A 56,808-nucleotide genomic window follows, 5' to 3' on the forward strand; every position below is an offset into this window, starting at 1 on the left:
GCCGCAGCCGCCCAGAATGACGCCGAGTGCGACGATGCAGGCAAGTGCCGTTGCACGCTTCACGAAACGAATGTCCCCGCGATGAACCGAAAATGCGACAACCACGAAAGATGTAAGGGTATCGCTAATGCCAGAGCGAAGCAACGTTCGGCGGGAATTCGGAATTTTTTTCTCAACTCTGCCCGTGCGCAGGTCGAACGACTGAGAAAAAGCAACCACAACTAGCCCGAATCTGAGTGATTTTTAAACCGCTCAAGATAATAATTGACGTGCTGGGAACGGAAACCTTTGGACAAGCTGCCTCACTTGTCGTCAGTTTCACGGCATGCGCTCCATGTCGAATGCCCTGCGTCTTTAGGGAACAGCAAATTCCCCCTTGCTCATGCCCCGGCGTGCCGCGTTCGCGGCACGCTTTTTTTTGCCCGAAAAAAAAACGCGGCGGGATGGATCCGCCGCGTCAGGCTTCAGGGGTGAGCGAAGCGGTCAGCGCGCCGCCGAAGCGTCCGCCACCAGCAGCGCCGTCATATTGACGATCCGCCGCACGGTGGCCGAGGCCGTCAGCACATGCACCGGCTTGGCCGCGCCGAGCAGAATCGGCCCGATCGCAATATTGTTGCCCGCCGCCGTCTTCAGCAGGTTGTACGAGATGTTCGCCGCGTCAATGTTCGGCAGGATGAGAAGATTCGCGTCGCCTTCCAGCGTCGATTCAGGCAGCACTTCGCGGCGCAGACGCGCGTCCAGCGCCACGTCGCCATGCATTTCGCCGTCCACGTCGAGATCGGGCGCGCGCTCCTTCAGAATGGCGAGCACGTCGCGCATCTTCTGCGCGGTCGGCGCGTTGCTGGTGCCGAAGTTCGAATGCGACAGCAGCGCGATCTTAGGCATGATGCCGAAGCGTTTCACTTCTTCCGCCGCGAGGATCGTGATTTCGGCCAGTTGCTCGGGCGTCGGATCGACGTTCACGTGCGTATCGACCAGAAAAATCTGGCGGCCCGGCAGCACGAGCGCGTTCATCGCCGCGTACACGTTGCAGCCGTCCTTCTTGCCGATCACCTGATCGATGAAGTGCAGATGCCGATGCGTCGTGCTCACCGTGCCGCAGATCATGCCGTCGGCTTCGCCCTTCTTGACGAGCATGGACCCGATCAGCGTGGTGCGGCGGCGCATTTCCAGCTTCGCCATCTGCTCGCTGATGCCCTTGCGCGCCATCATCGTGTAATAGGTCTGCCAGAAGTCGCGGTAACGCTCGTCGTGGTCCGTGTCGACCACCGTGAAATCGACGCCCGGCGTGAGCCGCAGGCCGAACTTCGTGATGCGCTGGTCGATGACCGCCGGACGGCCGATGAGAATCGGCTTCGCGATTTTCTCGTCGACCGCGATCTGCACCGCGCGCAGCACGCGCTCTTCCTCGCCTTCCGCGAATACGATGCGCTTCTTCTCCGCCTCCACGCTGCGCGCAAGCTGGAACACCGGCTTCATCGTCGTGCCGCTGTGATAGACGAACTGCTGCAAGTGCTGCTCGTACGCGTCCATGTCTTCGATCGGACGCGTCGCCACGCCGCAATCCATCGCGGCCTTCGCCACCGCCGGCGCGATCTTCACGATGAGACGCGGATCGAACGGCTTCGGGATCAGATAGTCCGGCCCGAACGACAAGTCCTGAATGCCGTACGCCGTCGCGACGATATCGCTCTGTTCCTGGCGCGCGAGTTCGGCGATCGCGTTCACCGCGGCGATTTCCATTTCCTTCGTGATGGTCGTCGCGCCTGCGTCGAGCGCGCCACGGAAGATGAACGGGAAGCACAGAACGTTGTTGACCTGATTCGGATAGTCCGTGCGGCCGGTGGCGAGCACCGCGTCCGGACGCACCTCCAGCGCGAGTTCCGGCAGAATTTCCGGCGTCGGATTGGCGAGCGCGAGAATGAGCGGCTTCGCGGCCATGCCCTTCACCATCTCCTGCTTGAGCACGCCGCCGGCCGACAGACCGAGGAACACGTCCGCGCCTTCAATCACTTCCGCGAGCGTGCGCGTGCTCGTTTCGCGGGCGAAGCGTTCCTTGTCCGGGTCCATCAGTTCGACGCGGCCTTTGTAGACGACGCCGGCCAGATCCGTCACGAAGATGTTTTCGAGCTTCATGCCGAGATCGACGAGCAAGTCGAGACACGCGAGCGCCGCCGCGCCCGCGCCCGAGGCGACGAGCTTCACTTCGCCGATATCCTTGCCGACCACCTTGAGCCCGTTGGTGATGGCCGCCGCGACGACGATGGCCGTGCCGTGCTGGTCGTCGTGGAACACGGGAATCTTCATGCGCTTGCGCGCCTCGCGCTCGACGATGAAGCAGTCCGGCGCCTTGATGTCTTCCAGATTGATGCCGCCGAAAGTCGGCTCCAGCGCGGCGATCACGTCCACGAGCTTGTGCGGATCGGTTTCGTTCAGCTCGATGTCGAACACGTCGATGCCGGCGAACTTCTTGAAGAGCACGGCCTTGCCTTCCATGACCGGCTTCGAGGCGAGCGGCCCGATGTTGCCGAGCCCGAGCACCGCCGTGCCGTTCGACACGACGCCGACGAGATTGCTGCGCGCCGTGAAGCGCGCGGCGTTCAGCGGGTCTTCGACGATCGCCTCACACGCGAACGCCACGCCCGGCGAGTACGCCAGCGCGAGATCGCGCTGGTTGATCATCTGCTTGGTCGGGGCGATCGCGATTTTGCCGGGCGTCGGAAACTCGTGATAATCGAGCGCGGCTTCGCGCAACTTCATATTGGCGGGAGTCGTCATAAGGCGGGCTAGCAGTGCGGGAATTAGAATGGAACTTCGAACGCATTGTAGCGCCAATCCAGCCCCGCTTTCGCGCGCAGTCCATGCAATTCAGCTACAAGTGCCGTGACCGGAGAACGCCTGATCGCCCGGCGGGGCAAGGCTTTCGACACATCATTCCGTTTTTTCGAGACATGCGGCGGCGCCCGAAGGCGCAGTCGTTGCCGCGCCGTCTTTCTCTTGCACTGCACAAATAACTCACTTCCCCGACGATGCTTTCCGAGTTCTCCCTGATCGATCGATACTTCGCCCGCCGCGCGAAAGCGCCCTCGCCGAGACAGGGCGACGCGCCGCTCGGCATCGGCGATGACTGCGCGCTGATCGCGCCGCCCGCCGGCCATCAACTCGCGATCTCGACCGACATGCTCGTCGCCGGCCGCCATTTCTTCCCCGATGTCGATCCGCACGCGCTCGGCCACAAGGCGCTGGCGGTGAACCTCTCCGACCTCGCCGCGATGGGCGCGAAGCCGCACGCATTCACGCTCGCGCTCGCCTTGCCGCGCGCCGACGAAGCGTGGCTCGCCGCGTTCAGCGACGGCATGTTCGCGCTGGCCGAACGCTTCGACTGCGCGCTCGTGGGCGGCGACACGACGGGCGGGCCGCTCAACATCTGCATCACCGTATTCGGCGATATCGCGCACGGCGCGGCGCTGCGACGCGATGCAGCAAAACCCGGCGACGACATCTATGTGTCCGGCGTCCTCGGCGATGCCCGCGCAGGTCTCGGCGTCATGCGCGACGAATGGGCCGCGCCGGACGAAGCGAGCGCGTTGGCATGGAAGCGCGCGCTCGAACGGCCGGAGCCGCGCGTCGCGCTCGGGCTCGGTCTCGCGCTCGGCGGCATCGCGCATGCGGCACTCGACATCTCCGACGGCCTCGCGGGCGACCTCATGCATATCCTCGCGCGCTCGGGCGTCTCGGCAACCGTCGATGCCGACGCCGTGCCTTGTTCGGATGCCGTGCGCGCCCTGCCGGAGCCCGCGCGCCGCCAATGCACGCTCGCGGGCGGCGACGACTACGAACTCTGCTTCACCGCGCCGCGCGCGGCACGCGATGCGGTGGCGCGCGTCGGCGAGCGGGTGGGCGTGCCGCTCGCGCGCATCGGTACAATCGATTCCGCGGGCGTGCCCGCCATCGCCTGGCGCGACGGCGCGGGCGCGCCGCTCTCCCTGACGTTGCAAGGCTTCGACCATTTCCATGCAGATTGAACCCAACGCCGCGAGCGAATCTCCGCCGCCGCGCTCCCCGTCCCCGGCCAAACCGCGCAAGGCGAGCGCGCGTTTCATGCTCACGCATCCGCTGCACATTTTGTCGCTCGGCTTCGGCAGCGGGCTTTCGCCGATTGCGCCCGGCACCGTCGGCACGCTCTTCGCGTGGGCGTCGTTCGGGTCGCTCAACCGGCATCTGACGGTGGCGGAATGGGGCGCGCTGATCGCCGTCGGCTTTATCGCCGGATGCTGGTTTTGCGGCTTTACCGCGAAGAAGATGGGCGTCGCGGACCCGTCGCCGGTCGTGTGGGACGAGATCGTCGCGTTCTGGCTCGTGCTGCTGGTGGTCACGCCCGCGACGTTCACCGGGCAGTTGTGGGCGTTCATCGTGTTTCGCTTCTTCGACATGGTGAAGCCGCCGCCGATCCGCTATTTCGACCGCCATCTGAAAGGCGGCTTTGGCATCATGTTCGATGATCTCGTCGCCGCGTTCTTCAGCCTGCTCGTGATTGCGCTGTGGCGCATGACCCTATGACCGTATGACGTTTCATTTTCCTGTCTGCGAGACACCGCCATGCCAACCGATACCGTCGTTCATCAACTCGCGATCCGCGTCGGCAACAAACTGCGCGACGAACGGCTGATGCTCGCCGCCGCCGAATCGTGCACGGGCGGCATGGTGGCGGCCGCGATCACGGACATTTCGGGCAGCAGCGCGTGGTTCGAGCGCGGCTTCGTGACCTATTCGAATCTGGCGAAAACGGAGATGATCGGCGTGCCCGCTGCCTTGATCGAGCAGCACGGCGCGGTGAGCGAACCCGTCGCGAAAGCGATGGCCGAAGGCGCGCTGCGCAACAGCCGCGCGCAGGTCTCGGTGTCGATCACGGGCGTCGCGGGTCCCGCTGGCGGCAGCGAAGCGAAGCCGGTCGGCACGGTCTGCTTCGCGTGGAGCAATCGCCTGCACACCGCGTTCGAGACGCAGCATTTCAAGGGCGATCGTGAACAGGTGCGTACGCAGGCCGCGGCGCATGCGTTGAGGAGACTGCTCGATTTTTTGGATCAGCGCGAGCGGTGAACGGGCGCCGCGCGTAGCAGCGGTCGCGGCGCATGCGCGGCGGAAGCGGCTCGGGTTTATGGATCAGCGCGAGCGATAAGCCGTCGCCGCGCACGTCAGCGGTCGGAATCCCTGCGAAAGCTGCTCGGCTTTCTATAGAAACGCGAGAGTTACGGCACCGCCGCGCACGTTAGCGGTCTGCGCCCGAACCCTGCGAAAAAGCCGCTCAAACCTCCTGCATCAGCGCGAGCGGTGAACGCGCGCCGCACATCAACCGTAGCGGCGCACGCGCTGCGAAAGCCGCGCGGCTTTCTGAATTAGCCGGGCGATAAGCGCCACCGCGCACATGAGCGATCGGAAACTCCGCGAATGCCGCCCGACTCCCCGCATCACCGCGAGCAACAAACCCGCGCCGCACGCATCACCGATACGCGTTGATCGTATCCCGCGTCTTCTTCGCGGCTTCGGCCGCCGCGCTCGCGTAGTCGTCGCCCTTGCCGGCATAGAGGATGGCGCGCGACGAGTTGATCAACATGCCCGTGCCGTTCGCGGTGCGGCCCGCGCGCACGGTCGCTTCGACATCGCCGCCTTGCGCGCCGATGCCCGGAATCAATAACGGCATGTCGCCCACGATGCCGCGCACCGCTTCGATTTCCTTCGGAAACGTCGCGCCGACGACCAGCCCCAACTGCCCGCTCGCATTCCACTTTTCTGCGGCGAGCTGCGCGACGACCTGATACAGCGGCTTGCCGTCCGTCGTGAGGAACTGCAGATCGGACCCGCCCGCGTTGGACGTGCGGCACAGCACGATCACGCCCTTGCCTTCATGCGCAAGGTACGGCTCGATCGAATCAAAACCCATGTACGGATTCACCGTCACCGCGTCCGCCTGGTAACGCTCGAACGCTTCCTTCGCGTATTGCTCGGCCGTGCTGCCGATATCGCCGCGCTTCGCGTCGAGAATGACCGGCACGCCCGCGTGCTTCTCGTGGATGTGCGCGATCAGGGCTTCGAGCTGATCCTCCGCGCGATGCGCGGCAAAGTACGCGATCTGCGGCTTGAACGACGACGCATACGGCGCGGTGGCATCGACGATGGTCTTGCAGAATTCGAAGATCGCGTCCGCCCGGCCGGCGAGCGCGCCCGGAAACTTCGACGGCTCCGGATCGAGGCCGACGCACAGGAGCGATTGCGTGCGCGACCACGCGGCGTTGAGCGACTGGATAAAAGACATGGGAAGGGTCGGAAGAAAGCGATGCCACGCATTTTAACGTGCGCGGCATCGCTGCCCGATGGCGATTTCAGCGCGCGAGCGCCGCGCGTGAACGCGCCTTCGATCCCGCACGCGTGCGCGGCCGGGCGCGGCGCGCGGCCTCGCCCGTGCGCTCGACGGTGAAGCGAAATTTGCGCGAGAGCCGCTCGCCGGGCGCGAGCACGGTCATGCCGTTCGCCTCGCCGCCGCCCGGCAGGTTCACCGCGTTGATCGGATGATCGACCGGCTCGAAGCAGAAGAAGTCTTCGCCCGGCGGCGCGTAGAGCACGTAGTAGTCGGTGTCGGCGGCAATGGTCAGCGAAAGACGGCGCTTCGGCCACAGCACGCTCGTGCGTCCGCTCCAGCCGGTGAACGCGTTGTTCACCATCTCCGACGGCATCGGATACGCGACGCCGAATTGCCACGCAGGCGGCGCGGGCACATGGCGCACGGGAAGCCAGTCGTCGCCGCAAAGCCACAGGCCGCCCGCCGCCGCCGAAAGCTCGGTGTCGGCTTCACGCATCAGAAACGGATGCAGGCCGAGGCCAAAAGGCAACGCCTCGCTGCCGGTGTTCTGCACGTCGAGCGTGACGACGAGCGTCGCTTCTTCGAGCGCATAGGTCTGCGTCGCGCGAAACGAGTACGGCTTGCCGTCGCTGCGCTCGAACGCGAGACGCACGCGCGTCGCGTCTTCTTCCTCCACGGTCCACGCGCCGAGCCAGCCGTCGCCGTGCAGCGGCAGCGGCTCGCCGGGGCGATTGCAAGGCACGTCGATCGCGCGTCCCGAGAATCGAAAATGCCCGTTGCCGATGCGGTTCGAATACGGCAGCAGCGGATAGCACGCAAGCTGGTCCGGATCGGTGTCCGGGCCGGGCTCGGCGCACGGCCGGAAAATCGGCACGAGCGCGCCTTCGTGACGCCAGTCGAAGCGCGTGATGCCGCCGCCGAGCGCCGGCGCGACGTCGAGCCGCAGATGCGCGTTCGCCAGCGTGATGCAGCCTTCGACAGCCGCGCCGCCGATCGCCACGACCGCCGTGCTCGGTCCCGGCCGGATCGGCGGTTCGGCGGCGGCGGCGAGCCGCGAGCGGCGCGCATTCGCTTGCGCCGTGGCCGCCGATGGCGGTTTCACCCTTCGCTCGTTGCGCGCAACCGTCATGACTCGTGCTCCATCGAGAGGCGAAGAACCCGGCGCGGCCGGGACGTGAGCGGGCGGCGCGTCGGATCGCGCGCCGCCTCGGTTTCTCATGCGCGCGGCTTGCCCGCGAAAACCGGCTCGGCGATGCCGCGCACGCCAGGCTGCGCGGTGAAGATGCCGCCCGCGTGGGCGTCGGTCTTTAGCGCGTCGTCGCTCAAGCCGATGCGCGCCGTCGTCACGAAAAGCGTATCGAGCGACGCCCCGCCGAACGCGGCGCAGCTCGGCTGCGCGCTCGGCACGTCGATGCGAGCGGTCTCGCGGCCGTCCGGCGCATAGCGCACGACGCGCCGGCCGCCCCATTGCGCGTTCCACAGGCCGCCTTCGGCATCGACGGTCGAGCCATCGGGCGCGCCGGTCTCGTCCGTCAGTTCGACGAACACGCGGTCGTTCGCGAGGCTCGGGTAATCGCAGACGCGGATATGGCGCGTCGGCGTATCGCAGTAATACAGCTTCGTGCCGTCGGGACTGAACGCGGTGCTGTTGTTGATCGCGCAATGTCCGAGCGGCAGGCGTTCCAGCGACAAATCCGCATTCAGCCGATAGTAACCGCCGAGCGGCTGCGCGTCGTCCACGTCGTGCTTCGTGCCGAACACGAAGCGCCCTTCGCGGTCGCAGCGCCCGTCGTTCAGACGCGTCGGCAGGCCGGCTTCGACTTCCGTGATGGTTTCGATCTTGCCCGTCGAGAACCGGAAGAACGCCAGCCGCGACGCCAGCCCGAGCAGCACGACGTCGGGATCGGCGCACAGCGCGAAGCACGCGAGGCGCTCCGGCATGTCGAACGCTTCGGTCGATCCGTCGCGCGGGTCGTAGCGCAGGAATCGCTTGCCTTCGATGTCGGTCCAGTAGAACCGCCCGCTCGCGGCGCACCACGTCGCGCCTTCGCCGAGCGCGCACCGGCTGTCGATCAGAAGGCGTGCCTCGCTCCCGCCGCTCCTGCCGCTTTCATTCATCAGACCCATCCTCCGTCGATAATGAGCTCTTGCGCCGTCATCATGCGGCTATCGTCCGAAGCGAGAAAGAGCGCGGCGCGCGCCAGATGCTCGGGCAGCACTTCCGCGTCGATGCACTGACCCTGCTTGAGCGCGAGCTTGCCCGCCTCGTCGAGCCACAGGCGCTTCTGCTTCTCGGTCATCACCCAGCCGGGCACCAGCGAATTCACGCGGATGCCGAACTTGCCGAGGTCGCGCGCAAGCCCGCGCGTCAAGCCCTGCACCGCCGATTTCGCCGTCACGTACACCGGCAGATTCGGGTTTTTCAGCATCCAGCTAACGGAGCCAAGATTGACGATCGCGCCGCCGCCGAGCTGCTTCATGTCGTCGATGACCGCCTGCGCCGCGAAGAACTGGTGCCGGATATTCACCGCAATGCCCGCATCGAACGATTCGGGCGTCACTTCCTCGATGGTATGGCGCTTGTCGTTGGCCGCATTGTTCACGAGCACGCCAATCGGCCCGAGCGCGCCGCGCACGTCGGCGATGCCTTGGCGCAGCGCGTCGATGTCCGTGAGATCCACGCGCAGGAACATCGGCCGCGTGCGGTCTGCGGGCAGGTCCGCGCCGAGCCGGTCGGCCAGCGCCTCGCCCGCTTCGGTGTCGATATCGAAGAACGCGACTTTCGCGCCCTGATCGAAGAAATGCTCGACGAACGCCGCGCCGATGCCGGTCGCGCCGCCCGTGATGAGCACGGTCTTGCCCGCGAGGCTCGGGTAGCGCGCGAGGGTGTTGTCGATGGATGCCATATATTTCGCCGTCCTTTCAGTCGCGCGATCCGCGATTCTTCAACTGGTCCAGCAACACGGCCGCGAGCAGGATCGCGCCGCGCACGAGGTACTGATAGAACGCGTCGATGTTCATCAGGTTCATCACGTTCTCGACCGTGCCCATGATGAGCACGCCGATCACCACGCCGGAAATCGTCGCGCGGCCGCCGAGCAGCGAGACGCCGCCGAGCACGCACGCCGAAATCACGTTCAGCTCGAAGCCTTCCGCCGCGTTCGGCTGTCCCGACGTGATACGCGATGCAAGGATAACGCCTGCCAGCGCCGTCACCGCGCCCTGCACGAGGAAAATCCACACGCGCGTGCGTTCGACGTTGATGCCCGCGAGCCGCGACGCTTCCGGATTGCCGCCGATCGCGAGCGTGTTGCGTCCATACACCGTCTGGTTCAGCAAGACGCCGAACACGATGAAACACGCGAGCGTCACCCAGATCGGCAGCGAAATGCCGAGCATCGTCAGGCTGCCCATTTCGATGAACGTATCCGACGACACGCCCACCGCCTGTCCGTGCGACACGATGAAGCCGAGCCCGCGCACGATTTCCATGGTCGCGAGCGTGGTGATCAGCGCATTGATGCGCAGATACGCGATCACCGCGCCGTTCACGAAGCCGATCACCGAACCCGCCGCCACCGCGGCGATGATCGCGATGAACGTGTTGTTGGTCGCGTTGAGCACCATCGCGCAGAGCACGCCCGCGAACGCGATGGTCGAACCCACCGACAAGTCGAAGTCGCGCGAGGCGAGGCAGAACATCATCGTGCAGGCGACCATGCCGATCTGCGAGATCGACAGCGCGAGGCCGAGCATGTTCTCGATGGAGAAGAAGTGATCGACGGTCAGCGACATCGTGACGAACATCACGATGAAAATCACGATCAGGCTGTACTCCGTGATCTGCTGCCACCACTTCTGCTTGTCGTTCTTCTGGGGAATCAGCGCGTTCGCGACCGTCTCACTCGCCTGTCCCACGATGTTTTCTCTGGCTTCCATGATTTCTTCCCTTAGTCCCCTTTGTCTTTCAGGCGGCCTCTGCGACCGTCTCGGATTGCGGCAGCGCGAGACTCAGCACCGATTGTTCGTTCGCCTGTCCGCGCGGCAATTCGCCCGCGACGCGCCCCTGCCGCATCACGACGATGCGATCGGACACGCCCAGCACTTCGGGCAGCTCCGACGAAATCATCACGATCGCGCAGCCGCGCTCCGCCAGTTGATAGATCACGTTGTAGATTTCGTGCTTTGCGCCGACGTCGATGCCGCGCGTCGGTTCGTCGAGAATCACCACTTTGAGATCCGGCTCCGCGAGCCAGCGCGAGAGAATCGCCTTCTGCTGATTGCCGCCCGACAGAAAGCGGATGCGCTGCCGGCGGCTCGGCGTCTTGATCTTCAGAAGCTGGATGAAGCGGTCCGCGGTCTCGGCTTCCTTCTTGCGATCGAGAAACAGCCCCGCGCGCAGATAGTGACGCCGGCACGAGATGTTGATGTTCTCCGCGACCGTCGCCATCGCGACAATGCCCTCTTCCTTGCGATCTTCGGGACACAGCACGATGCCGTGGCGAATCGCTTCGCCGGTGCTGCGAATCTTGATCGGCTGGCCGTCGAGCTGAATCGTGCCTTCCTTTTTCTTGTCCGCGCCGTAGACGAGGTGCATGAGTTCGCTGCGTCCCGCGCCGACGAGTCCGAAGAACCCGACGATCTCGCCGCGCCGCACCTCGAAGCTGACGGGCGCGGACAGCGCGTCGCCCTGCACGTTCTGCACCGCGAAGCGCACGTCGCCGAGCTTGCGCGGACGATAGTTATAGATGTCCGAGATCTCGCGCCCGACCATCTCCTGCACGAGCGTGTCGCGCGGCACTTCGGCCAGTCGCGTGTGCGACGCGATCTTGCGGCCGTCGCGGAAAATCGTGCAGGCGTCGCACAGTTCGTAAATCTCGTCCATGCGGTGCGAGATATAGATGAGCGCGCGCTTGTCCGCTTTGAGATCGCGCACGAGCTTGAACAGCACTTCGGTTTCGCGGTGGGAGAGCGACGACGTCGGTTCGTCCAGCGCGATCACGCGCGCATTGCGCAAGAGCGCCTTGCAGATTTCCACCATCTGCCGCTGCGCGATGGAGAGCTTGCGCAGTTTCGCGTTGGGATCGAGATCGACGCCCATCGCGGCAAGACGCTCGCGCACGTGCTGTTTCGCCGCGCGCTTGTCCACCCAGCCAAGCCGGTTCGGCAGCGCGCCGAGCAGCAGGTTTTCGGACACCGTCAGGTCCGGCACGTACTGCAATTCCTGGTGAATCACCGCGATGCCCGACGCAATCGAAGCCGCGGCGCTTCCGAAATGCACTTCTTTTTCGTCGATGAGCACGCGCCCCGAATCGGGCTGATACTCGCCGCCGAGAATCTTGAGCAAGGTCGATTTGCCCGCGCCGTTCTCGCCCATCAAACCGTGAACTTCGCCGGCATTGACGTCGAACGACACGCCGTCGAGCGCGCGCACGCCTGGGAACACCTTGCCGATATTGTCAAAACGCAGCGTCGCTGACACATCGCCTCCTTGTCTGCGCGGGCCGCGTCTCACGCGGCCCGCCGTGCTTCAATCGATTTAGTTCGACGCCAGGCCCATCTGCTGACGCACCGACGCGACGTTGTCACGCGTGGCGAGCATGCCCGTCGTGAGGGTGAGCGGCGGCGGCGCCTTGCCGTCCTTGATCCACGCGTACATCAGTTCGGACGTCTCTTCGCCGTGGCGCTTCGGGCTGATGATGACCGTGCCGTAAAAGCCCGTCGGGTTCGGCTTCTTGAACTCGTTCAGCGCCGAATCCGATCCGCCGATGCCGATGCCGATCATGTTGTCCGCCTTGAAGCCCCGGCCTTCCGCCGCGCGCACCGCGCCGAGCACGGCTTCGTCGTTCAGACCGTAGGCGACCCAGTGCTTGAACTGCGGGTTCTTCGTGAGCGCGATGTTCGCCGCGTTGAACGCGTTTTCCGTGTCGGTCTTCGCTTGCGGCGCGGCGATGATGTTCGCCTTCGGGAAACCGGCGGCGACGAGCGCATCGGTGGCGCCGCTCGTGCGATCGTGCGCGGTCGGCAATTGCTCGTAAGTCACGTCGATCGCGCCGACATCCTTCATGTCCCAGCCGCGCTTCTTGATCTCGGCGGCGATGCCGTCGCCCACCTGCTTGCCGATGTTGTAAGCCGAAATCCCCATGTGCGGCACCGACTCGATCGGCTTGCCCGAACCATCGACGAGGCGGTCATCGACCGTCATCATCTTCAGCTTGTCGGCCTTCGCCTTGGCGACGATGCCCGGCCCAAGCTTCACGTCCGGCGTGCAGATGATGAAGCCCTGCGCCTTCTGCGCGGCGAGGTTGTCGATGGCGCTCATCACCTTTTCGCCCGACGGCGCGCCGATCTTCACGAGCGTGAAGCCCTTCTCCTTCGCGGCGGTCTCGGCGAACTTCCATTCGTCCTGGAACCACGGCTCTTCCGGCTGCTTCACGAGAAAGCCGATCTTGATGTCGTCGGCGGCCTGCGCGACGGGCGCCGCGATCATCGTGGCGCTCGTGGCCGTGGCGGCTGCGATCAGCGTGAGGAACAGTCTGCGTTTCATCTTTTGTCTCCCGACTTTTTCCGTTGTCTCAAAATACCCGCGTGCGGGCGGTGGAAAGCGTGTGGCCGCGTGTCTTTCTGCGTGGATGCCGCACCGCGGCCAGTGCGTCATTTCTTCGATTCGTGCGTCGTCGGTCGCTTCAGTCGTGGTACAGCGCGGAACGCCCGCCATCCACGGTGATACAGCTTGCGTTGATGAACGGCGCTTCGTCCGATGCGAGAAACACCGCCGTCATCGCGACTTCCTGCGGCTGTCCGATGCGCTTCATCGGCTGGAGATCGAGCGTCGCCTTTCGCGCGGCGGCCGGGTCCGGCTGCGTGTTCCACCAGTCGAGCGTCAACTGCGTTTCGATGTAACCCGGCGCGATGGCATTCACGCGCACGTTGTTCGGCGCGTACTCGATGCCGAGCGCGCGCGTGAGCCCGATCACGCCGTGCTTGGCCACCGGATACGGAAAGCAGCCGGGAATGATCTTGAAGCTGTGCGTCGAGGCGATATTCACGATGCTGCCCCGGCCCCGTTCCACCATGCCGGGCAGCACCGCGCGGCAGCCGTTCCAGACGCCGTCGAGGTCGACGGCGAAGCAGCGCCGCCAGTCGTCGTCCGTCATGGTGAGCGGGTCGCAGAACACGTTGATGCCGGCGTTGTTTACGAGCACGTCGAGCGCGCCGAACTTCGCTTCGGTCTGCGCCACGGCGTCTTTCACCGATGCGCTTTGCGTCACGTCGGTGTGCACGGCGAACACGCGCCCAGACTGCGTTTCGTCGGCGATGCGCTGCGCCGTCTCGCGCGCCGTGTCGATATTCAGTTCCGCGAGCGCGACCGCCGCGCCTTCACGCGCGAACGCCAGCGCGATCGCCGCGCCAATGCCACGCCCGGCGCCCGTCACCATCGCGACCTTGCCGGCCAGCCGGTTCATCGCTTCTCACCTTTCGCGATGGCGAGCCCCTCGATGAACGCCTTCGCGTGCGATGCCGTCACGCTCACGCTTTGCCCCGGCTTGTAGAGCGCCGAGCCCAAGCCGAAGCCGTTCGCGCCCGCCGTCAGGAACGGCCCCATGTTGTCCGGCGCAATGCCGCCGACCGGCACGAGCGGCACCTCCTTCGCGATGACCGCGCGCCACGCCTTCACGACCGTCGGGCCGAACTGCTCGGCGGGGAACATTTTCAGCACGTCCGCGCCGTTCTTCAGCGCGAGAAAACCCTCGTTCGGCGTGGCGACGCCCGGCGCGCAGGCGAGCCCGTGCGCCTTCGCGGCGCGCACGAGATCGCCGTCGCTGTGCGGCATCACGACGAGTTCGCCGCCCGCGTCCTTCACGTTATCGACGTAGCTCGGATGCAGCACGGTTCCGGCCCCGACGATCGCGTCTTCCGGCAGCGCCTGCCGGATCGCCGCGATGCTGTCGAACGGCTGCGGCGAATTGAGCGGCACTTCGACGATGCGAAAGCCCGCTTCGTAGAGCGCGCGGCCATGCTCGGCGGCATCGGCGGGCGTGACGCCGCGCAGGATCGCGATCAGCGGACACTGGGCGAACGCCTTCGCGAGTCCGGCGTGCATCTCGTACGGCCCGGGCAGATTGATGTGAGGTTGCATCGTCGTGCTCCTTGCGTGTGCGGGTTCGTCTGTGCTGCGTCAGGCGGCGCTCGCGGGGGCGGTCACGAGCCCGGCTTGCGCGGCGATTCGGTAGAGACCGTGTTCGGTGGCGTGCGCGACCGTCTGCGCGTCGTGGCAGTCGAAGCGCGCGAGCGCGGCGCGATAGCGGTCGCAGAGCGCGTCGTTGCCGATCAGACGCAGCGTCCTGCCCGCGAGCGACGACGCGTTGCGCGCCAGCACTTCGTTCAGCCCGCGCAACTCATGGCCGATGAGCAATCCCGACAAATAATCCGGCTGCTGTTCGGGCGTGAGTTGCCCGGTGAGGCCGAGCGTGCGCGTGCTGAAAATGGTCGCGAGCACGCCGGGATGACCGGCATCGCGCGCGGTATCGACGCCGCGAAGGAACGCGGCGGCATCGGAGGCCGCGCCGTGCTGCATCGTGCGGCCGAGAATCGTGTGGTCGCGCAGCGCGCCGAACGTTTCGCCGGTCATGAACGTATAGAAACGCTCGATGCGCCCCTCGTCGACGAACACCCATTTCGCATGTGTGCCCGGCAGGCCGATCAGCGCGCCGCCCGGCGCGGCAAGCGACGCGTCCGCCGAGAGCGCGCCGACGATCTGCGTTTCCTCGCCGCGCATCACGTTGGGCAGCGTGCCGCGTTCGAGCACGCCCGGCACCACGCGCACGGTCACGCCGCGCGCCGCCGTCACCGTGGCGATGCCCGCGACGAGCGCGTCGGCGTCGGCGGGCGCATCGACATACGGCGCTTCGATCCAGCCCTGCGCGCTGCCGATCATGCCCGCCGCGATCACCGGCAAATGCGGATGCGCGTCGAGCCACGCGCCGCAGGTGTCTTCGAACGCCTCGTCGAAGCCGCCCGCAGGCAACTTCATGATGCCCGCCGACGAAGCGCGCGTGTCCAGCGCCGTGGCGTCGTCGCCGAGCAGATAGGCGCGCAGCGACGTGGTGCCCCAGTCGAGCGCGATGAGAGCGGGCGCGTTCATCGCTTGATCCGGCGATTGGCCTGCGGCGCGCGCCAGCCGAGTTCTTCGGAGATCGAGCGCGCTTCGCGCTGCACGACCGGAATCAGTTCTTCCATGCGCTCGTCCGGCATATACGGGATGGTGCTCGCAACCGAAAGCGCCGCGACGATCGCCCCCGACGCATCGCGCACGGGCGCGGCGACGCAGCGAATCGACGCCTCGTTTTCTTCGAGATCGAACGTGAAGCCGCCTTGCGAATAGCGCGTCATGCGCTGCAGAAAGGTATCGACGTCCGGGCGGTTCTCCGGCTTGAAGCTCGTGCGCGCGAGCGCGCGATGCGACGCGTCGAGCAGCTTCTTCCACGCGTTGCTTTCGAGGTCGAGCATCATCGCCTTGCCGATGCCCGTCGATGCGAGCGGCATGCGGTGCCCGACGCGCGAGCGCATTTCGAGCCCGCGCGTGCCGGGAATCTTGTCGATATAGAGCACGTCGTCGCCGTCGCGCACGCCTAGGTGAATTGTGTCGTGCGTATGCTGCGCGAGCGCCTGAAGATGCGGACGCGCCACCGCCGTGAGCGGCATCTGTTCGAGCGCGATGGTGCCGAGCTCGATCAGCTTCGGCCCGAGCAGATAGCCGCCCTGCACTTGCCGCAGATAGCGCGCCTGCACGAGCGAACTCACGAGCCGGTGCGTGGTGCTGCGCGTCGTGCCGAGCGCCGCGCTGAACGACCGCAGATCGCGTGCGCCGTTGGCGGCGGCTTCGAGAATCGCGAGGCCGCGCAGCAGCGTTTGCGTGCCGGCCTGCTGGGGCGTGATATCGACGAGCGCGCTCGGCAGCGCGATGGCGTCGGCGTCGCGGCGGCCGGTGTCCTTCGCGCGGGCGTCGTTGGCGGCGAGGCCGCTTTCCGAGTCGGCGTGCTGGAATTTGGTCATATCGATCGCTCCGCGATGCGCGTCATGCGCGGCGCGAAAGACGGCGCGGGCTTCGCGCGTGAGGCGGATGAATCGTGCGGCGCGACCCGCGAGCGCGGGCAGGCGATCGAGTGCATGACGTGTCTCCGTTTTGTTCTTGTCGCGCAAGCGTGGCCGCTGTGCGCCGTGCCTTCTGGCGGTATCGTCGAAAGCTTGGACGGATTGTAGTTCCGGCTATCTCAAATATTCAATATGTGACCGCACTGTTCACATAATGGGAGCCAAACTGACAGGCGAAAGCCGCATGAAAACAAAAAAGCCCTGACGGATCAGGGCTTTATAAAGTTTAGCGACGCCAACTAAATTTTATTCCGGCAACTCGGCGGCGCCCATTCGACGTGCGATGACGCGGGCTCGCATGGTCAGATACGCCGAGTTGCGATGGTCGTCGAAGTACTTCGGGCGCGGCAGCATGACGGCGAGGCGCGCGCTCTGTCCCGCCGTCAGTTTGGCCGCCGACGTCTTGTAGTAATAATGCGCGGCGGCTTCCGCGCCATACACGCCGTTGCCCCATTCGACCGAATTCAGATAGACCTCGAAGATGCGCTCCTTGGTCCACCAGAATTCGAGCATCCAGGTAATCACCAGCTCCTGCGCCTTGCGCACATAGCTCTTTTCGCGCGACAAAAACAGATTGCGCGCGAGTTGCTGCGAGATGGTCGAGCCGCCCGCGACGATCTTCCCGCGCGACTTGTTCTTCTCCCATGCCTGCAGAATGGCGTCGGTTTCGTAGCCGTTGTTATTGACGAAGTTCGCATCCTCGGACGCGATGATCGCGCGCTTCAGATTGCGCGAAATCTGGTCGTACGGCACCCACGTGCGTTGCAGCGCGATGCCCGGATGCGTCTTCGCGAGCGTCCACGCATCGGCGCGCATGAACGCGGTGGAACCGGGGTTCGTCACGGTCCATGCGCCGATCTGGAGGAAAAAGTAGAGCTGCGTCGCGAGAACCGCGATGAAGAACACGTAAACGCCGTAAGCGATCCATCGCGCGGGGCCGAGCCGCGCGGCGCGGCGCGCGGGGCGATCGCCCGGTGACGTGCGGCTGCGGCCAGGCGCAGTCGTCATCAGGCTTTTGCCGCCAGCGACTGGCGCAATTCGCGCAGCACCGCGCCGCCGTCCGGGCGCATGCCGCGCCAGATAAAGAACGATTCGGCGGCCTGTTCGACCAGCATGCCGAGGCCATCCGCCGCGCGCGCGCCGAGACGCTCCGCGTGCTGCATGAAGACCGTGGGCTTCGGGCCGTACATCATGTCGTAGGCGAGCGTGCCCGCGCCGAAAGCGGCGTCGTCGCATTCGGGCAGCGCGGCGTCGAGGCTGCCGGCCGTCGCGTTCACGATCACGTCGTAGCGCGTCTTTTCGATGCTGTCCGCGCCGCCGCCCGACAGACGCACCTTCGCCTCCTGCGCGGCCTGCGCGAACTGGCTGACGAGCTGCTGCGCCTTCACCGCCGTGCGATTGACGATGACGAGGGACGCCGGCTGCCGGTCGAAGATCGGCAAGACGACGCCGCGCGCCGCGCCGCCCGCGCCGAGCAGCAGCACACGCGCGCCTTCGAGACTCACGCCGAGATTCGCTTCGATGTCGCGCACGAGGCCGACGCCGTCGGTGTTGTCGCCGCGCACGCCGTCCGCGTCGAACGACAGCGTGTTGACCGCGCCCGCCGCCGCTGCGCGCGGCGACAGGGAATCGGCGAACGCGTGGGCGTCGAGCTTGAACGGCACCGTCACGTTCATGCCGCGTCCGCCCGACGCGATGAACGCTTTCACTGCCTGTTCGAAGCCGCCGAGCGGCCCGAGGATGCGCCCGTATTGGACGGCTTCGCCGGTCTGCTCGGCGAAGCGCGCGTGAATCCACGGCGACTTGCTGTGCTCGACCGGATTGCCGATCACCGCGTACCGGTCGCGCGGTTCAAGCGCGCTCATGCGTTCGGCTCCTGCGGCTCTGGCGCGGGCTGCGCGGGAACGTCCGCCGATGCCTCCGCCGATGCCTCCGCCTGCGCTTCGGCTTCGCTTTCGGCGCTGAGGTCGTCGGCTTCGATGATTTCCTCTTCGCTCTCTTCCTCTTCGACCGGCGCGGCAGCGGACGGCGCGTCGATCACGTGCAGCAGACGGCACGACGCCTCGACGGTCAGCTCATCGATGGATACGACTTCCAGCATCACCCGCGTGCCGCGCGCGTGGACGCCCAAGCCGGGCACATGCAGGATCAGCGGAATTTCTTCGAATCGAACGAGATCGTCCTTCACCACCGACGCCGGGACGTGCCGCCGGTTCTCCTGCTTCAGCCAGCGCAGGCACCAGAAATACTCCATGCGGCGCTGGTGATCGGCGTAGGCCGTGTACGTATCGTCGAAACCTTGCACCACGGCGAAAAGGTCCGCGTCCTTCGGCTTGAACGGCGCGGCGAGTTTCGCGGTCACGCCGTGCTGCACGCACGCGAGCAGTTGCCACTGATTCACCAGATCGACGTAGCGGCGCAGCGGCGACGTGCTCCACGCATATTGCGCGACACCGAGCCCTTCGTGCGGCGCGGGCGTCGTCTGCATGCGCGTGCGCTTGGGGCCGGGACCGCCGAAGCCGCGCTGCGAACGGTAGATGCCCGGCACGCCGTGATCGTCGAGAAACGCGCCCCACGACGAATTCGCGAGAATCGCGAGTTCGGCCACGATCAAGTCGAGCGGCGATCCGCGCCGGCGCGGCGTGATGGTGATGTGCTCGCCTTCGACGTAGAAATTGAAGTCGTTGTTGCGCTGCACTTCGCGCTTGAGGCCGTAGGTCGCGCGCGCCTGCTGCCGCTTCTCGAAGAGCGCCAGAGCGAGCGGCCACAGCACGGCGATGTCTTCCTTGTGCGGATATTCGCCCGTGCCGGCAGCGAGGCTTTCCTCGGTCACGTGCTCGTCGAGATGGTTGTGGCGCAGATTCGACTTGACGAACACGCGCTCGGCGCGCGTTTCGCTTGCGACGATCTCCTGCGTCTCGCGATTCACGATGATGTACAGCGACAGCGCCGGCCGCAACCCGCCCTCGGCGAGCGTGAACACGTCGACGACGTTATCCGGCAGCATCGTGATCTTGTCGCCGGGCATGTAGACCGTCGAAAGACGGCTGCGCGCGATCGAATCGATGGCGTCGCCCCGCGCGATGCCGAGCGCCGGCGCCGCGATATGCACGCCGATGCGCAAGCGGCCGTCGGCCAGATGCTGCACGGAGAACGCATCGTCGATTTCGGTGGTCGTCACGTCGTCGATGGAGAACGCTTCGCCGTCCGCTTCGGGCAAGTCGCCGGGCAACGGCGCGGGATGCACCGCCGGGAAGCCGACGCCGTGCGGGAAGTATTCGGCGAGAAAGCGCGCTTCATGCAACTGGCGCGCGGACGCAATGCCGCCGCATTCCAGCATGAGGCGCGCCTGCGAAATGCCGCGCGCCGCCGCCGCCGCTTCGAGCGCCTTGTATTCGATGGAATTCTTGTCCGGCTTCGTCAACAGGCCGATTGCCTTGTCCTTCAGCGCCTCGGGCAGCTTGCCCGCCTTCAGTTCTTCCTCGTAGCTCGCCTGCACGAGCGCCTGCTGCCGCTTGCGCTCGAGCGACGCCAGCGCCATTTGCAACTGCTCCTGCGGCGCGCGCTGATACTGCCCGCGCCCCTTGCGGCGGAAGTATACCGGCGCGCCGTGCATGCGCAGCACGAGCGCGGCGCGCTCGCTCGGACCGAACTTGTCGCCGAAATAATCCGCGCCGAGCGCGGCGAACGGAAACTCCTCCTCGGGCGCGCATTCCCACAGGAAATCGAGATCGATGTCCTGCGCGATGGCGTCGGCTTCCTGCATCAGATCGGCGGCGGCGGGCTTCTCGAATTCGATCAGCACGTCTTTCGCGCGCACTTTCGCGCGGCGTCCGCCCGGCAACTCGACCTGGAACGCGTCGCCTTGTTTCGACAAGACCGAGCCGGCCTTGAAACTACCCGATTCCTCGAAGAAAACGTTCACTCAATACTCTCGTAAGACGGTGGACCGGACGCGGCAAGCGCCGGTGGATGAATGAGGCGTCATGCCGCCGCGGGCGCGACGGCCGCGCGCGGCGACTGATCGCAAAAGGCGAGCACGTCGCCGAGATAGTTGGCGAAATCGCTGATGGCGTGGTCGCTGCCCTGAATCAGCGTCGTGCGTACGCCGGGGTAGCGCGCGAGCATCGTGCGGTAGTCGATCACTTCGTCGCCGGTCGCGGCAATCAGGAAGTACCGCTCGGGCCGCGTGATGGCATCGACGGTGAGCGCGCGCAGTTCGTCCAGATGGCGCGGCAGCACGGTGATGCTGCCGCCGCCGTGCCACAACGGCTGCTCGCCGAGGTACGCGCTCAGGTCCGATTGCGGCACCACGGCGGGATTGAGCAGGACCGCGCGCCAGCCGTGCTTCTCGGCAAGGTACGTCGCGTAGTAGCCGCCGAGCGAACTGCCGACGACGGTGACATCGTCCGATGCCGCCGTGCTCGCGATGGCTTCCGCGAGCGCGATGGCGTCGCGTGGCGATACGGGCAATACCGGGCACTGCCATTCGCTCAACCGGCCGAGTTCCGCGAGGCGCGCGCGCATCGCGCGGGCCTTGAACGATTGGGGGGATGAGCGAAAGCCGTGCAGGTAGAGGATCACGCGGGGCCTCGTGTCGTTGTGCCGGACGGACGCGCACAAAGCGCGTCGAGCAATTTCTGGTGCACGCCGCCGAAACCGCCATTGCTCATCACGAGCACGTGGTCGCCGGGGCGCGCGGCGGCGATGACCGCCTTCACGAGCGGTTCGATTTCGTCGAATGCCTGCGCCTTGTCGCCAAGCGGAGACAGCGCCTCCGCCAGATTCCAGCCGAGCTTGTCGCGGCCTTCGCGCGCGCCATAGCCGAACACGAGGTCCGCACCGGCGAGACTCGCGGGAAGTTGCGCCTTCATGGTGCCGAGCTTCATCGTGTTCGAGCGCGGTTCGAGCACGGCGAGGATGCGCGCGTGACCCGAATCGCCGATGCGCGTGCGCAGCCCCGCCACCGTGGTTTCGATGGCGGTCGGATGGTGCGCGAAGTCGTCGTAGACGGTGACGCCATCGACGCTGCCCTTTACTTCCATGCGCCGCTTGACGTTGCGAAAGCTCGACAGCGACTTCGCCGCCTGCGCCGCCGGCACGCCCACCGAGCGCGCCGCCGCGATGGCCGCGAGCGCGTTCATGCGATTGTGCTCGCCCTGTACCTGCCAGTCGACCACGCCCAGACGCTCGCCTTGCCAATAGACGGCGAACTGTTCGTCGACCGCCGCGCCGTCACGCGCGGGCAGCGCCTGCCAGCCGCCCTCGACGCCAAAACGCTCGACGCCCGACCAGCAGCCGCGCGTGAGCACGCGCTCGAGCGCCGCCTCGCGCCCGTTCGTGACGATGCGGCCCACGCCCGGCACCGTGCGCACGAGATGATGAAATTGCGTTTCGATCGCGGCAAGATCCGGGAAGATGTCGGCGTGATCGAATTCGAGATTGTTGAGCACTGCCGTGCGCGGGCGGTAGTGGACGAACTTCGACCGCTTGTCGAAAAACGCGGTGTCATATTCGTCCGCTTCGATCACGAAGAAGCTGGAGTCCGTCAGGCGCGCGGAAATGCCAAAATTGAGCGGCACGCCGCCGATCAGAAAGCCCGGATTCATGCCGGCGTCTTCCAGCAGCCACGCGAGCATGGAACTCGTCGTGGTCTTGCCGTGCGTGCCCGCGACCGCCAGCACCCACTTGCCCGCGAGCACGTGCTCGCCGAGCCATTGCGGACCGGACGTGTACGGCAGGCCGCGGTCCAAAATGGCTTCCATCAGCGGATTGCCGCGCGACACCACATTGCCGACGACGAAGAGATCCGGCGCAAGCTCGATCTGCTCGGCTCCAAAGCCCTCGATCAATTCGATGCCCTGCGCTTCGAGCTGGGTGCTCATCGGCGGATAGACGCCGGCGTCGCAGCCGGTGACTTGGTGTCCGGCCTCGCGCGCCAGGACGGCGAGACCGCCCATGAAGGTGCCGCAAATGCCGATGATGTGGATGTGCATAAAGCATGTCGCGCCGCGTGGGCGATGATTGCGGAGAACGGGAACGGCGCACCACGGAGAAAAGCCGTGCGGGAGTGCGCCCGGAGGCGCATATTGTAACCGAGCGCGCCCGCCGCCCTTACACCATGCGCCTGCCACGCCGGCCGCGCCCGCCGGGCTCCGAGACGTTATCTAGTATGATGCCCTCATGGTTCGCAAATCACATATCGATCCGCAGCGCGTGCGCGAGGAAATCGCGATCGCGGCCGCGAGAATGATCGCCGAAGACGGTCTCGACTACTCCACCGCGAAGCGCAAGGCGGCGCGGCTCGTGGTCGGCGAAAGCAAGATCGGCGGCGAGTTCTTGCCCGACAACGATCAGATCGAAGAGGAAATCCGCGAATATCAGGCGATTTTCCAGAGCGACAGTCAGCCGGCCGTGCTGCGCCGCATGCGCGAGACCGCGCTCGAGTGGATGGAGCGCCTGAAACCCTACGATCCGTATCTGACCGGCGCGGTGCTCAACGGTACGGCAGGCGAGCATTCGGATATCCATCTGCAATGCTTTTGCGACAACCCGAAGGAAGTCGCTATTTACCTGCTCAACGCCAATATTCAATACGATGTCTCCGAGACGCGCCACTTCGCGGGGCGCGGTTATGTGGAGACCTTGAGCTTTCTGCATCGCTTGCGCGGCGAGGAGCCGATCGGCGTTCACATTGCGCTGTACAGCAGCGTCGATCTGCGCGGCGCGGTGCGCGCCGACGGACGCGGCCGGCTCGCGCGCGCCAACGCCGCCGCCGTGCGCGCGCTGCTCGACCAATCCGGCGATCCGGACCGGCCGCCGCTTTACATCGGCGGTTGAGCCGGCGCGACGCTTTCATCCGCATTCAGCATTTCACGTCCATGAACAGCAAACGTCTCTTCGCGGCCCTGGCGGTCGCCATCGCCGCGACGGTCGGCGGTTTCTACGCGGGCCATCTGTTTACCGGCAGCGATACCGAAGCCGCGACACAGCCGAACGGCAACGCCGTCGATCAGTTGTGGAAAATCACGCCGCCCGCCGCGTCCGGCACATCGCAGCCGCTCGCGGCGTATAAGGCCAAGCCGGTCGTCGTCAATTTCTGGGCGTCGTGGTGCGGCCCGTGCGTGAAGGAAATGCCGACGCTCTCGGCCCTGCAGCGCGAATATCAGAAGAAAGGCATCACGTTCATCGGTCTGGGCGTGGATAGCGAAAAGAACGTCAACGACTTCCTGAAGAAAGTCCCGGTGGATTATCCCGTGTACGTTACGGGATTCGGCGGCGCGGACCTTGCGCGCAGCTTCGGCAACAACGCAGGCGGCCTGCCGTTTACCGTCGTCATCGACGCCAAGGGCGTCGTCCATTCGACAAAGCTGGGCGAAGTCAACGAAGCGGAACTGCGCCACACGCTCGACGCGCTGTAAAAATTCGCTGCGGGATCGGCCGCCGTTCGAACGAGTAGGCAGCAACTTACGCAGCTTTTGCTGTAACTTCGCTGTTTGGCTGCGATAATGGCGCCTGCGGACCTCGGACGAGTTCTGTCGCTCGCGCTGTAAAACTAGACAACATTCTCTAAACGGCGCTAAAGTGCGCCGAATTCCGCATAACCCGAAGCCACCATGACTATTCCGCCGGTGCCGCAAGGCCACGTAGCTGCCCATTCCGCCGCCCGCGAGCGCGGCGTTGGCCGTGGCCCCGCGCCCGATGCGACAGGTCGCTACGCCGCCGTCTTCGCCGCGGGCGCGCTGCGCCGCACTGCTGCGCGACGCGGACGGCTGGCCGCGCCGGCACGCGGCTGACGTTCTGAACACACCCACAAATCAAGTCAAGCACCGGGCAGTCCCGGTCTCCAAGTATTGAAAGGGGATTTTTCGATGGACCTTCGTAAACTGAAAACGCTGATCGACCTCGTCTCGGAATCCGGCATCTCGGAGCTGGAAGTGACGGAGGGCGAAGGCAAGGTTCGCATCGTCAAGAACGCGGCGCCCGTTTATATGCAAGCGCCGCAGCAATACGCGCCGCAAGTGCAGGCGCAAGCCGCACCGAGCTTCCCCGGATCGGGCGATGCCGGCGCGGGCGCAGGCGCCGCCGCCCCGGCCGCCGCGCCGCAGGGCCACGTCGTGACCTCGCCGATGGTCGGCTCGTTCTACCGCGCGCCGTCGCCCGGCGCCGATCCTTTCGTGCAGGTCGGCGATACGGTCAAGGAAGGCCAGACGCTGTGCATCATCGAAGCCATGAAGCTCCTGAACGAGATCGAATCGGACAAGTCTGGCGTCGTAAAGGAAATTCTTGTCGAGAACGGTCAGGCGGTCGAGTACGGCCAGCCGCTCTTCGTGATCGGCGACTGAGCGCGTTGGGCCGTGTGCCGGACGCTTCGCTCCGGTTCGCCCGGCTTCACCGCGCCGGCGCATGCCATCTGGACGCATCCGGACGCGCGCGCCGCCGATTCGAATCCCGAGGGCCGCTCGCGCGTGCCCGTTGATGAGCCGACCCACTGCCATGTTTGAAAAAATTCTTATTGCGAACCGCGGCGAAATCGCGCTTCGCATCCAGCGCGCGTGCCGCGAACTGGGCGTCAAGACAGTCGTCGTCTACTCCGAAGCCGACAAGGAAGCGAAGTACGTCAAGCTCGCCGACGAAGCGGTCTGCATCGGACCGGCGCCGTCGAATCTGTCGTATCTGAACATGCCCGCGCTCATCAGCGCGGCCGAAGTCACCGACGCCGAAGCCATCCATCCCGGCTACGGCTTCCTTTCCGAGAACGCGGATTTCGCCGAGCGCGTCGAGCAATCGGGCTTCACGTTCATCGGGCCGCGCCCGGAAACCATTCGCCTGATGGGCGACAAGGTCACCGCCAAGCAGACGATGATCAAGACCGGCGTGCCGTGCGTGCCGGGCTCGGAAGGCGCGTTGCCGGACGATCCGAAAGAGATCGTGAAAATTGCGCGCGCGGTCGGTTATCCCGTCATCATCAAGGCGGCGGGCGGCGGCGGCGGGCGCGGCATGCGCGTCGTCCATACCGAAGCGGCGCTCGTGAACGCGGTGAACATGACCCGCGAAGAAGCGGGCCGCGCGTTCGGCAATCCGCAGGTCTACATGGAGAAGTTCCTGGAGAACCCGCGGCACATCGAGATTCAGGTGCTGTCGGATTCGTTCCGTAACGCGCTGTGGCTCGGCGAGCGCGACTGTTCCATGCAGCGCCGCCACCAGAAGGTGATCGAGGAAGCGCCGGCGCCGGGCATCGCGCGGCGGCTGATCGACCGCATCGGCGACCGTTGCGCCGAAGCGTGCAAGAAGATGGGCTATCTCGGCGCAGGCACGTTCGAATTCCTGTACGAGAACAACGAGTTCTACTTCATCGAGATGAACACGCGCGTGCAGGTCGAGCATCCGGTGACGGAACTCATCACGGGCGTCGACATCGTTCAGGAACAGATTCGGATCGCCGCTGGCGAGAAGCTCACGTTGCGCCAGAAGGACATCCAATTCCGCGGCCACGCGATCGAATGCCGTATCAACGCCGAAGATCCGTTCAAGTTCACGCCGTCGCCGGGACGCATCACGTCGTGGCACGCGGCGGGCGGCCCCGGCATCCGCGTCGATTCGCACGCGTACAACGGCTATTTCGTCCCGCCGAACTACGATTCGATGATCGGCAAGCTGATTGCCTACGGCGCGACGCGCGAACAGGCGATCAACCGCATGCGGATCGCGCTGTCGGAAATGGTCGTGGAAGGCATCTCGACCAACATTCCGCTGCACCGCGAACTGATGATCGACGCCAAGTTCGTCGAAGGCGGCACGAGCATCCATTACCTCGAAAACAAGCTCGCCGCGCGTCAGGCGGCGGTGGCCGAAGAGTCCTGAAGCGCCTTGGCAGAGACACGAGCATGAGTTACCGGGAACTGATCGCCGAGCTGGACCGCGAGCACGCGGAGGCGCTGTCGGATGCGCTGCTGGACATCGGCGCGCTGTCGGTGTCCGTCGAGGACGCCGACGCCGACACGCCCGACGAGCAGCCGCTCTTCGGCGAGCCGGGGCTCACGCCGGAGCGCAGCGCGTGGAAGCGTTCGCGCGTGGTCGCGCTGCTTGCAGAAGACGCGGACCCGGCCGTGCTGCTCGCCGCGGCGTCCAACGACATCGGTCTGAAATCGACGCCCGCGTTCACCTTGCGCGAAGTCGAGGAGCAGGACTGGGTGCGTTTGACGCAGGCGCAGTTCGATCCGATTCACATCGGCGAGCGCATCTGGGTCGTGCCGTCCTGGCACGACGCGCCCGATCCGGACGCACTCGTGCTCGAACTCGATCCGGGCCTCGCGTTCGGCACGGGCAGCCATCCGACCACGCGCTTGTGCATGGAATGGCTGGAGCAATCGGTGAAGCCGGGGCAGTCGCTGCTGGATTACGGCTGCGGCTCCGGCATTCTCGCCATTCTCGCGAAGAAGTGCGGCGCGAATCCGGTGCATGGCATCGACATCGACCCGCAGGCAGTCGAGTCCGCGCGCCAGAACAGCGAACGCAATCACGCGGACGTCACCTATGGCCTGCCCGACGACTGTCCAGCCGGCGAGTTCGACATCGTCGTGGCGAACATCCTCTCGAATCCGCTGAAACTCATGGCCTCGATGCTCGCCGCCAAGGTGAAACCGGGCGGGCGGATCGCGCTGTCTGGCATCCTGGCGCGCCAGGCCAAAGAAGTCGCGGCGGTCTATGCGAAGTGGATCGACATCGGCGTGTGGCGCGAGCACGAAGGCTGGGTATGCCTCGCCGGAACGCGGCGCGAAAGCCTTTAGAATAGCGCCATCGCCACTGTTCTGGCCGCGAGGCCACTGGCATTTTCCACTGGCACTTCCCTATGGCGCTGGCTACCCGCTGCCCACACTGCGAAACCGTTTTCAAGCTCGATCCGCATCTGCTCGCGCCGCATGACGGGCGGGTGCGTTGCGGCCATTGTCAGGAAGTGTTCGACGCCGCGCATCATCGGTTCGAACTGCCGGACGATACGGCCGAAGCCGGCGAAGCGCAGCACGCCGCGCTGATCGACGACGAAGTCGCGGTCGGGCCTTCGACGTTCTCGTCGCCGAAGAAAGAAGCCACGAGCGTGCCGCCCACGTTGACGGTGCCTCGTCAGCTGGATCTCGGCAAGCAGTCTGCCGCCAAGCCGTTTTCGCCGCCTCCGGCCAAGGAAGACAACGATCCCACCGTGCTTTCGAACGCGCCTGCATTCGCGGGCGCGTCGATGCAACCGCCGCCCGAGCGCAGCGTGCCGCGCAAAGACGCCGCGAACGAACCCGACGCGGAGCCCGTCGTCGAGCCTGTCGTGGAGCCGTTCGCGCTCGGACGTGTGAAGCCGCTCGCCGCACCGGGCGCGCCACTGAACGACGACGTACAAAAGCCGCAGTCGAAAACCGAAGCGCCGAAACGTCCTGAACCCGCGCCGCCGCCTTCGCGCTTTGTCGATCCGCTCGACGACCGCGCCGAGCCTTTCATCGGCCCGGCGCACACGCGGCCGGAACCGCCGCGCGCCCGCCCTGCCCCTGCGCCTGCCCATGTTCCCTCATCGGCTTGGGACGAAGAAGACGAGCCCGGCTTCGGCGCGAGGCCGTCCGGTCCCGGCAGCACCGCGCACGCACCGAGCGCCAACGAAGCGTTTCCCGTCACGCGCGAGCCGCGCATCGAGACGACGCCACCGGCCAGGCCCGCGCGCAAGGGACTGCGCGCGCTCGGCGTCGTCGCGGCGGTGGTGCTGACGCTGCTGCTCGTTGTCCAGCTCGCCTGGTGGCAGCGCGAGACGGTCATGATCTATGTCCCCGGCTCGCATGCGTTCTACGTCAATATCTGCGACGAACTCGGCTGCACGATATCGCCGCCGCGCTACATCTCCGGTTTGCAAATCGAGAGCTCCGGCTTGCGTCAGGTCGACGGCCCGCACAAGCTCGAACTGAAGCTCATGCTGCGCAACCGGTCTGACGTCGCGCTCGCCTATCCCGCGCTCGAACTCACGCTGCTCGACGAGAAGAGCGACGTCGCCGTGCGCCGTGTGCTGTGGCCGCAGGAATACGCGCGACCGGGTACGATATTCGCCATCGGCCTTCCGCCGCAAAGCGCGCAACCGGTCGTCGTCCGGCTCGATACGGGCGATGCCGTCGCCGCGAATTACAGGGTGCAAGTTTTCTATCCGTGACCGGATGGTCGCGCGAGCACCCGGCTTTTCAAGACGCGCCCGGCAGCAACGAGCCGGGCGCGCAGTTCCCGTCAGCATCTGACACATCCTCTGGAGCGCAACATGAGTCAAGTTACCCTCGGCGGCAACCCGATCGAAGTCAGCGGCACGTTCCCGAGCGAAGGACAGCAAGCCCCCGCGTTCACGCTCGTCGGCGCGGATCTCGGCGATATCACGCTCGCGAGCTTCGCGGGCAAGCGCAAGGTGCTGAACATCGTGCCGAGCCTCGACACGCCCACGTGCGCAACCTCGACGCGCAAATTCAACGAATCGGCCGGCAAGCTGGACAACACGGTCGTGCTCGTCGTCTCCGGCGACCTGCCGTTCGCGGCCAAGCGGTTCTGCACGACGGAAGGTCTGGCCAACGTGGTGACGGCCTCGACGTTCCGCGGTCACGAGTTCGCGCAGTCGTACGGCGTGGACGTGACGAGCGGCCCGCTCAAGGGGCTGACTGCCCGCGCGGTCGTCGTGCTGGACGAGAACGACAAGGTGCTGCACGCCGAGCTCGTGCCGGAAATCAAGAACGAGCCGAACTACGATTCGGCGCTCGCCGCACTGAAGTAAGACGCATCGACGGACCGCTGCGGCGGTCCGCATACGAGGCGCGGCGCTCTTCGGTTCGACCGATGCGAACGCCGCCGCGCGCCGTATGCGCCACCCTTTTCCTCGCGCCTATTAATAAGGACGTTCGCCTTGGCTACGCTCATCTGCGGCTCGCTCGCCTACGACAACATCATGACTTTCCAGGGCCGCTTCGGCGACCACATCCTGCCGGACCAGGTGCACATGCTGAACATCAGCTTCCTGGTCCCGACGATGCGGCGCAACTTTGGCGGCTGCGCGGGCAACATCGCGTATGCGCTGAAGCTGCTCGGCGGCGATGCGAAGATCATGGCGACGCTCGGCGAAGCGGACGCGCAGCTCTATATCGACCGGCTCGACGCGCTCGGTTTGTCGAAGGAATACGTGCGAGTGCTGCCCGGCCAGCACTCCGCGCAATGCTTCATCACCACCGACCTCGCGAACAACCAGATCACGGCGTTCCACCCCGGCGCGATGATGGAATCGCACCTGAACCGCGCCGACGAAGCGCGGGGTATTTCGCTCGGCATCGTGGCGCCCGACGGCGCGGATGGCATGCGCGAACACGCCAGACAGTTCGCGGCGGCGGGCGTACCGTTCATCTTCGATCCGGGTCAGGGTTTGCCTATTCTCGAAGGTGTAGAGCTTTGTCGCATGATTGAACTCGCCACCTACGTGACGGTCAACGACTACGAAGCCAAGTTGTTGAGCAACAAGACCGGCTGGTCGATCGAAGACATCAAGAACCGGGTGGACGCGGTGATCGTCACGCGTGGCGAACACGGCGCGCAGATCTATCATGAAGATGGCGTGTTGGAGGTGCCGGCAGTAAAAGCGCGGCAAGTCGTGGACCCGACCGGTTGTGGCGACGCATTCCGCGGCGGCCTGTTGTACGGCATCGAGAACAAGCTTGGCTGGGAAAAGACGGGGCGTCTCGCGAGTCTGATGGGTGCGTTGAAAATCGAGCATCAGGGCCCGCAAACTTATGCGCCGACGCGCGCTGAAATCGAGGACCGTTTCAAGCAGGCGTTTGGAAGCAGCCTGTCGTGATCGAGTGGATGAAGGGAGTGAAGGAATGAAAACGGTAAGTCGCATCGTGCTGGCAGCATCGCTCATCGGCTCAGTCGCGCTGACGGGCTGCGCCTACAACAGCAGTTCGCCTGACGTGTACACCGCGTCGCAGGCGCAGCGCGAGGAAACGGTACGCATGGCGACCGTCGAAAGCGTGCGCGGCGTGAAGATCAGCTCGAACAACGGCCAGCCGACGGGTCTTGGCGCCATCGGCGGCGGCGCGCTCGGCGGCGTCGCGGCGGGCAGCGCGATCGGCGGCGGCAACGGGTCGATCATCGCGGGCATCATCGGCGGGCTGGCCGGCGCAGTCGCGGGCAATGCAGTGGAGAACAGCGTCGCCGTGAAGAACGGACTGGAAATCACCGTGCGCCTCGACAACGGCGATATGCGCGCCATCACCCAGACGTCGAACGGCGAAGTGTTCCAGGCAGGCGAGCGCGTACGGCTGCTGTCGAGCGGCGGCGTGACGCGCGTGACGCACTAACGTCTGAGGGATTCGACCGGGCAATCGCAGCCAGCCTGCGGTTGCTCAAAAAAGCGCATGCATCGAAAGAGGCATGCGCTTTTTTCGTGCGCGCCTGGCTCGCAAGGCGCGAACTTGCTTCGGGTACCGAAGCGAAGACCCGCCGCCGGTCGGTTCCGGCGACGGGTCGAGGCCGGGTAGGCCTACCCGGTCGTGAGGCACATCGACGTGTGCCGCGGTGCTTCGGACTGCTGTTGCCGCGACTTACGGACGGCTGCCCGTCGGGAACGGCCATGCCGCCGCCGGGTTCAGCGCCGTCTTGACCGCAGTGGCCGGAGCCGCCGGAGCGGGCGTCGACACCGTGGTAGCCGTCGTTGCGGGAGCGGCAGCCGTCGTCTTTTTTGCAGCAGCAGCCTTCTTGGCCGGCGCCTTCTTTGCAGCAGGCTCGGCTTTCTTCGCTGCGGGAGCAGGCGCGGAAGCGGCAGGCGCAGCAGGGGCAGCGGCGGTTTTCGACGCAGCCTTCTTCGCAGGGGCCTTCTTCGCGGCAGCCTTCTTCGCGGGCGCTTTCTTCGCTGCGGCCTTCTTCGCCGCCGCCTTCTTCGCGGGCGCCTTCTTGGCGGCAGCCTTCTTCGCAGGCGCCTTCTTCGCGGCGGCCTTCTTCGCGGCAGCCTTCTTCGCAGGCGCCTTCTTGGCTGCGGCCTTCTTCGTGGCTACCTTTTTGGTGGCGACCTTCTTCGCTGCGGCTTTCTTGGCGGGCGCCTTCTTGGCCGCGACCTTCTTTGCGGCGACCTTCTTCGTGGCGACCTTCTTTGCTGCCGCCTTCTTGGCCGGCGCTGCCTTCTTCGCCGCGACCTTCTTCACGGCGGCTTTCTTGGCCGCGACCTTCTTCGTGGCGACCTTCTTCGCTGCTACCTTCTTGGCCGGTGCGGCGGCCTTCTTGGCGGGGGCTTTCTTTGCTGCAGCCTTTTTCGCGGCGGGTTTCTTCTTGGCAACTGCCATGGTTTTTCTCCTTCAGGTTTTCAGATGAGAGTCAGTTCAAACAACACCCTTCGTCAAAACCCGCTTCTTCGCGTGGAGGCTCTCAGGGCACACGCTACGAAGCGGATTATTCATCGGCGTACGCTGATCCCACCTGCTTACGCTAATGAATACGGCAAGGCGCGCCGTGCCCCGAGGCACCGCGCGCCAAATTGAGTCAGCGCCCATACACGGCGCCGGCCATCGCTTGATCGAGCCAGCGAGCTTGTCGCCGGCATTTTCCGGGGGGAAGTTTGCCCTTCCCATTGAAGGGATCGCAAAACGCCTGTCTTTCAACCGGACCACTTGGTCCGTCAAGTCAGTAGGCGCACTTTGCATCAGGCGACCGTTCTCCTAAACCTTGTCGGCCAGGCGCGCGCAATGATGCACGCTGCTGCCCAGCCGTCCCATCGATTTCGTCTGCAACACGTCCTGGGCTTCTTGTTATTCCCAGGTCAGCGCGCCGCCGGTTTGATACTCAATCACGCGTGTCTCGAAGAAGTTGCGTTCCTTCTTCAAGTCGATCATTTCGCTCATCCACGGGAACGGGTTTTCCTCGTTCGGGTAGAGCGGGTCCAGGCCGATCTGCTGGCAACGCCGATTGCAGATGAACCGCAAGTAGCTCTTGAACATCGACGCATTCAGGCCGAGAACCCCGCGCGGCATGGTGTCTTCAGCGTAGCGATATTCAAGATCGACAGCCTGCTTGAACAGCTCGCGGATCTCCGCCTTGAATTCGGCGGTCCACAGTTGCGGCTCTTCGAGCTTGATCTGGTTGATGAGGTCGATGCCGAAGTTGCAGTGCATCGATTCATCGCGGAGGATGTACTGATACTGCTCCGCCGCGCCCGTCATCTTGTTCTGGCGACCCAGCGCCAGAATCTGCGTGAAGCCCACATAGAAGAACAGCCCTTCCATGATGCAGGCGAACACGATCAACGACTTCAGCAATTTCTGGTCCGCTTCCAGCGTGCCCGTGGTGAAGGCCGGGTCGGTCAACGTCTGGATGAACGGGATCAGGAACTCGTCCTTGTCACGGATCGACTTGACCTCGTGATAGGCGTTGAAGATCTCGCTTTCGTCGAGGCCGAGCGATTCGACGATGTACTGATACGCATGCGTGTGGATCGCCTCTTCGAACGCCTGGCGCAGCAGGAACTGGCGGCACTCGGGAGCGGTGATGTGACGATACGTGCCAAGCACGATGTTATTCGCGGCGAGCGAGTCCGCCGTGACGAAGAAGCCGAGGTTGCGCTTGACGATGCGACGCTCGTCGTCCGAGAGACCGTTCGGGTCTTTCCACAGGGCGATGTCGCGCGACATGTTCACTTCCTGCGGCATCCAGTGATTCGCGCAACCGGCGAGGTACTTCTCCCACGCCCACTTGTACTTGAACGGCACCAGTTGATTGACGTCGGTCTTGCCGTTGATGATGCGCTTGTCGGCGACGTTGACGCGCGCTTCGCTCTGCGCGGCGATGGCGCCAGCGGAAGGCGTGGCGGCTGCGGGAGGCACGAAGCCATCCGAGAAGATGTTCTGCGCCTGTGCGGTCTGATGGGCGGCTTGATGATCGAACGATTGAGCAGCGTGTGCCGCACCCTGCGTACCGAAAGCCGTGCCTTGAGCGTTGCGCAACGTGTTCTGTTGCGGATCGCTCGACGGAGCTACGGCAGTGGTCTCGTCATCCCAGTTGAGCATAAATTCTCACCATCAATTTAGATCGGTTTGTACCATCTTTTCATGAGCGATAAAAGAGCTTGCTCATGAAAATTCTCGTTTTCTAGCGATTTGGATTCTGCGTTGCTACCTGCATACAACACTTGGCTCTGCGCTCAGTGTTCGCAGCGTGATGCGAGCATGAGAGAGACGAGTGTGAAGCGGTCCTCAACGACTCTCTTCACGCGTGGCGATGCGTGATCGGACTGCGTTGTATCGATGATTCGATCGATGGATTCGATCGATGCTTCGATGCCGTCAATGCGAATGCTTGCGAGTGCCCGCGATGATCGATCGACGCGAGCGCCGTTGGCCGGTTGCGATGCGATGCAAGCGAAGATGAAAGCGCGTGCGTGCGTGACCTTGCCCGGTGACGCTTGTGTACCCGAGCGACGCCTCATGGCTGCTTGCGCGTGCTTCGAATTCGTTGCCGAAGTCTACCATTCGACGCCCCGCTTTACCACAATATCTTGTGTCTGCGCCGATGCCGCCCTACAACCTATAGCGCATACAACGCACGCGGTCAACGCCTCAGCGGATCGAGCAGCGAGCGCAGATTGTTGTGATCGATCTCGTGCATGAGCGCGAGCAACGCACCCAACTTGCCTTGAGGAAAACCCTCACGCGCGAACCATGCGAGGTAGTGACCGGGCAAGTCGGCGATGAGTTTGTCCTTGTACTTGCCGTACGGCATCGTCTGCGTCACGAGACGCTGCAGGTCTTGCGGGTCCATCGTCGCTTCACTCCTCGGTTATGTTCATCGCATCACATAGCGCCTGGCATGCGATCGCAGTGGCTTCGTATCGGTGCCATAATCGCCGCTCTTGCCGCCAGGACTGATCGCATTCTCCGATGCCGCTCGCCGTCAAAGCTTTCATTGCTCCTCTCATCGTCGCGTGCGCGATGTTCATGGAAAGCGTCGACGCCAACGTCATCGTCACTGCGATTCCCGAAATGGCGCGTGCCTTCGGACGCGATCCCGTCACACTCAAAGTCGCCGTCACCAGTTACGTGCTCGGCTTAGGCGTCTTCATTCCCATCTGCGGCTGGGTGGCCGACCGCTTCGGCGCACGCGCTGTCTTTCGCGCGGCCATCGGCGTGTTCGTCGTAGGTTCGCTGCTGTGCGCGGCATCGACTTCGCTCGGCCCCTTCACCGTCGCACGTTTCATTCAGGGCGTGGGCGGCGCGATGATGGTGCCCGTCGGCCGCATCATCATCTTCCGGTCGGTGCGCCGCTCGGAGTTCATTCGCGCGATGAACTACCTTTCCGTTCCCGCGATGCTCGGCCCGGCGGCGGGGCCTCTGCTCGGCGGCTTCATCACGACGTATCTGCACTGGCGGCTGATCTTCTTCATCAACATCCCGATCGGCATCGCGGGCATCTACCTGACCAATCGATACATCGCCGACTCGCGCGAAGAACACCCGGGCCGGCTCGACTGGCTCGGCTTCTTCCTCTCGGCGGGCGCCGGCGTGTTGCTGCTGCTCGGGCTGTCGCTTGTCGGCGGCGAGCTGGTGCCGCAAGGCGTCGCGTTCGCGATGTGCGTCGCGGGCGCACTGATGGCCGCGCTCTACCGCCTGTACGCGCGCCGGACCGCGCGGCCGCTCCTCGACTTGCGCTTCTTTCGCGTGCCGACGTTTCAGGCGAGCGTCGTCGGCGGCTCGCTCTTTCGCATCGGGCTCGGTGCGGTGCCGTTTCTCTTGCCGCTCGCGCTGCAGGAAGGCCTCGGCATGACGGCGTTCAAGTCCGGCGCGATCACGTGTGCTTCGGCGTTCGGCGGCATGTTCATGCGCTCGCTGGCATCGCGCGTGCTGCATCGGTTTGGCTTCCGGCAGACGCTTCTGTACAACGCGGCGCTGTCCGGGCTGGCGATTGCGGCGTGCGGCACGTTCTTTCCCGCCACGCCGACGTGGGTGATCTGGGCCGTTGTGCTGCTCGGCGGCTTCTTTCCGGCGCTGCAGTTCACGAGCCTCAACTCGCTCGCTTATGCGGAGATCGAAACACGCGATGTCGGGCGGGCTACGAGTCTTGCCAGCTTCGTGCAGCAGGTTTCGCTCGGGCTTGGCGTCACGGTGGCGGGCATCACGCTCGAGCTTACGCAGTATCTCAATGGACACGTTAGCGTGCGATGGTCGGACTTCTGGCCGGCGTTTCTTGTCGTCGGGTTATTTTCGTTTCTCTCGATGCCGGTTACGGCTCGGTTGGGGCGGGATGCGGGGAGCGAGATTTCTCGCGGGACGCGGGGGTAGCGGTTCTCTTTTCGCCTGCCGGCGAGGTCGTGTCAGTGTGTTGGTGCGTCCCTCCGCGCGAGCGGGCATAGGTGCTTCTCTTAGCGTTCCGCTTCGTGGTTGCCTTGCGTCGTCGTGGGACCGGTTCTCGCGTCGGTTTATTGGCGCGCTCCTCGGCGGGGTGGGCATAGGTCTTTCTCCCCGCATGGTGGTTCTTGGTTGCCCTGACCCGTCGTGGAACTTGTTTCCGCGGCGGTCTATTTGCATTCCTCTCTGGCGCGGGCACACGTCTTACCGGCATTGCGGCTTCGTGGTTGCCTTGCCTCGGCGTGGAACCAAGTTCCACGACAAGACAAGACAAGACAAGACAACAAAGAAACAAAAAACAAAAGCCGGCACCGAGAAACCACCTCAGCACCGGCCTTAGCCAGCAGAAGAAACGACTCAATCGCTAGCGATCACTCACTGACATGCCTCACACTCGTCGAACCCCGCATCTCCCGGACGCATCATGCAGACGGGGCCATCGGCTTCCGGCTCGGCCGCCTCGACCGCTGGTGCAGCAGCAGCGTTGAACCCACCGCCCACGCCGCCGGCAGAAGAAGAAGAAGAAGCACCGCCCGACACACCGAAGCCGCCGCCCGAACCCGCACCGCCGTCGCCCGACGGCACCGCGTTCAGCGCGCCGTGCGCCACCGTCGACTTCTCGACGTGCGTCGCCGCCATCGTGCGGAGGTAGTACGTCGTCTTGAGGCCGCGCAGCCACGCGAGCTTGTACACCTCGTCCAGCTTCTTGCCCGACGCGCCGCCCATGTAGATGTTCAGCGACTGCGCCTGATCGATCCACTTCTGACGGCGCGACGCCGCTTCCACCAGCCACTTCGGATCGACTTCGAACGCCGTCGCGTAGATCGCGCGCAAGTCGGCCGGAACTCGGTCGATGCGTGAGAGCGTGCCGTCGAAGTACTTAAGGTCCGACACCATCACTTCGTCCCACAGGCCGCGCGCCTTCAGATCGCGCACCAGGTAGTCGTTGACGACCGTGAATTCACCAGACAGATTCGACTTCACGTACAAGTTCTGGAACGTCGGCTCGATGCACGCCGACACGCCGATGATGTTCGAGATCGTCGCCGTCGGCGCAATGGCCACGCAGTTGGAATTGCGCATGCCGTGCGTCGCGATGCGCGAACGCAGCGTGGACCAGTCCATCGACTCGGACGCATCCACTTCCACGTAACCGCCGCGCGCGTCGGCCAGCAGCTTCACCGTGTCCTGCGGGAGAATGCCGCGATCCCACAGCGAGCCGCGATAGCTTGAATAGCGGCCGCGCTCTTCCGCCAGCTCCGTTGACGCGTAGTACGCGTAATAGCAGACAGCTTCCATCGAACGATCCGCGAACTCCACCGCTTCCTGCGACGCGTACGGCGTGCGCAGCAAGTGCAGGCAGTCCTGGAAGCCCATGATGCCCATGCCCACCGGACGATGCTTCAGGTTCGAGTTACGCGCCTTCGGCACCGCGTAGTAGTTGATGTCGATCACGTTGTCGAGCATGCGCATCGCGACGCTGATCGTGCGCTTCAGCTTCGCGTGATCGAGCGCGAGCGTGCCGTCGGCCTGCTTCGTCAGGTGCGCGACGAGGTTCACCGAGCCGAGGTTACACACGGCGATCTCGGTGTCGCTCGTGTTCAGCGTGATTTCCGTGCACAGGTTCGACGAGTGCACGACGCCGACGTGCTGCTGCGGCGAACGCACGTTGCACGGGTCCTTGAACGTGATCCACGGATGGCCCGTTTCGAACAGCATGCCGAGCATCTTGCGCCACAAGTGCTGCGCCGGCACCTTCTTGAAGAGCTTGATCTCGCCGCGAGCTGCTTTCTCTTCGTAAGCGACGTACGCCTTCTCGAAGTCCGCGCCGAACAGATCGTGCAGGTCCGGGCACGTGGACGGCGAGAACAGCGTCCATTCGCCGCCTTCCATCACGCGCTTCATGAACAGGTCGGGAATCCAGTTCGCCGTGTTCATGTCGTGCGTGCGGCGGCGGTCGTCGCCCGTGTTCTTGCGCAATTCCAGGAATTCTTCGATGTCGAGGTGCCACGTCTCCAGGTACGCGCACACCGCGCCCTTGCGCTTGCCACCCTGATTCACCGCGACGGCCGTGTCGTTGACCACCTTCAGGAACGGCACGACGCCTTGCGACTTGCCGTTCGTGCCCTTGATATGCGAGCCGAGCGCGCGCACGCGCGTCCAGTCGTTGCCGAGCCCGCCCGCGAACTTCGAGAGCAGCGCGTTTTCCTTGAGCGCCTCGTAGATGCCGTCGAGGTCGTCGGCCACGGTCGTCAGATAGCACGACGAAAGCTGCGAGCGATGCGTGCCCGAATTGAAGAGCGTCGGCGTCGACGACATGAAGTCGAACGACGACAGCACGTTGTAGAACTCGATGGCGCGCGCTTCGCGGTCGATTTCGTTGAGCGACAGACCCATCGCGACGCGCATGAAGAACGCCTGCGGCAGCTCGATGCGCGTGCCGTCCACGTGCAGGAAGTAGCGGTCGTACAGCGTTTGCAGGCCGAGGTAGCCGAACTGCAGGTCGCGGTTCGCGTCGAGCGCGGCGCCGAGACGCTTCAGGTCGAACTGCTGCAGCTTGTCGTCGAGCAGGCCGGCTTCGACGCCGCGCTTGATGAACAGCGGGAAGTATTCGGCGTAACGCTCGCCCATTTCGGCTTGCGTCACTTCGCCTTCGAGAATCTCGCGGCGGATGGTATGCAGCAGGATGCGCGCGGTGACCTGGCTGTACGCCGGGTCTTTCTCGATCATCGTGCGCGCGGCGAGAATGGCCGAATCGTAGACCTGATTCATCGGCACGCCGTCGTACAGATTCTTCACCGTTTCGGCGACGATGGGGTCGGCGGAAACGGCATCACCCAGATTCGCGCAGGCGGAGACGATCAGCGCCTTCAGCGCGTCGAGGTCCAGCGGGCGCGTGACGCCCTTGTCCGTCACGTTGATGACGCCTTCGTGCGTCTGCGCGTTCGGCGCATGGCTGCGCTCCTGCTCGCGCTGCTGCGTGCGTTTCTCGCGATACAGCACGTAGGCGCGCGCCACGTTGTGCTCGCCGCCGCGCATCAGCGCGAGTTCGACCTGATCCTGAATGTCTTCGATATGGAACGTGCCGCCGTGCGGACGGCTGCGCACGAGCGCGCGCACGACCGCCTGCGTCAGTTGCTCGACCAGCTCGCGTACGCGAGCGGACGCCGCGCCCTGACCGCCGTTCACGGCGATGAACGCCTTCGTCACGGCAATCGCGATCTTCGACGGCTCGAACGACACCACGCTCCCGTTGCGACGGATGACCTTGTAGTCGGCATACGTCGTGTTCGACGCGGGCGATTGCGCGCCCTGAACGTGCGCCCCGCCCGCAGGCTGCGTGGAGGCGCCTTCGAAGGAAGTCGTGGCGTTGTCGGTGGTTTGCATGTGCAAAACTCCTGGTGTTCGAATGGTGCGGATGATCCGCGGATTTATCACTTATGCCGCGTGCGGTGCCCTTTCTGGACGACGCTTTTTCGCGGTGTTTTGGCGGGCTGTGAAGACAGCAGGCCTTGAACACGAGTCGCGCGATGGCGGCCCGCACTGTTATGGCGTCGCGTGCGGTGCCCGCGTTGGCGCGCGGTGTCGGTCGACGCAACTCGCGCTCACTTGCATGCGTTCTTCACGGTGCTGCTTTGCTGGCGCTCGATGCGCTTACGGTTTCGGGACAACCCAAACCGCTTGCGCGCCGCCCCGGGCCAGCCAAACTTCTGATCCGCCGGAAAGCCGGCGGCGCCGGCTCTTGGGAGCGGGCGCCGCCTCTACAACACAAGATATAGTGCAAATTACGTCTTTCGGCACCAAGTATAGTGGACTTTCGACTGGTCTCAAAAAGGTTTATTTGCTTGCGAAGCGCCCGCGCGGGGTTGACTTTTGCTGCGCCAAAGCGCGGCAAGGACTCCCGCGCGAAGCTGTTGCGTCGCAGCGAGAAAGACGTCACGCGGTGGTTAGGTGCTGCTGACGCTCTCGCCCAGACGGCGGGCGGATGTGAAAGAAAAAGTCGCGACGCCGCTGGGAGTGGTCGAACTGCGGGCCGCGATCAGTTGTGCGGGCGCACGCGATGTCGGAGTGGCCGGCGATGGCGTCAATCGCCTACCGCGTCACGACGATCCGCGCGAACGCGTCTTTGAGCGACACTTATGGCTACTCGCGCGTTCGTTAACGATCGGTAACGGTCCTAGCCGCGAAACCACGACACACGTGCACGCCCCTCGCGCTCATCGCTGGAAAAAAAGAATTGCTAAACGGCGTCGTCCTCGCGAATCTTGACCTGCGGCGACACGCGCAAAACCGCGCGGGGATCGAAGTACGGACGCCCATAGCGAGCGCGTGCTCCTGAAGAACCGCGGTCAAGTCGCTGTCGAAGTCGTCGCACCGCAGGTTGTAGCTGTCGATCGGGGCGAGCGTCGACGACACCGCAGCAGGACGGATTGGGCGACGCCATGAGAGCCGCGCTCTGCAGCCAGCTTTGCGCGTCGATGTGTGAATCGCGGACAAGCGGCACGTTGATCCTTCGTCGCGGCTGCCCCGGACGCGACGCGTGGCGTCGAGCGTGCTTGGAACAACGAAAGCGTTGGCCGGCGACCACCATCGATCGACTGGTAGGCGCAGGCACGCGTCGATGTCTCAACCGCGCAAGCGGCGAGTTCATCTGGCGTCGCGACCGCCCGGACGCGCCGCATGACGCCGAGCGAACTCGGAGCTACCAGACCTTGGCCGCGACGATCACCGATTCACCCGCCGAAGCCGCCCGGATGCGCCGCATGACAGCGCGCATGCTCCGAGCAGCGGAAACGCTGGCTAGCAACGACTACCGATTCGCTCGCGCGCTTACGGCGTCGACATATAAAACGCGCGCACGCGCCACGCTCATCTGGCGTCGCGGCCGCTTGGACGTGCCGCGTGACGACGCGCATGCTCCGCGCAGCAGAAACGCTGCCCCGCGACGACGATCGATTCGCTGGTTGGCGTATGCACGCCGCACTGCACGCAGCGCACAAGCGGATCGGCGAGCCGTGGCGCATCGCGGCGTGCGGCACCGCTGCGGGCGCCCGCTCCGCTCGCGGTCGCGGAAGCGCCGTTCGGCGCCGAACGCGTTCCCGCCTGCCCACGCTCATTCGCGCGGCGCAGCTTCTTGAGCAGCCATTGCGTGACGAAGAAGAGAACGATCAGAACAAGGAAATTTCGCATCGGCTTGAAGAAGTAAAACCGCGTTCAGACGACCGCGCGATGCAGCAGCACTTCGAACACGAAGCGGCTCCCGACATACGCGAGCAGCAGCGCCACGAACGAAGCCAGCACCCAGCGCAGCGCGGCGCGTCCGCGCCAGCCGGAGATGCGGCGCGCGGTGAGCAGCGCGCCGAACATCAGCCAGGAAAGAATGGCGAAGACGGTCTTGTGATCGAAACGCAACGCCCGATCGACCAGTTGTTCGTTGAACGCGATGCCCGAGACGAGCGTGAGCGTCAGCAGCACGAAGCCCGCGCCGATCAGGCGGAACAGCAGCTTCTCGAGCGTGAGCAGCGGCGGCAAGGTGTCGAGCCAGCTCGCGAGCCAGCCGTTGTTGCCCGTGTGACGCATCGCGAGGCCGCGCATGCGCTGAAGGCGCCGCTCGAGCAGCAGCATCAGCACGGCGTGCAGCGCGGCAATCGCGAAGAGCCCGTACGCGATGTTGGCGATCAGGAAATGCAGCTTAAACATCGGCGCGGCGGAATACGACAGCACACGCACACCGCCGAACGCGAGCGGCAACAGCGAAGCGACACAGGCGAGCGGCAGCACGAGCAAGCGCAGGCCGTCCAGCGGAAAGAAGAAGCTCTCGATCCAGTAGATGCCCGCACCGAGCCAGAACATCGCGGACAAGGCGAACGCGAAGCCGAAGATCATCGCGTTCTGCGGGAAGATGGTCGTGTGCAGCAGAACGCCGTGCACGACCAACGCTATTAATAATAGAGCGCGCCCCACGCCGCTCATGCCGGATGCCTTCGATGGAGCCGCCGGCGCCGCCGCTATGCCCGAAGGCACGCCCGCCAGGACCGGCTCCACGGCCGTGTGGCGATGCGCGCGCCAGCCTGCCACGGCCAGTCCGCCGTACAGAAACGCAGTGAGGGCATACAGTACAATATCCATGTTCGAAGTTTACACTAGGCCCCGAGCCCGCGACGTCTTCCCCCTTGCGCCAAAGTAGGGCGCATCGCCGCGAAACCGCCTGCACGTCGCCGGAACCAGGGCCGCATTCTCACATTCCCCATGCTCGACAACCTCACTCAACGGATGGCGCGCGTCGTCAAGACGCTGCGCGGCGAGGCCCGGCTCACCGAGGCCAACACGCAGGAAATGCTGCGCGAAGTGCGTCTCGCGCTGCTCGAAGCCGACGTGGCGCTGCCGGTCGTGCGCGAGTTCATCGCCAAGGTGAAGGAAAAGGCGCTCGGCGAAGAAGTCGTTTCGAGCCTGTCGCCGGGTCAGGCGCTCGTCGGCGTCGTGCAGCGCGAGTTGACCGCCGTGATCGGCGGCGACTACGAAGGCAAGGCCGCCGAGCTGAATCTCGCGGTCACGCCGCCTGCCGTGATCCTCATGGCCGGCTTGCAGGGCGCGGGTAAAACCACGACGACCGGCAAGCTCGCGAAGCTGCTGCGCGAGAAGCAGAAAAAGAAGGTGCTGACGGTTTCCGTCGACGTCTACCGCCCCGCCGCCATCCGCCAGCTGCAAACGGTGACGGAACAGGTCGGCGCGGACTTCTTCCCGTCGCAGCCGGATCAGAAGCCTGCGGACATCGCACGCGCGGCGATCGACTGGGCGAAGCGTCACTATCACGACGTTGTAATCGTCGATACGGCCGGCCGCCTCGGCATCGACGAAGCGATGATGAACGAGATCACCGAGCTGCACGCGCTGCTCAAGCCCGCCGAAACGCTCTTCGTCGTCGATGCGATGCTCGGTCAGGACGCCGTGAACACCGCGAAGGCGTTCAACGACGCGCTGCCGCTCACGGGCGTGGTGCTCACGAAGCTCGACGGCGATTCGCGCGGCGGCGCGGCGCTCTCCGTGCGGCACGTCACCGGCAAGCCGATCAAGTTCGTCGGCGTCGCGGAAAAGCTCGACGGCCTCGAAGTGTTCCACCCGGATCGCATGGCGAACCGCATTCTCGGCATGGGCGACATTCTCGCGCTCGTCGAGGAAGCACAGCGCGGCGTCGATACCCAAGCCGCGCAGAAGCTCGCCGACAAGGTCAAGAAAGGCGGCGACTTCGACCTGAACGACTTCAAGGCGCAGCTCTCGCAGATGAAGAAGATGGGCGGGCTGTCGTCGCTGATGGACAAGCTGCCCGCGCAATTCCAGCAGGCGGCGCAAGGCGCGGACATGAATAACGCCGAAAAGCAGATGCGCCGCATGGAAGGCATCATCAATTCCATGACGCTTCAGGAGCGCGCGAAGCCGGAACTGATCAAGGCCGCGCGCAAGCGCCGCATCGCCGCGGGTGCGGGCGTGCACGTGCAGGAAGTCAACCGCATGCTGAATCAGTACGAGCAGATGCGCGGCATGATGAAGAAGCTCAAAGGCGGCAATCTGCAAAAGATGATGCGCGGCATGAAAGGCATGATGCCGGGCATGCGCTGATCCCCTCGACACTGAACCCGCGTTTTCTTTCGCCTCGACGGGAAGGAACGCGGGTTTATCATAGGCGCACGCCGCCTTTTTTCCCCCACTGAAAGTCGTCTCCCGCCTGCCTCTATGAATCGCGAAGAAGCTCTCCACATTTTCAGCCACTCCGAAGAGATCGTCAGCGCCGATCAGGTCGACGCGTCGATCCAACGCATGGCTGCGGACATCAAGGCCGCGACGCAGGACGACTTTCCGTTGCTGCTGTCCGTCATGGGCGGCGCGGCCGTGTTCACCGGCATGCTCCTGCCGCACCTGGATTTCCCGCTCGAATTCGACTACATCCATTTGACGCGCTATCGCAACGCCATCAAGGGCGGCAGCGAAATGCAGTGGCGCGTCGCGCCGGCCGAATCGGTGAAGGATCGCGTGGTGCTCGTGCTCGACGACATTCTCGACGAAGGCGAAACCATGGCCGCCATCCGCGATCGCATCATGGCGATGGGCGCGAAGCAGTTTCTGTCGGCGGTGCTGTGCGAGAAGATCATTCCGAAGGCGAAGCCGCTGCGTCCGGATTTCTGCGGCTTCGAGGTGCCGGACCGCTACGTGTTCGGCTGCGGGATGGATGCCAGAGGTTACTGGCGGAATCTGCCGACTATCCGGGCGTTGACGGAAGGGGCGTGATCGCTCGCACGCGCGACAGGACAAAAAAAGCGGCCTCGGCCGCTTTTTTCACAACTGATGCACGAACGCGCGTATTCCCGTGAGAATCATCTCGACGGAAATCGCGACAAGCACGAGTCCCATCAACCGCTCGAACGCCGTGACCGCGCGCTCGCCGAGCCATTGCTGAATCTTCTCGGCGAGAATCAGCACGACCGCGCAGACGACCATCGTCACCGTGAGCGCGCCGATCCATTCGAACATCTTTCCCGGCGCCTGCGATGTCAGCAGCATCACGGTCGCAAGCGCGGAGGGGCCCGCGAGCGCGGGAATCGCGAGCGGCACGATCAGAGGCTCGCCGCCGCGCGTGTCGCCACCCATCGGGCCATCGGGATGCGGGAAGATCATCCTCAGCGCAATCAAAAACAGCACGATTCCACCGCCGATGCGCAGCGACACATCGGTGAGGTTCATCGCGCGCAGGAAGCGGTCGCCGGCCAGCATGAAGATAAGCAGAATGCCGAACGCGATCGCCACCTCGCGCAGAATCACCACGCGGCGCCGCTCGGTCGCGACACCGCGCAGCGCGTTGATGAAAATCGGAATGTTGCCGAGCGGATCGGTAATCAGAAGCAGAAGGATCGTCGCCGACAGGAAGTTGTACTGCATTTACTTCCCGAGCGCGGCCCGGACCTTCGCCGTCACGACGCCCGCCGCCTCTTCCACCGGCAGCAGCGTGGCTTCGGCGTCGCGGCGTGCCTGATATTCGAGCTTGCCTTCCTTGAGCCCGCGATCGCCGATGACGATCCGATGCGGCACGCCGATCAGTTCCCAGTCCGCGAACATCACGCCGGGACGCTCGCCGCGATCGTCGAGAATCACGTCGATGCCCGCGTCCTGCAGCGTCGCGTACAGCTTGTCGGCCTGCTCGCGCACAGCGTCGCTGCGGTCGTAGCCCATCGGACAGATCACGACTTCGAACGGCGCAATGGCTTCCGGCCAGATGATGCCCTTGTCGTCGAAATTCTGTTCGATGGCCGCGCCCAGCACGCGTGTCACGCCGATGCCGTAGCAGCCCATCTGCATCGGCGCGGGCTTGCCGTTTTCATCGAGGAACGTGGCGCCCATTGAATCGGAGTACTTCGTGCCGAGCTGGAACACGTGCCCCACTTCGATGCCGCGGCAGATTTCGAGCGTGCCTCGGCCATCCGGCGAGGGATCGCCCGCGACCACGTTACGGATATCCGCGACGTCCGGCTCGGGCAGATCGCGGCCCCAATTCACGCCCGTGGTGTGATAGTCCGCTTCGTTGGTGCCGACGACGAAATCGCTCATGTTCGCGACCGTGCGATCCGCGATCACGCGCACCGGCTTTTTGGTGCCGATGGGACCGAGATAGCCCGGCGGCGTGCCGAACCATTCGACGATCTCGGCTTCCGTCGCGAAGCGATAACCCTTGAGGCCCGGCAGCTTGCTCACCTTGATGTCGTTCAGCGAATGATCGCCGCGCAGCATCAGGAGCCAAATGGTCGGCTCGGCGCCTTCGTTGTCGGTCGCGAGGATGATCGACTTGATCGTGCGTTCCAGCGGGATGTTCAGGAATTCGGCGACCGCTTCGCACTTCGCCATGCCGGGCGTCGGCGTCTTTTTCATCTCCTCGGCAGGAGCGGCGCGCGCGGCGATCAGCGGCAACGCGTCGGCGGCTTCCACGTTGGCCGCGAAGTCGGAACTCGGGCAATAGGCGATGTCGTCTTCGCCCGTTTCCGCGATGACGTGAAATTCGTGCGAGCCGCTGCCGCCGATCGAGCCGTTGTCCGCCGCGACCGCGCGGAACTCCAGCCCGATGCGCGTGAAGATACGCACGTACGCGTCGTACATCTTCCTGTACGACTCGGCGAGGCCGGCTACGTCCTTATCGAAGGAATAGGCGTCCTTCATGATGAACTCGCGGCCGCGCATCACGCCGAAGCGCGGACGAATCTCGTCGCGGAACTTCGTCTGTATCTGATAGAAGTTGACCGGCAACTGGCGATAGCTCTTGATTTCGCGCCGCGCGATGTCCGTGACGACTTCCTCGTGCGTCGGTCCGACGACGAAATCGCGTTCGTGACGGTCCTTGATGCGCAACAGCTCGGGGCCGTACTGTTCCCAGCGTCCCGATTCCTGCCACAACTCGGCCGGCTGCACGGCGGGCATGAGCAGTTCGAGCGCGCCCGCACGATTCATTTCTTCACGCACGATGGCTTCGACCTTGCGAATGGAGCGCAGGCCAATTGGCAGGTAATCGTAGATACCGCCCGCGACGCGGCGAATCATGCCGGCGCGCATCATCAGCTTGTGGCTGACGATCTCGGCGTCGGCGGGAGCTTCCTTCAGGGTGCCGATGAAGAAACGGGATGCTTTCATTCAGAAATTTTCCAAAAGCGGCGCGCGCCCACGAAACCATGTGGTTGAAGGCTGGCGAAACGGGTGAACGACGAAACGGGCGACGGCTCTGCACGAGGCCGGAGCTGGACGCTTACGCGCCCACTGCGGCCGACCGCCCTGCATGGAGCCGGAAAAGAAGATTCTGCCGACTTCCGGGTTGCCTGGCAAAGATTCCTTGCATGGAGGCGCACCGCGAGCCGGGAAATTAGGGCTCCGACACGGGTTGGAACGGATGCGCCGGGGCCGTTATCTGTTTATAATCAAAGCAATTTTAAAGGATTCGAAGGTGGTTGTATGCTGGATCGTGAAGGCTTTCGCCCGAACGTCGGCATCATCCTCTTGAACGCGCGCAACGAAGTGTTTTGGGGCAAGCGGCTGCGTGAACATTCCTGGCAGTTTCCGCAAGGGGGTATCAAATACGGCGAAACCCCCGTGCAAGCAATGTATCGGGAGTTACACGAAGAAACCGGCCTGCTTCCTGAGCACGTGAAAGTTGTCGGTCGCACGCGCGACTGGCTGCGTTATGAGGTGCCGGATAAGTTCATCAAGCGCGAAGTGCGCGGTCATTATCGCGGTCAGAAACAAATCTGGTTTCTGCTGCGCATGGTTGGGCGCGACTGCGACATTTGCCTGCGCGCGACGGACCATCCGGAGTTCGATGCCTGGCGCTGGAACGAATACTGGGTTCCGCTCGACGCGGTGATCGAGTTCAAGCGCGACGTTTATCAACTGGCTCTCACCGAGCTATCCCGCTTTCTGCGGCGAACCAACGCTCGCGGCGAACGCGGTGAGCGCGCCGCGCATCATGGGCCGCGTTATCCGCGCGTCATTCAGACGATGACGATCGAGACACCTGCCGTAACCGCCGCCGGCGCCGCGGTTCAGGCAGAATGTACGGTCAGCGAAGAAGTGCGGATCATCGCGCGGCGTTCGTCGTGCGACTGACTTCGCGTTCGGTCTTGCCATCGAGCGCGGCGGTTCTTCGTTCATTCTGACACTCGGCACGTTTGTGAGCCCGGCGCGGCGAGCACTGCTCGCCGCGCCGGGCGTTCGCCGTCCGCGCATCCGTTATTCGGGAACATCGAATTGAAAGTCATCGTCTCATCCGCGGTACTCGTCGCCATGCTCGCCGCGCTCGCCGGCTGTTCCAGTTCCAAAGCTCCGTCGAATCAGGACGACGGCGTGTTCACCTATCTGCTCGACCGCAAGACGGAATGGGTCGAGAACAAAGTCGATACGCTGCCGCCGTTGCCGCAGGCGTCGAACCTGCTGCCGTTCAACGTTTCGGAGAACACACCGCTGACCTTCGCGGTCGACAAGAGCTCGCTCACCGTCGGCAATGACGGCGTCGTGCGTTACGTCGTCGTCGCGACGAGCCCGAGCGGCGCGCGCAACGTCAACTACGAAGGCATTCGCTGCGACACGTACGAGTGGCGCCGCTACGCGAGCATCAACGAAGACGGCACCGGCTGGGACCGCAATGTCGCGTTCGACTTCCGGCGCATCGAGAACGGCGAACTGAACGCGTATCAGGCTGCGCTGTATCAGGACTACTTCTGCACGAGCAAACTGCCTGTGGGCGACGCGAAGCAGATCGTCAACAACATTCAGTACGAGCGCACGCAACGGTCCATCAACCTGCGCTGATTGCGTTCGGGCAGTAGAAAGCCCGCTGACCTTTCAGTTCAGCGGGCTTTTCGCATTCGGCCGGACGAACGTGCCTCAGACAAGCACGAGATTGTCGCGATGGATGAGTTCCGGCTCCAGCATGTAGCCGAGCACCGCTTCGATTTCCGCGCTCGGCCGCCGATGAATCAGCCGTGCCTCCGAACTGCTGTAATTCGTGATGCCGCGCGCCACTTCCTGCCCGCGATCGTCGACGCACGCGATCACTTCCCCGCGAGCGAACGCACCCTTCACGTCGACGACGCCGATCGGCAGCAAGCTCTTGCCGTCGGCGGTTAGCTTCTGCACGGCGCCATTGTCGATGACGACGTGCCCGCGCACCTGCAAGTGATCCGCCATCCACTGCTTGCGCGCCGCCATGCGTGCGGTGCGCGCGACGAGTTGCGTGCCGATCATCTCGCCGGACGCGAGGCGCGTGAGCACGTCGGCCTCCCGGCCGCTCGCGATCACGGTGTTCGCGCCGCTGTGCGCGGCGCGCTTGGCCGCGAGAATCTTCGTCAGCATGCCGCCCCGGCCGAGGCTGGATCCCGCGCCGCCGGCCATCGCTTCGAGTTCGGGCGTGCCGGCATCGGCCTGCTCGACGAGCGTCGCGTTCGGATCCTTGCGCGGATCGGCGGTGAAGAGACCGCGTTGGTCCGTGAGGATGACGAGCGCGTCGCCTTCGATCAGATTGGCGACGAGCGCGCCGAGCGTGTCGTTGTCGCCAAACTTGATTTCGTCGGTGATGACGGTGTCGTTCTCGTTGATGACGGGCACCGCGCCCAGACGCAGCAGCGTGAGCAGCGTGGAACGCGCGTTGAGATATCGCTCGCGGTCGGCAAGGTCGGCGTGCGTGAGAAGAATCTGCGCGGTGCGGATGCCGTGCGCGCCAAAGCTGCTCTCGTAGACCTGCGCGAGGCCCATTTGCCCGACGGCGGCGGCGGCCTGCAATTCGTCGATTTCGCGCGGCCGCTTGCTCCAGCCGAGCCGATGCACGCCTTCGGCAATCGCACCGGAACTGACCAGCACGACTTCCTTGCCCTGCTCGCGCAGCGCCGCGATTTGCGCCGCCCACCGGGTGATGGCCGCGTGATCCAGTCCGCGCCCGTCGTTGGTGACGAGGCTGGACCCCACTTTCACTACGATTCGCTTCGCAGCGGCAATGACCGAACGCATCGTGCGATTCTCTCCTCGGTGTTTCGGCCCGCGAGTGCAGGCGGCGTCGTTATCTGTCTTCGTTATCTGTCTTCGTCGTCTGCCTGCTTGCCGGCGATGTCGTCGCGAAAACGCACGTCGGCCGCGAGATCTTCCGCTTCGGCGGCGCGCGACGCGTCCGAATGCGTCGAGATGTAGTCGTAGATCGCGTAGACCAGCGCCTCGCAGCCCTGGCCGGTGAGCGCGGAAATCTCGAACACCGGGCCGTCCCACTCGAAACGGTCGAGGAAGTCCTTCACGCGCGCCGCGCGCTCGTCTTCCGGCACCATGTCGAGCTTGTTCAGCACAAGCCAGCGCGGCTTTTCGTAGAGCGACTCGTCATATTTGCGCAATTCATTGACGATGGCCTTCGCTTCCGCGACGGGATCGACGTTCTCGTCGAACGGGGCCAGGTCCACGAGATGCAGCAGGACGCCCGTGCGCTGCAAGTGACGCAGGAAGCGGTGGCCGAGGCCCGCGCCCTCCGCCGCGCCTTCGATCAGCCCGGGAATATCCGCGATGACGAAGCTCTTGCTCGGCCCGACGCGCACGACGCCGAGATTCGGCGCGAGCGTCGTGAACGGATAATCCGCGATCTTCGGCCGCGCATTCGAGACCGACGCGATGAACGTCGATTTGCCCGCGTTCGGCATGCCGAGCAGGCCGACATCCGCCAGCACCTTCAGTTCGAGCTTGAGCATGCGGCGCTCGCCCGGCTTGCCGTCGGTCTTCTGACGCGGCGCGCGGTTCGTGCTCGATTTGAAGTGCAGATTGCCGAGACCGCCCGCGCCGCCTTGCGCGATCAGCACTTGTTGATTGTGCTCGGTCAGGTCCGCGATGATTTCGCCCGTTTCCTGGTCCGCAATGATGGTGCCGACCGGCATGCGCAGCGTGATGTCGTCGCCGCCTTTGCCGTAGCAGTCCGAGCCGCGCCCGTTTTCGCCGTTGCGCGCCTGGTGCTTCTTGGCGAATCGGTAGTCGATCAGCGTGTTGATGTTGCGGTCCGCGACCGCGTAGACGCTGCCGCCGCGCCCGCCGTCGCCGCCGTCCGGCCCGCCGAAGGGGACGAACTTTTCGCGGCGCATCGACGCGCTGCCATCTCCCCCGTCGCCGGCGATGACTTCGATCCTCGCTTCGTCAATGAACTTCATGCGTTGCTCCGTCCCGTGTTTCAGCGCGATGACTGCAGTAGGCCGAGCCTTACTCAGTCGACACGCTATTTTGCCGTGACCGGCGCGTGCCGGTCACTCATGTGCTTGAATCTTTCGGCGCCACTTTTCAGCGCGCAAAAAAAAGGCCCCGCGAACTTCGCGGGGCCTTTTTTGCGGTCCTGAAGCCCGTGCAGTAAACCTTACGCTGCCGGGACGACGACGACCGTGTGCTTCTTCGCTGCGCCCTTCGTCGTGAACTGGACGTGGCCGTCGGTCAGCGCGAACAAGGTGTGATCCTTGCCGATGCCGACGTTCTCACCCGGGTGCATGCGCGTGCCGCGCTGGCGAACGATGATGCCGCCTGCATTGATTGCCTGGCCGCCGTAAACCTTCACGCCGAGGCGTTTCGATTCGGAATCGCGGCCGTTGCGGGAAGACCCGCCTGCTTTTTTGTGTGCCATTTGCTATAGCTCCTTGACCGTTGCGCGACGCTTAAGCGTTGATCGCGTCGATGCGCAGTTCGGTGTAGTTCTGGCGATGGCCAGCATGCTTTTGGTAGTGCTTCCGGCGACGCATCTTGAAGATGGTCACTTTCTTGTGACGACCTTGGGACACGACGGTAGCTTTGACGGAAGCCCCACTGACCAGCGGCGTACCGAACTGAATCGATTCGCCTTCGCCTACTGCGAGAACCTGGTCGAGCGTGATTTCAGCGTCAATGTCTGCCGGTATCTGTTCTACTTTCAATTTTTCGCCAACGGCAACTTTGTACTGCTTGCCGCCGGTTTTTATGACCGCGTACATTGAGAACCTCACTCAGAATTCGTTTTTCCACGCACCGCGCGGGGAAAACACGAGATTATACATAGGCTTAGACGCCGCGTCAAAAGGCATTGACATTTCGCGCAACCGGCCAAAGCGGCCCGCCGCAGGCGATCGCAGCCGCTTTGCGGCGCGCGAAGGACGCCGCAAAGCGCCCGGTCATCCGTCGCGGGTCCGATTCGCCTTATAATCCGCCGCATTACCTCTTTTGCCGATCATGTCGTCCACCGCCACTTCCTCCCCCGACGCCGCCGCACTGCTTGCCCCGATCGCCGAGGACATGCAGCACGTCAATCGCGTCATCCGGCAGCGCCTGGCATCAGAAGTGATGCTCATCAACCAGATTTCCGAGTACATCATCGGGGCGGGCGGCAAGCGGCTGCGCCCGGCGCTCTTGCTGCTCGTGGCGGGCGCGCTGGGCGACACGACCGGGCATCGCCATGAACTCGCCGCCGTAGTCGAGTTCATTCACACGGCCACGCTCCTGCACGACGACGTCGTCGACGAATCGGATCTGCGCCGCGGCCGCAAGACGGCCAATGCGCTTTTCGGCAACGCGGCGAGCGTGCTCGTCGGCGATTTTCTGTACTCGCGCTCGTTCGAGATGATGGTGAGCGTCGGCAAGATGCGCGTGATGGAGATTCTCTCGGTCGCGACCAACATCATTTCCGAAGGCGAGGTCCTGCAGCTTCTCAACATGCACGACCCGGACGTCGACGAAACGCGTTACATGCAGGTCATTCGCTACAAGACGGCGAAGCTTTTCGAGGCGGCGGCGCAGCTCGGCGCGGTGCTCTCGGGTGCGGACGCGCGCACGGAAGCGGCGGCGGCGGAATTCGGCCGGCGCATCGGCACGGCGTTCCAGATCATGGACGACTGGCTCGACTACACCGGCACGCCGGAATCCATGGGCAAGAACGCCGGCGACGACCTGCGCGAAGGCAAGCCCACCTTGCCCCTGATCTATTTGATGGAGCACGGCACGCCGGAACAGGCGGCGCTCGCACGCGAGGCGATCGAGCAAGGCGGCACGGATCGTTTCGACACGATCTTCCACGCGATCACCACGTCGGGCGCGCTGGATCACACGCTCGAATGCGCAAGGAAAGAAGCGCAGGCAGCGGCGAACGCAATTTCTTCATTCCCTGCTTCCATTTATAAAGAGAGCTTGCTAGAATTATGTTCTTACTCGACGTCGAGGCAGTCTTGAAAGAGACTTCAAAGCCGAAAGCGTCCAGGTAAATGAATTCGGGGTGTAGCTTAGCCTGGTAGAGCGCTACGTTCGGGACGTAGAGGCCGGAGGTTCGAATCCTCTCACCCCGACCAGAATTGCAAAAACCCGCATGGTTCGCCATGCGGGTTTTTCTTTTTCAGCCGACGCCTCGGCGCGCAGGCCCCGGCGGGCCGGGAAAGCCGTCTGCTATAGTCATCCATCATCGCCCCTACTCGATCACCGCGTGGACAACCTCCCCTTATGGGCGCAAATCTGCGCCATTTTTCTGCTGCTGTTCCTCTCCGGTTTTTTCTCGATCTCTGAAACGTCGATGATGGCGCTCAATCGCCATCGGCTGAAGTATCTGGCCAGCCAGGGTTCGCTCCGCGCGCGCACGACGCAAGGCTTGCTCGCCAAGACGGATCAACTGCTTTCGGTCATTCTGATCGGCAATAACCTGATCAATACGATCATCCCGGTGCTGACCACGTCCATCGCGTTGCGCACGTTCGGGCACAATAACGTCGTGCTTTCGGTGACGACGGGCGTCATCGCGTTCCTGATTATCGTGTTCGCCGAGATTGCGCCGAAGATCGTGGGCGCGACGTATCCGGAAAAGGTCGCGTTGCCGGCAAGTCTCGTGCTGGCGCCGCTGATGCGCATTGCGCGGCCGCTCGTCTGGTTCGTGAACCTGTTCGCCAACGCAATTCTTGCCGCGCTGCATATCAATCTGAAGGGCAATCGCGATCAGCGTCTTTCGCCCGAGGAACTGCGCACCATCGTGCTGGAAACCGGCAGTTTCATGCCGACCAAGCACCGCAGCATTCTGCTGAACCTGTTCGATCTGGAAAACATTTCCGTCGATGATGTGATGATCCCGCGCCGCCGCATCGAGGCGCTGGACTTCGACGCGCCGTTCGACGACATCCTGCATCAGTTGGAGACGTGTTATCACAACAAGCTCGTCGTCTATCAGGGCGATATCGACCGCGTGCTTGGCGTCCTGCATGTGCGCAAGACGCTCTCGGCCCTGCACAACCAGGAGTTCGAGCGCGACACGCTGCGCGAACTGCTGACGGAGCCGTATTTCGTGCCGGTCGGCACGCCCGTTTTCCAGCAGCTTCAATACTTTCAGGAAAGCGGACATCGCATCGCGATCGTCGTCGACGAATACGGCGAGTTGCAAGGTCTCGTCACGCCGGAAGACATCATCGAGGAACTGATCGGCGAATTCACGTCGACGATTCCGCGCGGCGCGGGCTCGCGCGGCTGGGACGAAAACGGCGAGTGCATCGTGCCGGGCAGCATGCCGCTGCGCGAACTGAACCGCTGGCTCAAGCTGACGCTGCCCACGGACGGTCCGAAGACGCTCAACGGCCTCATCCTCGAAACGCTCGAAGAAATTCCGGACGGCGACGTGGCGCTGCGCATCGGCGGCATCTATCTGGAAGTCATGCGCAGCGACGATCAGGCGGTTCGCACAGTCAAGATCTTCCGCCCGTCCGCGCCTGCCAAGCGCACGTTGCGTTAGCCATTCGGACGAGTAGCCGCACGTGCGCGGCGGCGGGATGATCGGGCATCTCGTTCCGATCCGTTACCGCCGATGACCCCCGCTTCCCCCGACGCCTTCCCACGCCCGGCCCGCTCACCTCGCCCGGCCGAGCCCGCCTTCGACACCGCGCCGGAACAGCACACGCCCGCCGTGTCGCTGCTCGCCGACACCTTGCGCGAAGCCGCCGAGCGCGGCGCATCCGATATTCACATCGAGCCTTCCGAGCACGAATGGCGCATCCGGCTGCGCGTGGACGGCGCGCTCCACGTGTTGCGCCGTCCGCCACCGCATCTGCGCGATGCCTTCGTGACGCGCATCAAGGTGCTCGCGCGGATGGATATCGCCGAGCGACGCGTGCCGCAGGACGGACGTCTGCGCCTCGCCTTGCCGGGCGGGCAGACCGGCGACTATCGCGTGAATTCGCTGCCGACGCTCTTCGGCGAAAAGCTCGTGCTGCGTCGGCTCGATGCGTTGCCGCCCAACCTGTCGCTCGGCGCGCTCGGGCTGGACGGCGAGCAAAGCCGCGTCGTCGAGTCCGCCATTCGCGCGCCGCATGGCCTCGTGCTCGTGACCGGTCCAACCGGCAGCGGCAAGACGCTGTCGCTTTACTGTTTCCTGCAGATGCTCAACGCCGAAGCGCGCAACATCTGCGCGGTGGAAGATCCGGCCGAGATCCAGCTCGCGGGCATCAATCAGGTCAGCGTGCGCGAAAAAGCCGGCCTCACGTTCGCCGTGGCGCTGCGCGCATTCATGCGGCAGGACCCGGACGTAATCATGGTCGGCGAGATTCGCGACGCCGAAACCGCCGACGTCGCCGTGAAAGCCGCGCAGACCGGGCACCTCGTCCTCTCGACGCTCCACACCAACGACGCGCCCGCCGCGATTGCGCGGCTGATCGACATCGGCGTCGCGCCGTACAACCTCGCGTCGGCGCTGCGGCTCGTGACGGCGCAACGGCTCGTGCGCAAACTCTGCGACGTGTGCTGCGCGCCCTCTGCGCTCACGCTCGCGGACGGTTTCCGTCCGTTCGAGCCGCGCGGCTGCCCAGCGTGCCACGGCATCGGGTATCGGGGGCGCGTTGGGGTGCATCAGTTGATGCCAGTGTCCGACGGCATTCGCGAGTTGATCGTGGGCCGCGCGGCGACGCACGCAGTTGCGCGGCTCGCGCAATCTGAAGGCATGCCCGCCTTGCGCGACGCGGCTTTCGCACGCGTGCGGGAAGGCGTGACGAGCGTCGCGGAAGCAGCCGACGCGACGGAGACCGCATGACGGCGGCGGACATATTCGACATGCGCTACGCCTGGCGCGGCATCAACGCACAAGGCGCGCCGAGACGCGGCAAGCTGATCGCCGCGGATTCGGCTTCGGCGCGCGCCTCGTTGCGCCGGGACGGCGTGACAGTGCTGGAACTCGACGCATTGGGCGCCGCGCCGCCGCCGAAGGCATCGTCGGCGGAAGTGGGCGTGTTCACGCGACAACTCGCCGGCTTGCTGCGCGCCGGTTTGCCGCTCGCGGGCGCGCTCGAACTGCTCGGTAGCGCCGGCGGACGCGGCGGTTTGCCGCGCATCGTGCGCTCGCTGGCGCGCGACATCACGCGCGGCGTACCGTTTTCGACTGCGCTCGCGCGTCATCCGGCGTTCGGCGCGATGTACTGTCAGCTCGTCGCGGTCGGCGAAGTGGCCGGTGCGTTGCCCGCCGTGCTCGCGCGCCTCGCCGACGATCGCGAGCGGGCCAGCGCCCAGCGGGCGAAGCTGCGTGCGGCGCTTGCCTATCCGGTGATGGTGTTGCTGCTGACGCTCGCGATCACCGCAGGACTTTTGATCGGCGTCGTGCCGACATTCAAGACGATCTTCGACGGCTTCGGCGCCGCGCTGCCCGCCCCGACGCGCTTCGTGCTCGCGTTGTCCGATGCCGTCGCGCGCCACGGCGTGCCGTTCGTCGCGGTCTGCGCGTGCGCGACGGTCGTCGGCGCCCGCTGGATGAAGCGATCGGCGCATGCGCGCGAGACGGCTGACCGAATGGCACTGAAACTGCCGATTGTCGGTCCGTTGCTCCGCTCGCTGGCCGTCGCGCGCTGGAGCCGGGCGCTCGGCACGCTGCTGGCGGCCGGCACGCCGCTTTCCGACGCGTTCGATTCGCTCTCGCACGCCACCGGCAGTCAGGTGTTCGACCGCGCTACCGTCGAAATCGCGTCGCGGCTGCGTAACGGCGAACGGCTCGCTGCCGCGATGCGCGCGCTCGGCTGCTTTCCGCAGGACGTCGTGCAGCCGATCGCCGTCGCGGAGGAGTCCGGCGCGCTCGATTCGATGTTGCTCGATCTCGCCGCGCTCGCCGATCGTCAGGTGGACGAGCGCATCGGCGCGTTCGCGGGCCTTTGCGAGCCGCTCGTCATAACGGTATTGGGCGCGCTCGTCGGCGGACTCGTCATCGCCATGTATCTTCCGATCATCCAGCTTGGCAACGTGGTGTAGCATCGCGGGCCAAAGACATCGCATCAAGACCATGCAGCCTCCGATGAATCCGTCTGCCGCGCATCATGCGAGCCCTTATCTGACGACGTTCGCCGCGTTGCCTGTCGCGGCGCAGTACGTGTTCGCGATTGTCTTCGGGCTGGTGATCGGAAG

The 56,808-nt window shown here is 64.6% G+C and carries 53 protein-coding genes, 1 tRNA gene and 1 pseudogene (2 of these 55 cut by a window edge); 24 read left to right on the top strand and 31 right to left on the bottom strand.

From position 1 onward, the window contains the following. Positions 1-63, bottom strand: partial view of a ribonuclease gene (locus GV035_RS21540; RefSeq protein ID WP_159836970.1) — the 5' portion only. 459 nt of this gene lie to the left of the window's left edge; the window shows 63 of its 522 coding nt (coding positions 1-63); it begins with the start codon at positions 61-63; its stop codon lies beyond the left edge, outside the window. Positions 64-483: 420 nt separating this feature from the next. Then, positions 484-2,778 carry an NADP-dependent malic enzyme gene (locus GV035_RS21545; RefSeq protein ID WP_159836971.1) on the bottom strand — a complete coding sequence of 765 codons (2,295 nt, stop codon included), beginning with the start codon at positions 2,776-2,778 and terminating at the stop codon, positions 484-486. Positions 2,779-3,029: 251 nt separating this feature from the next. Between GV035_RS21545 and thiL the strand changes: the two genes are divergently transcribed. The 3 genes from thiL to GV035_RS21560 are packed head-to-tail and all read left to right on the top strand — an operon-like array spanning position 3,030 to position 5,100. Then, positions 3,030-4,025: a thiamine-phosphate kinase gene (gene thiL, locus GV035_RS21550; RefSeq protein WP_159836972.1), complete on the top strand. Its 996-nt coding sequence runs from the start codon at positions 3,030-3,032 to the stop codon at positions 4,023-4,025. After that, entirely contained in the window at positions 4,015-4,560 is a 546-nt protein-coding gene (locus tag GV035_RS21555) for a phosphatidylglycerophosphatase A family protein (RefSeq protein WP_201304010.1), read from the top strand. Before thiL ends, GV035_RS21555 begins: the two co-directional genes overlap by 11 nt. Before the next feature lie 39 nt (positions 4,561-4,599). Beyond that, on the top strand, positions 4,600-5,100 hold the full coding sequence (locus GV035_RS21560; protein WP_159836973.1) for a CinA family protein: 501 nt from the start codon (positions 4,600-4,602) through the stop codon (positions 5,098-5,100). A gap of 400 nt (positions 5,101-5,500) precedes the next feature. Here GV035_RS21560 and pyrF read toward each other — a convergent pair whose 3' ends face one another. The 16 genes from pyrF to mpl all read right to left on the bottom strand — a co-directional run bounded on the left by pyrF (position 5,501) and on the right by mpl (position 22,509). Continuing rightward, positions 5,501-6,313, bottom strand: coding sequence for an orotidine-5'-phosphate decarboxylase (pyrF, locus tag GV035_RS21565; RefSeq protein WP_159836974.1), 813 nt, complete (start codon positions 6,311-6,313; stop codon positions 5,501-5,503). 67 nt (positions 6,314-6,380) lie between these two features. Continuing rightward, positions 6,381-7,487: an aldose 1-epimerase gene (locus tag GV035_RS21570; protein ID WP_159836975.1), complete on the bottom strand. Its 1,107-nt coding sequence runs from the start codon at positions 7,485-7,487 to the stop codon at positions 6,381-6,383. Between the two features lie 86 nt (positions 7,488-7,573). Beyond that, a complete protein-coding gene (locus tag GV035_RS21575; RefSeq protein ID WP_159836976.1) occupies positions 7,574-8,485 on the bottom strand; it encodes an SMP-30/gluconolactonase/LRE family protein in 912 nt (303 codons plus the stop codon). Continuing rightward, positions 8,476-9,264 (bottom strand): SDR family NAD(P)-dependent oxidoreductase, encoded by a 789-nt coding sequence (locus GV035_RS21580; protein WP_159836977.1) that lies wholly within the window; start codon positions 9,262-9,264, stop codon positions 8,476-8,478. The genes GV035_RS21575 and GV035_RS21580 overlap by 10 nt, the downstream gene beginning before the upstream one ends. Before the next feature lie 16 nt (positions 9,265-9,280). Beyond that, positions 9,281-10,297, bottom strand: coding sequence for an L-arabinose ABC transporter permease AraH (gene araH / locus GV035_RS21585; protein ID WP_159836978.1), 1,017 nt, complete (start codon positions 10,295-10,297; stop codon positions 9,281-9,283). A 28-nt stretch (positions 10,298-10,325) separates the two neighbouring features. After that, positions 10,326-11,840 carry an L-arabinose ABC transporter ATP-binding protein AraG gene (araG, locus tag GV035_RS21590; protein ID WP_159836979.1) on the bottom strand — a complete coding sequence of 505 codons (1,515 nt, stop codon included), beginning with the start codon at positions 11,838-11,840 and terminating at the stop codon, positions 10,326-10,328. Between the two features lie 57 nt (positions 11,841-11,897). Beyond that, the gene (locus GV035_RS21595) at positions 11,898-12,905 is read right to left on the bottom strand and encodes an arabinose ABC transporter substrate-binding protein (RefSeq protein ID WP_159836980.1); all 1,008 of its coding nucleotides are present in this window, start codon (positions 12,903-12,905) and stop codon (positions 11,898-11,900) included. Positions 12,906-13,044: 139 nt separating this feature from the next. Further along, entirely contained in the window at positions 13,045-13,824 is a 780-nt protein-coding gene (locus GV035_RS21600; RefSeq protein WP_159836981.1) for an SDR family oxidoreductase, read from the bottom strand. Then, entirely contained in the window at positions 13,821-14,498 is a 678-nt protein-coding gene (locus GV035_RS21605) for a 2-dehydro-3-deoxy-6-phosphogalactonate aldolase (protein WP_159836982.1), read from the bottom strand. The genes GV035_RS21600 and GV035_RS21605 overlap by 4 nt, the downstream gene beginning before the upstream one ends. 39 nt (positions 14,499-14,537) lie before the next feature. Continuing rightward, positions 14,538-15,503: a 2-dehydro-3-deoxygalactonokinase gene (locus GV035_RS21610; RefSeq protein WP_159836983.1), complete on the bottom strand. Its 966-nt coding sequence runs from the start codon at positions 15,501-15,503 to the stop codon at positions 14,538-14,540. After that, positions 15,500-16,414, bottom strand: coding sequence for an IclR family transcriptional regulator (locus GV035_RS21615; RefSeq protein WP_159836984.1), 915 nt, complete (start codon positions 16,412-16,414; stop codon positions 15,500-15,502). Before GV035_RS21615 ends, GV035_RS21610 begins: the two co-directional genes overlap by 4 nt. A 345-nt stretch (positions 16,415-16,759) precedes the next feature. Continuing rightward, on the bottom strand, positions 16,760-17,521 hold the full coding sequence (gene mtgA, locus GV035_RS21620; protein ID WP_159836985.1) for a monofunctional biosynthetic peptidoglycan transglycosylase: 762 nt from the start codon (positions 17,519-17,521) through the stop codon (positions 16,760-16,762). Continuing rightward, positions 17,521-18,378 carry a shikimate dehydrogenase gene (aroE, locus tag GV035_RS21625; RefSeq protein ID WP_159836986.1) on the bottom strand — a complete coding sequence of 286 codons (858 nt, stop codon included), beginning with the start codon at positions 18,376-18,378 and terminating at the stop codon, positions 17,521-17,523. The genes mtgA and aroE overlap by 1 nt, the downstream gene beginning before the upstream one ends. Further along, positions 18,375-20,438 carry a ribonuclease catalytic domain-containing protein gene (locus tag GV035_RS21630; protein WP_159836987.1) on the bottom strand — a complete coding sequence of 688 codons (2,064 nt, stop codon included), beginning with the start codon at positions 20,436-20,438 and terminating at the stop codon, positions 18,375-18,377. The genes aroE and GV035_RS21630 overlap by 4 nt, the downstream gene beginning before the upstream one ends. 59 nt (positions 20,439-20,497) lie before the next feature. Then, on the bottom strand, positions 20,498-21,097 hold the full coding sequence (locus GV035_RS21635; protein WP_159836988.1) for a YqiA/YcfP family alpha/beta fold hydrolase: 600 nt from the start codon (positions 21,095-21,097) through the stop codon (positions 20,498-20,500). Next, positions 21,094-22,509: a UDP-N-acetylmuramate:L-alanyl-gamma-D-glutamyl-meso-diaminopimelate ligase gene (gene mpl / locus GV035_RS21640; protein ID WP_159836989.1), complete on the bottom strand. Its 1,416-nt coding sequence runs from the start codon at positions 22,507-22,509 to the stop codon at positions 21,094-21,096. Before mpl ends, GV035_RS21635 begins: the two co-directional genes overlap by 4 nt. Before the next feature lie 187 nt (positions 22,510-22,696). On the opposite strand from mpl, the gene GV035_RS21645 reads away from it, so the two are divergent. The 10 genes from GV035_RS21645 to GV035_RS21690 all read left to right on the top strand — a co-directional run bounded on the left by GV035_RS21645 (position 22,697) and on the right by GV035_RS21690 (position 30,870). After that, complete coding sequence (locus GV035_RS21645; protein ID WP_159836990.1) at positions 22,697-23,353, top strand: UDP-N-acetylmuramate--alanine ligase; 657 nt, start codon at positions 22,697-22,699, stop codon at positions 23,351-23,353. Between the two features lie 41 nt (positions 23,354-23,394). After that, entirely contained in the window at positions 23,395-23,934 is a 540-nt protein-coding gene (locus GV035_RS21650) for a TlpA family protein disulfide reductase (RefSeq protein WP_159836991.1), read from the top strand. A 195-nt stretch (positions 23,935-24,129) separates the two neighbouring features. Continuing rightward, a complete protein-coding gene (locus GV035_RS21655) occupies positions 24,130-24,309 on the top strand; it encodes a hypothetical protein (RefSeq protein WP_159836992.1) in 180 nt (59 codons plus the stop codon). 75 nt (positions 24,310-24,384) lie between these two features. Next, entirely contained in the window at positions 24,385-24,858 is a 474-nt protein-coding gene (gene accB / locus GV035_RS21660) for an acetyl-CoA carboxylase biotin carboxyl carrier protein (protein WP_159836993.1), read from the top strand. A gap of 151 nt (positions 24,859-25,009) precedes the next feature. After that, complete coding sequence (accC, locus tag GV035_RS21665) at positions 25,010-26,377, top strand: acetyl-CoA carboxylase biotin carboxylase subunit (protein ID WP_159836994.1); 1,368 nt, start codon at positions 25,010-25,012, stop codon at positions 26,375-26,377. 23 nt (positions 26,378-26,400) lie between these two features. Further along, complete coding sequence (gene prmA, locus GV035_RS21670) at positions 26,401-27,303, top strand: 50S ribosomal protein L11 methyltransferase (protein ID WP_159836995.1); 903 nt, start codon at positions 26,401-26,403, stop codon at positions 27,301-27,303. 62 nt (positions 27,304-27,365) lie between these two features. Next, positions 27,366-28,694, top strand: coding sequence for a zinc-ribbon and DUF3426 domain-containing protein (locus GV035_RS21675; protein WP_159836996.1), 1,329 nt, complete (start codon positions 27,366-27,368; stop codon positions 28,692-28,694). A gap of 102 nt (positions 28,695-28,796) precedes the next feature. Continuing rightward, the gene (gene tpx / locus GV035_RS21680; RefSeq protein ID WP_159836997.1) at positions 28,797-29,297 is read left to right on the top strand and encodes a thiol peroxidase; all 501 of its coding nucleotides are present in this window, start codon (positions 28,797-28,799) and stop codon (positions 29,295-29,297) included. Between the two features lie 129 nt (positions 29,298-29,426). Next, positions 29,427-30,365 carry a carbohydrate kinase family protein gene (locus tag GV035_RS21685; protein ID WP_159836998.1) on the top strand — a complete coding sequence of 313 codons (939 nt, stop codon included), beginning with the start codon at positions 29,427-29,429 and terminating at the stop codon, positions 30,363-30,365. A 25-nt stretch (positions 30,366-30,390) separates the two neighbouring features. Then, complete coding sequence (locus tag GV035_RS21690) at positions 30,391-30,870, top strand: hypothetical protein (RefSeq protein ID WP_159836999.1); 480 nt, start codon at positions 30,391-30,393, stop codon at positions 30,868-30,870. Positions 30,871-31,113: 243 nt separating this feature from the next. Here GV035_RS21690 and GV035_RS21695 read toward each other — a convergent pair whose 3' ends face one another. The 4 genes and pseudogenes from GV035_RS21695 to GV035_RS21705 form a co-directional block, all read right to left on the bottom strand. Next, positions 31,114-31,848 carry a histone H1-like DNA-binding protein gene (locus tag GV035_RS21695; RefSeq protein ID WP_159837000.1) on the bottom strand — a complete coding sequence of 245 codons (735 nt, stop codon included), beginning with the start codon at positions 31,846-31,848 and terminating at the stop codon, positions 31,114-31,116. A gap of 31 nt (positions 31,849-31,879) precedes the next feature. Further along, positions 31,880-32,205: pseudogene (locus GV035_RS29545) on the bottom strand (hypothetical protein). A 105-nt stretch (positions 32,206-32,310) separates the two neighbouring features. Continuing rightward, entirely contained in the window at positions 32,311-33,564 is a 1,254-nt protein-coding gene (locus GV035_RS21700; RefSeq protein ID WP_159837001.1) for a ribonucleotide-diphosphate reductase subunit beta, read from the bottom strand. Positions 33,565-34,105: 541 nt separating this feature from the next. Further along, a complete protein-coding gene (locus GV035_RS21705) occupies positions 34,106-34,315 on the bottom strand; it encodes a DUF3820 family protein (RefSeq protein WP_159837002.1) in 210 nt (69 codons plus the stop codon). Between the two features lie 119 nt (positions 34,316-34,434). Between GV035_RS21705 and GV035_RS21710 the strand changes: the two genes are divergently transcribed. Beyond that, positions 34,435-35,832, top strand: a complete 1,398-nt coding sequence (locus GV035_RS21710; protein WP_159837003.1) for an MFS transporter — start codon at positions 34,435-34,437, stop codon at positions 35,830-35,832. 441 nt (positions 35,833-36,273) lie between these two features. On the opposite strand, the gene GV035_RS21715 is transcribed toward GV035_RS21710, so the two are convergent. From GV035_RS21715 to GV035_RS21725, 3 genes are all read right to left on the bottom strand, one after another. Further along, on the bottom strand, positions 36,274-39,285 hold the full coding sequence (locus GV035_RS21715) for a ribonucleoside-diphosphate reductase subunit alpha (protein ID WP_159837004.1): 3,012 nt from the start codon (positions 39,283-39,285) through the stop codon (positions 36,274-36,276). Between the two features lie 1,482 nt (positions 39,286-40,767). Further along, positions 40,768-41,088, bottom strand: a complete 321-nt coding sequence (locus GV035_RS21720; protein ID WP_159837005.1) for a PP0621 family protein — start codon at positions 41,086-41,088, stop codon at positions 40,768-40,770. Between the two features lie 24 nt (positions 41,089-41,112). Beyond that, positions 41,113-42,027 (bottom strand): cytochrome C assembly family protein, encoded by a 915-nt coding sequence (locus GV035_RS21725; RefSeq protein WP_159837006.1) that lies wholly within the window; start codon positions 42,025-42,027, stop codon positions 41,113-41,115. A gap of 120 nt (positions 42,028-42,147) precedes the next feature. Here GV035_RS21725 and ffh point away from each other — a divergent pair, with 120 nt between their 5' ends. Together ffh and GV035_RS21735 are read left to right on the top strand one after the other, a co-directional pair. Continuing rightward, complete coding sequence (gene ffh, locus GV035_RS21730; RefSeq protein ID WP_159837007.1) at positions 42,148-43,515, top strand: signal recognition particle protein; 1,368 nt, start codon at positions 42,148-42,150, stop codon at positions 43,513-43,515. Between the two features lie 114 nt (positions 43,516-43,629). Next, positions 43,630-44,181 (top strand): hypoxanthine-guanine phosphoribosyltransferase, encoded by a 552-nt coding sequence (locus GV035_RS21735; RefSeq protein ID WP_159837008.1) that lies wholly within the window; start codon positions 43,630-43,632, stop codon positions 44,179-44,181. 48 nt (positions 44,182-44,229) lie between these two features. On the opposite strand, the gene GV035_RS21740 is transcribed toward GV035_RS21735, so the two are convergent. Both GV035_RS21740 and GV035_RS21745 read right to left on the bottom strand, forming a co-directional pair. Next, positions 44,230-44,829 (bottom strand): MarC family protein, encoded by a 600-nt coding sequence (locus GV035_RS21740; protein WP_159837009.1) that lies wholly within the window; start codon positions 44,827-44,829, stop codon positions 44,230-44,232. Continuing rightward, complete coding sequence (locus tag GV035_RS21745; protein WP_159837010.1) at positions 44,830-46,566, bottom strand: proline--tRNA ligase; 1,737 nt, start codon at positions 46,564-46,566, stop codon at positions 44,830-44,832. A 315-nt stretch (positions 46,567-46,881) separates the two neighbouring features. Between GV035_RS21745 and GV035_RS21755 the strand changes: the two genes are divergently transcribed. Next, on the top strand, positions 46,882-47,532 hold the full coding sequence (locus tag GV035_RS21755) for an RNA pyrophosphohydrolase (protein WP_159837012.1): 651 nt from the start codon (positions 46,882-46,884) through the stop codon (positions 47,530-47,532). Positions 47,533-47,709: 177 nt separating this feature from the next. Continuing rightward, on the top strand, positions 47,710-48,234 hold the full coding sequence (locus GV035_RS21760) for a CNP1-like family protein (RefSeq protein ID WP_159838153.1): 525 nt from the start codon (positions 47,710-47,712) through the stop codon (positions 48,232-48,234). A 75-nt stretch (positions 48,235-48,309) separates the two neighbouring features. Here GV035_RS21760 and proB read toward each other — a convergent pair whose 3' ends face one another. From proB to rplU, 4 genes are all read right to left on the bottom strand, one after another. Next, positions 48,310-49,428, bottom strand: a complete 1,119-nt coding sequence (gene proB / locus GV035_RS21765) for a glutamate 5-kinase (RefSeq protein ID WP_159837013.1) — start codon at positions 49,426-49,428, stop codon at positions 48,310-48,312. A gap of 62 nt (positions 49,429-49,490) precedes the next feature. Further along, entirely contained in the window at positions 49,491-50,597 is a 1,107-nt protein-coding gene (cgtA, locus tag GV035_RS21770) for an Obg family GTPase CgtA (RefSeq protein ID WP_159837014.1), read from the bottom strand. 200 nt (positions 50,598-50,797) lie between these two features. Next, on the bottom strand, positions 50,798-51,058 hold the full coding sequence (gene rpmA / locus GV035_RS21775) for a 50S ribosomal protein L27 (RefSeq protein WP_035966833.1): 261 nt from the start codon (positions 51,056-51,058) through the stop codon (positions 50,798-50,800). A gap of 31 nt (positions 51,059-51,089) precedes the next feature. Continuing rightward, positions 51,090-51,401 (bottom strand): 50S ribosomal protein L21, encoded by a 312-nt coding sequence (rplU, locus tag GV035_RS21780; RefSeq protein WP_008342953.1) that lies wholly within the window; start codon positions 51,399-51,401, stop codon positions 51,090-51,092. Positions 51,402-51,636: 235 nt separating this feature from the next. On the opposite strand from rplU, the gene GV035_RS21785 reads away from it, so the two are divergent. From GV035_RS21785 to GV035_RS21810, 6 genes are all read left to right on the top strand, one after another. Next, positions 51,637-52,629: a polyprenyl synthetase family protein gene (locus GV035_RS21785; protein WP_159837015.1), complete on the top strand. Its 993-nt coding sequence runs from the start codon at positions 51,637-51,639 to the stop codon at positions 52,627-52,629. 39 nt (positions 52,630-52,668) lie between these two features. Next, positions 52,669-52,745: transfer RNA gene (locus GV035_RS21790), tRNA-Pro, on the top strand. Positions 52,746-52,876: 131 nt separating this feature from the next. Further along, positions 52,877-54,163, top strand: a complete 1,287-nt coding sequence (locus GV035_RS21795; protein WP_159837016.1) for an HlyC/CorC family transporter — start codon at positions 52,877-52,879, stop codon at positions 54,161-54,163. Between the two features lie 72 nt (positions 54,164-54,235). Next, positions 54,236-55,453: a GspE/PulE family protein gene (locus GV035_RS21800; protein WP_159837017.1), complete on the top strand. Its 1,218-nt coding sequence runs from the start codon at positions 54,236-54,238 to the stop codon at positions 55,451-55,453. Then, positions 55,450-56,655: a type II secretion system F family protein gene (locus tag GV035_RS21805; protein WP_159837018.1), complete on the top strand. Its 1,206-nt coding sequence runs from the start codon at positions 55,450-55,452 to the stop codon at positions 56,653-56,655. Before GV035_RS21800 ends, GV035_RS21805 begins: the two co-directional genes overlap by 4 nt. A 31-nt stretch (positions 56,656-56,686) precedes the next feature. Continuing rightward, a protein-coding gene (locus tag GV035_RS21810) for a prepilin peptidase (protein WP_159837019.1) crosses the window boundary here: on the top strand, positions 56,687-56,808 show its 5' portion. 790 nt of this gene lie beyond the right edge of the window; only the first 122 of its 912 coding nucleotides appear in the window; it begins with the start codon at positions 56,687-56,689; its stop codon lies off the right edge, out of view.

This window comes from Burkholderia sp. 8Y (assembly GCF_902506145.1).
Lineage (GTDB): Bacteria > Pseudomonadota > Gammaproteobacteria > Burkholderiales > Burkholderiaceae > Caballeronia.

Bases quoted from the DNA above. Each gene is read 5' to 3' on its own strand.
- GV035_RS21610 (WP_159836983.1), bottom strand. From the start codon at position 15,503: ATGAACGCGCCCGCTCTCATCGCGCTCGACTGGGGCACCACGTCGCTG.
- GV035_RS21615 (WP_159836984.1), bottom strand. From the start codon at position 16,414: ATGACCAAATTCCAGCACGCCGACTCGGAAAGCGGCCTCGCCGCCAAC.
- araH (WP_159836978.1), bottom strand. From the start codon at position 10,297: ATGGAAGCCAGAGAAAACATCGTGGGACAGGCGAGTGAGACGGTCGCG.
- GV035_RS21705 (WP_159837002.1), bottom strand. From the start codon at position 34,315: ATGGACCCGCAAGACCTGCAGCGTCTCGTGACGCAGACGATGCCGTAC.
- mpl (WP_159836989.1), bottom strand. From the start codon at position 22,509: ATGCACATCCACATCATCGGCATTTGCGGCACCTTCATGGGCGGTCTC.
- GV035_RS21720 (WP_159837005.1), bottom strand. From the start codon at position 41,088: ATGCGAAATTTCCTTGTTCTGATCGTTCTCTTCTTCGTCACGCAATGG.
- GV035_RS21575 (WP_159836976.1), bottom strand. From the start codon at position 8,485: ATGGGTCTGATGAATGAAAGCGGCAGGAGCGGCGGGAGCGAGGCACGC.
- accC (WP_159836994.1), top strand. From the start codon at position 25,010: ATGTTTGAAAAAATTCTTATTGCGAACCGCGGCGAAATCGCGCTTCGC.
- GV035_RS21600 (WP_159836981.1), bottom strand. From the start codon at position 13,824: ATGAACCGGCTGGCCGGCAAGGTCGCGATGGTGACGGGCGCCGGGCGT.
- GV035_RS21580 (WP_159836977.1), bottom strand. From the start codon at position 9,264: ATGGCATCCATCGACAACACCCTCGCGCGCTACCCGAGCCTCGCGGGC.
- GV035_RS21560 (WP_159836973.1), top strand. From the start codon at position 4,600: ATGCCAACCGATACCGTCGTTCATCAACTCGCGATCCGCGTCGGCAAC.
- GV035_RS21595 (WP_159836980.1), bottom strand. From the start codon at position 12,905: ATGAAACGCAGACTGTTCCTCACGCTGATCGCAGCCGCCACGGCCACG.
- GV035_RS21570 (WP_159836975.1), bottom strand. From the start codon at position 7,487: ATGACGGTTGCGCGCAACGAGCGAAGGGTGAAACCGCCATCGGCGGCC.
- tpx (WP_159836997.1), top strand. From the start codon at position 28,797: ATGAGTCAAGTTACCCTCGGCGGCAACCCGATCGAAGTCAGCGGCACG.
- GV035_RS21690 (WP_159836999.1), top strand. From the start codon at position 30,391: ATGAAAACGGTAAGTCGCATCGTGCTGGCAGCATCGCTCATCGGCTCA.
- GV035_RS21700 (WP_159837001.1), bottom strand. From the start codon at position 33,564: ATGCTCAACTGGGATGACGAGACCACTGCCGTAGCTCCGTCGAGCGAT.
- GV035_RS21740 (WP_159837009.1), bottom strand. From the start codon at position 44,829: ATGCAGTACAACTTCCTGTCGGCGACGATCCTTCTGCTTCTGATTACC.
- GV035_RS21715 (WP_159837004.1), bottom strand. From the start codon at position 39,285: ATGCAAACCACCGACAACGCCACGACTTCCTTCGAAGGCGCCTCCACG.
- cgtA (WP_159837014.1), bottom strand. From the start codon at position 50,597: ATGAAGTTCATTGACGAAGCGAGGATCGAAGTCATCGCCGGCGACGGG.
- GV035_RS21650 (WP_159836991.1), top strand. From the start codon at position 23,395: ATGAACAGCAAACGTCTCTTCGCGGCCCTGGCGGTCGCCATCGCCGCG.
- aroE (WP_159836986.1), bottom strand. From the start codon at position 18,378: ATGAGCGCGCTTGAACCGCGCGACCGGTACGCGGTGATCGGCAATCCG.
- pyrF (WP_159836974.1), bottom strand. From the start codon at position 6,313: ATGTCTTTTATCCAGTCGCTCAACGCCGCGTGGTCGCGCACGCAATCG.
- GV035_RS21555 (WP_201304010.1), top strand. From the start codon at position 4,015: ATGCAGATTGAACCCAACGCCGCGAGCGAATCTCCGCCGCCGCGCTCC.
- GV035_RS21655 (WP_159836992.1), top strand. From the start codon at position 24,130: ATGACTATTCCGCCGGTGCCGCAAGGCCACGTAGCTGCCCATTCCGCC.
- mtgA (WP_159836985.1), bottom strand. From the start codon at position 17,521: ATGACGACTGCGCCTGGCCGCAGCCGCACGTCACCGGGCGATCGCCCC.
- GV035_RS21760 (WP_159838153.1), top strand. From the start codon at position 47,710: ATGCTCGCCGCGCTCGCCGGCTGTTCCAGTTCCAAAGCTCCGTCGAAT.
- GV035_RS21545 (WP_159836971.1), bottom strand. From the start codon at position 2,778: ATGACGACTCCCGCCAATATGAAGTTGCGCGAAGCCGCGCTCGATTAT.
- rpmA (WP_035966833.1), bottom strand. From the start codon at position 51,058: ATGGCACACAAAAAAGCAGGCGGGTCTTCCCGCAACGGCCGCGATTCC.
- GV035_RS21755 (WP_159837012.1), top strand. From the start codon at position 46,882: ATGCTGGATCGTGAAGGCTTTCGCCCGAACGTCGGCATCATCCTCTTG.
- accB (WP_159836993.1), top strand. From the start codon at position 24,385: ATGGACCTTCGTAAACTGAAAACGCTGATCGACCTCGTCTCGGAATCC.
- prmA (WP_159836995.1), top strand. From the start codon at position 26,401: ATGAGTTACCGGGAACTGATCGCCGAGCTGGACCGCGAGCACGCGGAG.
- thiL (WP_159836972.1), top strand. From the start codon at position 3,030: ATGCTTTCCGAGTTCTCCCTGATCGATCGATACTTCGCCCGCCGCGCG.
- GV035_RS21675 (WP_159836996.1), top strand. From the start codon at position 27,366: ATGGCGCTGGCTACCCGCTGCCCACACTGCGAAACCGTTTTCAAGCTC.
- GV035_RS21800 (WP_159837017.1), top strand. From the start codon at position 54,236: ATGACCCCCGCTTCCCCCGACGCCTTCCCACGCCCGGCCCGCTCACCT.
- GV035_RS21785 (WP_159837015.1), top strand. From the start codon at position 51,637: ATGTCGTCCACCGCCACTTCCTCCCCCGACGCCGCCGCACTGCTTGCC.
- GV035_RS21745 (WP_159837010.1), bottom strand. From the start codon at position 46,566: ATGAAAGCATCCCGTTTCTTCATCGGCACCCTGAAGGAAGCTCCCGCC.
- GV035_RS21725 (WP_159837006.1), bottom strand. From the start codon at position 42,027: ATGGATATTGTACTGTATGCCCTCACTGCGTTTCTGTACGGCGGACTG.
- ffh (WP_159837007.1), top strand. From the start codon at position 42,148: ATGCTCGACAACCTCACTCAACGGATGGCGCGCGTCGTCAAGACGCTG.
- GV035_RS21695 (WP_159837000.1), bottom strand. From the start codon at position 31,848: ATGGCAGTTGCCAAGAAGAAACCCGCCGCGAAAAAGGCTGCAGCAAAG.
- GV035_RS21605 (WP_159836982.1), bottom strand. From the start codon at position 14,498: ATGCAACCTCACATCAATCTGCCCGGGCCGTACGAGATGCACGCCGGA.
- GV035_RS21805 (WP_159837018.1), top strand. From the start codon at position 55,450: ATGACGGCGGCGGACATATTCGACATGCGCTACGCCTGGCGCGGCATC.
- GV035_RS21710 (WP_159837003.1), top strand. From the start codon at position 34,435: ATGCCGCTCGCCGTCAAAGCTTTCATTGCTCCTCTCATCGTCGCGTGC.
- proB (WP_159837013.1), bottom strand. From the start codon at position 49,428: ATGCGTTCGGTCATTGCCGCTGCGAAGCGAATCGTAGTGAAAGTGGGG.
- GV035_RS21735 (WP_159837008.1), top strand. From the start codon at position 43,630: ATGAATCGCGAAGAAGCTCTCCACATTTTCAGCCACTCCGAAGAGATC.
- rplU (WP_008342953.1), bottom strand. From the start codon at position 51,401: ATGTACGCGGTCATAAAAACCGGCGGCAAGCAGTACAAAGTTGCCGTT.
- GV035_RS21645 (WP_159836990.1), top strand. From the start codon at position 22,697: ATGGTTCGCAAATCACATATCGATCCGCAGCGCGTGCGCGAGGAAATC.